The 57,671-nt window shown below is 56.4% G+C and carries 58 protein-coding genes (1 of these 58 running past the window's edge); 57 read left to right on the top strand and 1 reads right to left on the bottom strand.

The genetic code is table 11. The annotated features are described in order from the left end of the window. From AKL25_RS21385 to AKL25_RS21325, 13 genes are all read left to right on the top strand, one after another. Window positions 1–734 carry the 3' portion of a PDR/VanB family oxidoreductase gene (locus AKL25_RS21385; RefSeq protein ID WP_050479733.1) on the top strand. 280 nt of this gene lie to the left of the window's left edge, so only the last 734 of its 1,014 coding nucleotides appear in the window; the start codon falls outside the window, past its left edge; it ends in the stop codon at window positions 732–734. 48 nt (window positions 735–782) lie between these two features. Continuing rightward, window positions 783–1,772 carry an ABC transporter substrate-binding protein gene (locus AKL25_RS21380; protein WP_050479732.1) on the top strand — a complete coding sequence of 330 codons (990 nt, stop codon included), beginning with the start codon at window positions 783–785 and terminating at the stop codon, window positions 1,770–1,772. Window positions 1,773–1,824: 52 nt separating this feature from the next. Then, entirely contained in the window at window positions 1,825–2,850 is a 1,026-nt protein-coding gene (locus tag AKL25_RS21375; RefSeq protein WP_240475823.1) for an isopenicillin N synthase family dioxygenase, read from the top strand. A 95-nt stretch (window positions 2,851–2,945) separates the two neighbouring features. After that, the gene (locus AKL25_RS21370) at window positions 2,946–3,971 is read left to right on the top strand and encodes an aromatic ring-hydroxylating dioxygenase subunit alpha (protein WP_050479731.1); all 1,026 of its coding nucleotides are present in this window, start codon (window positions 2,946–2,948) and stop codon (window positions 3,969–3,971) included. 15 nt (window positions 3,972–3,986) lie between these two features. Continuing rightward, entirely contained in the window at window positions 3,987–4,871 is an 885-nt protein-coding gene (locus tag AKL25_RS21365; protein WP_050479760.1) for an ABC transporter ATP-binding protein, read from the top strand. Next, window positions 4,852–5,643, top strand: coding sequence for an ABC transporter permease (locus AKL25_RS21360; protein WP_050479730.1), 792 nt, complete (start codon window positions 4,852–4,854; stop codon window positions 5,641–5,643). Before AKL25_RS21365 ends, AKL25_RS21360 begins: the two co-directional genes overlap by 20 nt. 15 nt (window positions 5,644–5,658) lie before the next feature. Continuing rightward, window positions 5,659–7,074, top strand: coding sequence for an amidohydrolase family protein (locus AKL25_RS21355; RefSeq protein WP_050479759.1), 1,416 nt, complete (start codon window positions 5,659–5,661; stop codon window positions 7,072–7,074). A 70-nt stretch (window positions 7,075–7,144) separates the two neighbouring features. Beyond that, window positions 7,145–7,843 (top strand): YqgE/AlgH family protein, encoded by a 699-nt coding sequence (locus AKL25_RS21350; RefSeq protein WP_050479729.1) that lies wholly within the window; start codon window positions 7,145–7,147, stop codon window positions 7,841–7,843. Window positions 7,844–7,853: 10 nt separating this feature from the next. Continuing rightward, window positions 7,854–8,246, top strand: coding sequence for a Holliday junction resolvase RuvX (gene ruvX / locus AKL25_RS21345; protein WP_050479728.1), 393 nt, complete (start codon window positions 7,854–7,856; stop codon window positions 8,244–8,246). Continuing rightward, complete coding sequence (pyrR, locus tag AKL25_RS21340) at window positions 8,233–8,751, top strand: bifunctional pyr operon transcriptional regulator/uracil phosphoribosyltransferase PyrR (RefSeq protein WP_050479727.1); 519 nt, start codon at window positions 8,233–8,235, stop codon at window positions 8,749–8,751. Before ruvX ends, pyrR begins: the two co-directional genes overlap by 14 nt. Continuing rightward, entirely contained in the window at window positions 8,744–9,703 is a 960-nt protein-coding gene (locus AKL25_RS21335) for an aspartate carbamoyltransferase catalytic subunit (RefSeq protein WP_050479726.1), read from the top strand. The genes pyrR and AKL25_RS21335 overlap by 8 nt, the downstream gene beginning before the upstream one ends. A gap of 81 nt (window positions 9,704–9,784) precedes the next feature. Next, window positions 9,785–11,065, top strand: a complete 1,281-nt coding sequence (locus tag AKL25_RS21330; RefSeq protein WP_050479725.1) for a dihydroorotase — start codon at window positions 9,785–9,787, stop codon at window positions 11,063–11,065. 15 nt (window positions 11,066–11,080) lie between these two features. Beyond that, window positions 11,081–11,890 carry a lysophospholipid acyltransferase family protein gene (locus tag AKL25_RS21325; protein WP_050479724.1) on the top strand — a complete coding sequence of 270 codons (810 nt, stop codon included), beginning with the start codon at window positions 11,081–11,083 and terminating at the stop codon, window positions 11,888–11,890. Here AKL25_RS21325 and AKL25_RS21320 read toward each other — a convergent pair. Then, the gene (locus AKL25_RS21320) at window positions 11,820–12,638 is read right to left on the bottom strand and encodes a symmetrical bis(5'-nucleosyl)-tetraphosphatase (protein WP_050479723.1); all 819 of its coding nucleotides are present in this window, start codon (window positions 12,636–12,638) and stop codon (window positions 11,820–11,822) included. The genes AKL25_RS21325 and AKL25_RS21320 overlap by 71 nt on opposite strands. A 310-nt stretch (window positions 12,639–12,948) precedes the next feature. On the opposite strand from AKL25_RS21320, the gene rfbA reads away from it, so the two are divergent. From rfbA to AKL25_RS21100, 44 genes are all read left to right on the top strand, one after another. Continuing rightward, the gene (gene rfbA, locus AKL25_RS21315; RefSeq protein WP_050479758.1) at window positions 12,949–13,839 is read left to right on the top strand and encodes a glucose-1-phosphate thymidylyltransferase RfbA; all 891 of its coding nucleotides are present in this window, start codon (window positions 12,949–12,951) and stop codon (window positions 13,837–13,839) included. A 44-nt stretch (window positions 13,840–13,883) separates the two neighbouring features. After that, window positions 13,884–14,969 (top strand): GDP-mannose 4,6-dehydratase, encoded by a 1,086-nt coding sequence (gene gmd, locus AKL25_RS21310; RefSeq protein ID WP_050479722.1) that lies wholly within the window; start codon window positions 13,884–13,886, stop codon window positions 14,967–14,969. Between the two features lie 16 nt (window positions 14,970–14,985). Next, entirely contained in the window at window positions 14,986–15,921 is a 936-nt protein-coding gene (locus AKL25_RS21305; RefSeq protein WP_050479721.1) for a GDP-L-fucose synthase family protein, read from the top strand. Between the two features lie 102 nt (window positions 15,922–16,023). Then, on the top strand, window positions 16,024–17,019 hold the full coding sequence (locus AKL25_RS21300; RefSeq protein ID WP_050479720.1) for an NAD-dependent 4,6-dehydratase LegB: 996 nt from the start codon (window positions 16,024–16,026) through the stop codon (window positions 17,017–17,019). Continuing rightward, on the top strand, window positions 17,012–18,190 hold the full coding sequence (locus tag AKL25_RS21295) for a LegC family aminotransferase (RefSeq protein WP_050479719.1): 1,179 nt from the start codon (window positions 17,012–17,014) through the stop codon (window positions 18,188–18,190). Before AKL25_RS21300 ends, AKL25_RS21295 begins: the two co-directional genes overlap by 8 nt. Further along, the gene (neuC, locus tag AKL25_RS21290) at window positions 18,187–19,356 is read left to right on the top strand and encodes a UDP-N-acetylglucosamine 2-epimerase (protein WP_050479718.1); all 1,170 of its coding nucleotides are present in this window, start codon (window positions 18,187–18,189) and stop codon (window positions 19,354–19,356) included. Before AKL25_RS21295 ends, neuC begins: the two co-directional genes overlap by 4 nt. Then, window positions 19,349–20,428: an N-acetylneuraminate synthase gene (gene neuB / locus AKL25_RS21285; protein ID WP_050479717.1), complete on the top strand. Its 1,080-nt coding sequence runs from the start codon at window positions 19,349–19,351 to the stop codon at window positions 20,426–20,428. The genes neuC and neuB overlap by 8 nt, the downstream gene beginning before the upstream one ends. Continuing rightward, entirely contained in the window at window positions 20,425–21,054 is a 630-nt protein-coding gene (locus tag AKL25_RS21280; RefSeq protein WP_050479716.1) for an acetyltransferase, read from the top strand. The genes neuB and AKL25_RS21280 overlap by 4 nt, the downstream gene beginning before the upstream one ends. Then, a complete protein-coding gene (locus tag AKL25_RS21275; RefSeq protein ID WP_050479715.1) occupies window positions 21,054–22,103 on the top strand; it encodes a nucleotidyltransferase family protein in 1,050 nt (349 codons plus the stop codon). The genes AKL25_RS21280 and AKL25_RS21275 overlap by 1 nt, the downstream gene beginning before the upstream one ends. Next, complete coding sequence (locus tag AKL25_RS21270; protein ID WP_050479714.1) at window positions 22,100–23,008, top strand: Gfo/Idh/MocA family protein; 909 nt, start codon at window positions 22,100–22,102, stop codon at window positions 23,006–23,008. The genes AKL25_RS21275 and AKL25_RS21270 overlap by 4 nt, the downstream gene beginning before the upstream one ends. Next, window positions 22,993–23,724: an acylneuraminate cytidylyltransferase family protein gene (locus AKL25_RS21265; protein WP_205627292.1), complete on the top strand. Its 732-nt coding sequence runs from the start codon at window positions 22,993–22,995 to the stop codon at window positions 23,722–23,724. The genes AKL25_RS21270 and AKL25_RS21265 overlap by 16 nt, the downstream gene beginning before the upstream one ends. After that, window positions 23,721–24,497 (top strand): oxidoreductase, encoded by a 777-nt coding sequence (locus AKL25_RS21260; RefSeq protein ID WP_240475821.1) that lies wholly within the window; start codon window positions 23,721–23,723, stop codon window positions 24,495–24,497. Before AKL25_RS21265 ends, AKL25_RS21260 begins: the two co-directional genes overlap by 4 nt. An 81-nt stretch (window positions 24,498–24,578) precedes the next feature. After that, window positions 24,579–25,529, top strand: a complete 951-nt coding sequence (locus AKL25_RS21255) for an NAD-dependent epimerase/dehydratase family protein (RefSeq protein ID WP_050479711.1) — start codon at window positions 24,579–24,581, stop codon at window positions 25,527–25,529. Then, the gene (locus AKL25_RS21250; RefSeq protein WP_050479710.1) at window positions 25,526–26,116 is read left to right on the top strand and encodes an SIS domain-containing protein; all 591 of its coding nucleotides are present in this window, start codon (window positions 25,526–25,528) and stop codon (window positions 26,114–26,116) included. The genes AKL25_RS21255 and AKL25_RS21250 overlap by 4 nt, the downstream gene beginning before the upstream one ends. Then, window positions 26,116–27,111 carry a GDP-mannose 4,6-dehydratase gene (locus AKL25_RS21245; protein ID WP_050479709.1) on the top strand — a complete coding sequence of 332 codons (996 nt, stop codon included), beginning with the start codon at window positions 26,116–26,118 and terminating at the stop codon, window positions 27,109–27,111. Before AKL25_RS21250 ends, AKL25_RS21245 begins: the two co-directional genes overlap by 1 nt. A 29-nt stretch (window positions 27,112–27,140) precedes the next feature. After that, window positions 27,141–28,295, top strand: a complete 1,155-nt coding sequence (locus tag AKL25_RS21240; protein WP_050479708.1) for a DegT/DnrJ/EryC1/StrS family aminotransferase — start codon at window positions 27,141–27,143, stop codon at window positions 28,293–28,295. Continuing rightward, window positions 28,288–29,391: a DegT/DnrJ/EryC1/StrS family aminotransferase gene (locus AKL25_RS21235; protein ID WP_050479707.1), complete on the top strand. Its 1,104-nt coding sequence runs from the start codon at window positions 28,288–28,290 to the stop codon at window positions 29,389–29,391. Before AKL25_RS21240 ends, AKL25_RS21235 begins: the two co-directional genes overlap by 8 nt. Window positions 29,392–29,590: 199 nt before the next feature. Then, window positions 29,591–30,418 (top strand): transketolase, encoded by an 828-nt coding sequence (locus tag AKL25_RS21230; RefSeq protein WP_240475819.1) that lies wholly within the window; start codon window positions 29,591–29,593, stop codon window positions 30,416–30,418. Then, window positions 30,415–31,347, top strand: a complete 933-nt coding sequence (locus tag AKL25_RS21225; RefSeq protein ID WP_050479706.1) for a transketolase family protein — start codon at window positions 30,415–30,417, stop codon at window positions 31,345–31,347. The genes AKL25_RS21230 and AKL25_RS21225 overlap by 4 nt, the downstream gene beginning before the upstream one ends. Before the next feature lies 1 nt (window position 31,348). Beyond that, window positions 31,349–31,969, top strand: coding sequence for an HAD family hydrolase (locus AKL25_RS21220; protein WP_050479705.1), 621 nt, complete (start codon window positions 31,349–31,351; stop codon window positions 31,967–31,969). Continuing rightward, window positions 31,951–32,949: an aminoglycoside phosphotransferase family protein gene (locus AKL25_RS21215; RefSeq protein WP_050479704.1), complete on the top strand. Its 999-nt coding sequence runs from the start codon at window positions 31,951–31,953 to the stop codon at window positions 32,947–32,949. The genes AKL25_RS21220 and AKL25_RS21215 overlap by 19 nt, the downstream gene beginning before the upstream one ends. 3 nt (window positions 32,950–32,952) lie before the next feature. Further along, a complete protein-coding gene (locus AKL25_RS21210) occupies window positions 32,953–33,621 on the top strand; it encodes a class I SAM-dependent methyltransferase (protein WP_050479703.1) in 669 nt (222 codons plus the stop codon). A gap of 3 nt (window positions 33,622–33,624) precedes the next feature. Next, window positions 33,625–34,680, top strand: a complete 1,056-nt coding sequence (locus AKL25_RS21205; protein ID WP_050479702.1) for a zinc-binding dehydrogenase — start codon at window positions 33,625–33,627, stop codon at window positions 34,678–34,680. A 34-nt stretch (window positions 34,681–34,714) separates the two neighbouring features. Then, window positions 34,715–35,491 (top strand): phytanoyl-CoA dioxygenase family protein, encoded by a 777-nt coding sequence (locus tag AKL25_RS21200; protein WP_050479701.1) that lies wholly within the window; start codon window positions 34,715–34,717, stop codon window positions 35,489–35,491. A 40-nt stretch (window positions 35,492–35,531) separates the two neighbouring features. After that, window positions 35,532–36,743, top strand: a complete 1,212-nt coding sequence (locus AKL25_RS21195) for a class I SAM-dependent methyltransferase (protein WP_050479700.1) — start codon at window positions 35,532–35,534, stop codon at window positions 36,741–36,743. After that, window positions 36,736–37,284 carry a WbuC family cupin fold metalloprotein gene (locus AKL25_RS21190; RefSeq protein WP_050479699.1) on the top strand — a complete coding sequence of 183 codons (549 nt, stop codon included), beginning with the start codon at window positions 36,736–36,738 and terminating at the stop codon, window positions 37,282–37,284. Before AKL25_RS21195 ends, AKL25_RS21190 begins: the two co-directional genes overlap by 8 nt. Continuing rightward, window positions 37,281–38,531: a class I SAM-dependent methyltransferase gene (locus tag AKL25_RS21185; protein ID WP_050479698.1), complete on the top strand. Its 1,251-nt coding sequence runs from the start codon at window positions 37,281–37,283 to the stop codon at window positions 38,529–38,531. Before AKL25_RS21190 ends, AKL25_RS21185 begins: the two co-directional genes overlap by 4 nt. Then, window positions 38,524–39,279, top strand: a complete 756-nt coding sequence (locus AKL25_RS21180; RefSeq protein ID WP_050479697.1) for an SDR family NAD(P)-dependent oxidoreductase — start codon at window positions 38,524–38,526, stop codon at window positions 39,277–39,279. The genes AKL25_RS21185 and AKL25_RS21180 overlap by 8 nt, the downstream gene beginning before the upstream one ends. Then, window positions 39,276–40,457 (top strand): class I SAM-dependent methyltransferase, encoded by a 1,182-nt coding sequence (locus AKL25_RS21175; protein ID WP_050479696.1) that lies wholly within the window; start codon window positions 39,276–39,278, stop codon window positions 40,455–40,457. Before AKL25_RS21180 ends, AKL25_RS21175 begins: the two co-directional genes overlap by 4 nt. Before the next feature lie 109 nt (window positions 40,458–40,566). Continuing rightward, window positions 40,567–42,057 carry a PfkB family carbohydrate kinase gene (locus AKL25_RS21170; RefSeq protein WP_240475818.1) on the top strand — a complete coding sequence of 497 codons (1,491 nt, stop codon included), beginning with the start codon at window positions 40,567–40,569 and terminating at the stop codon, window positions 42,055–42,057. 2 nt (window positions 42,058–42,059) lie between these two features. Then, the gene (locus tag AKL25_RS21165) at window positions 42,060–42,851 is read left to right on the top strand and encodes a nucleotidyltransferase family protein (protein ID WP_050479695.1); all 792 of its coding nucleotides are present in this window, start codon (window positions 42,060–42,062) and stop codon (window positions 42,849–42,851) included. Between the two features lie 112 nt (window positions 42,852–42,963). Beyond that, a complete protein-coding gene (locus AKL25_RS21160; RefSeq protein ID WP_157050723.1) occupies window positions 42,964–44,286 on the top strand; it encodes a TIGR04372 family glycosyltransferase in 1,323 nt (440 codons plus the stop codon). A 49-nt stretch (window positions 44,287–44,335) separates the two neighbouring features. Beyond that, entirely contained in the window at window positions 44,336–46,087 is a 1,752-nt protein-coding gene (locus AKL25_RS21155) for a hypothetical protein (protein WP_050479693.1), read from the top strand. Further along, window positions 46,084–47,868, top strand: a complete 1,785-nt coding sequence (locus tag AKL25_RS21150; protein WP_050479692.1) for an ABC transporter ATP-binding protein — start codon at window positions 46,084–46,086, stop codon at window positions 47,866–47,868. Before AKL25_RS21155 ends, AKL25_RS21150 begins: the two co-directional genes overlap by 4 nt. 167 nt (window positions 47,869–48,035) lie before the next feature. Continuing rightward, a complete protein-coding gene (locus tag AKL25_RS21145) occupies window positions 48,036–48,737 on the top strand; it encodes an FkbM family methyltransferase (RefSeq protein WP_050479691.1) in 702 nt (233 codons plus the stop codon). Between the two features lie 19 nt (window positions 48,738–48,756). Then, window positions 48,757–49,680 carry a glycosyltransferase family protein gene (locus tag AKL25_RS21140; RefSeq protein WP_050479690.1) on the top strand — a complete coding sequence of 308 codons (924 nt, stop codon included), beginning with the start codon at window positions 48,757–48,759 and terminating at the stop codon, window positions 49,678–49,680. A 41-nt stretch (window positions 49,681–49,721) separates the two neighbouring features. Then, the gene (locus tag AKL25_RS21135; RefSeq protein ID WP_050479689.1) at window positions 49,722–50,726 is read left to right on the top strand and encodes an NAD-dependent epimerase/dehydratase family protein; all 1,005 of its coding nucleotides are present in this window, start codon (window positions 49,722–49,724) and stop codon (window positions 50,724–50,726) included. Then, window positions 50,723–51,820: a DegT/DnrJ/EryC1/StrS family aminotransferase gene (locus tag AKL25_RS21130; protein ID WP_050479688.1), complete on the top strand. Its 1,098-nt coding sequence runs from the start codon at window positions 50,723–50,725 to the stop codon at window positions 51,818–51,820. Before AKL25_RS21135 ends, AKL25_RS21130 begins: the two co-directional genes overlap by 4 nt. Next, entirely contained in the window at window positions 51,807–52,769 is a 963-nt protein-coding gene (locus AKL25_RS21125) for a hypothetical protein (protein WP_050479687.1), read from the top strand. The genes AKL25_RS21130 and AKL25_RS21125 overlap by 14 nt, the downstream gene beginning before the upstream one ends. Window positions 52,770–52,805: 36 nt before the next feature. Continuing rightward, window positions 52,806–53,357, top strand: coding sequence for an acyltransferase (locus AKL25_RS21120; RefSeq protein ID WP_205627291.1), 552 nt, complete (start codon window positions 52,806–52,808; stop codon window positions 53,355–53,357). Between the two features lie 65 nt (window positions 53,358–53,422). Continuing rightward, window positions 53,423–54,550 carry a glycosyltransferase gene (locus AKL25_RS21115; protein ID WP_240475817.1) on the top strand — a complete coding sequence of 376 codons (1,128 nt, stop codon included), beginning with the start codon at window positions 53,423–53,425 and terminating at the stop codon, window positions 54,548–54,550. After that, window positions 54,547–55,695: a glycosyltransferase gene (locus AKL25_RS21110; RefSeq protein ID WP_050479685.1), complete on the top strand. Its 1,149-nt coding sequence runs from the start codon at window positions 54,547–54,549 to the stop codon at window positions 55,693–55,695. The genes AKL25_RS21115 and AKL25_RS21110 overlap by 4 nt, the downstream gene beginning before the upstream one ends. Window positions 55,696–55,750: 55 nt before the next feature. After that, on the top strand, window positions 55,751–56,803 hold the full coding sequence (locus tag AKL25_RS21105) for a glycosyltransferase (RefSeq protein WP_240475825.1): 1,053 nt from the start codon (window positions 55,751–55,753) through the stop codon (window positions 56,801–56,803). 51 nt (window positions 56,804–56,854) lie between these two features. Next, a complete protein-coding gene (locus tag AKL25_RS21100; RefSeq protein ID WP_050479683.1) occupies window positions 56,855–57,616 on the top strand; it encodes a glycosyltransferase family 2 protein in 762 nt (253 codons plus the stop codon). Window positions 57,617–57,671 lie beyond the last annotated feature (55 nt).

The following is a 57,671-nucleotide window of genomic DNA, read 5'->3' as shown; positions in this document are numbered from 1 at the left end:
GGCTGCACGCGCAAGCCGGCGTCGGCACGCAACTGAGCGCCGGCGCGCCCGTCAACGCCTTTCCCCTGTACGACAGCGAACATCCTGCGGCATTGTTTGCCGCCGGCATCGGCATCACGCCGATCTACGCCATGGCGGCCGACCTGCTGCATCGCGGACGCGCCGCGCAATTACACTACTTCGCGCGCAGCGTGGAGCACGTCGCCTTTCTCTCCCAGCTCTCGCAACCGGTTATGGCCGGACATTGCCACTTCCGCTTCGGCCTGCATGCGGACGACGTCGCTGCCGCCGTCGCGGCGAAACTGACGTTGTTGCCGCGGACAACGCCGCTGTACGTTTGCGGACCGGCGCCCTTCATTGCGCAGGTGCGCGAGCAGGCAGCGCAGCTCGGCTGGCGCGACGCCGACGTGCACTTCGAACTGTTCGCCGCCGCGACGTCTGCGGCCGATACCAGCGCAACGCAAGACCGCGCATTCGAACTGGTGCTGCAACGCTCCGGCGTGCAGTGCATGGTGCAGCCGGGGCAAAGCATCGTCGCTGCGGCAGCAGAGGCCGGCGTGCAGATCGGCACCTCGTGCGGCGAGGGATTTTGCGGCAGTTGCCAGACCGGCGTGCTGGAAGGCGCGCCCGATCATCTCGACAGCGTGCTGACGGAACGCGAGCGCGCGGCCGGCCACTACCTGATGCCTTGCGTATCGCGCTGTCGCGGCGAGCGCCTGGTGCTCGATATCTGATTCGATATTCCAATGACGTACAACAACAACCCACCTGAAAGGAAGGCCATGAGCAAGCGAACATCCCTTATCCGCATCGCCGCAGCAATCGTCGGCGCATTGGCGTTGCAAGTTGCCGCGAGCGCGCAGGCGCAGGAAAAAGTCACCGTGCTGAGCAACTGGTACGCCCAGGCCGAGCACGGTGGTTTCTACCAGGCCGTCGCCAAAGGCATCTACAAGAAGTACGGCATGGACGTCACCATCAAGATGGGCGGCCCTCAGGTCAACAACATGCAGATCCTGGTGGCCGGCCAGGCCGACTTCAGCATGGGTTACGACTTCACCGTGTTGAAGGGCATTGAGCAGGGCTTGCCGCTGGTGACCGTCGGCACGTCTTTCCAATCCGACCTGCAAGGCATGATGACCCATGCCGACGTGCCCAACCTCGGTGCGTTGAAGGACAAGACGATTCTGGTGGCCGGCTCCGGACAGTCGAGCTGGTGGCCATGGTTGAAAGCAAAGTACGGTTACACCGACGCGCAATCGAAGGCTTACACCTTCAACCTGCAACCGTTCTTTGCCGATCCGAATATCGTGCAGCAAGCCTATCCGTCGTCGGAATTGTTCCAGGCGGAAAAGACCGGCGCCAAGGCTAACTTCTTCCTGTTCGCGCAAGAAGGCTATCCGCCTTATGGCACCACCATCATCACCTTGCAGAAGATGGTGGCAACAAAGCCTGATCTGGTGAAACGCTTCGTCAAAGCCACCGCCGAGGGCTGGAAGAGCTACCTGGAAGATCCGTCTGCAGGTAACGCACTGATCAAGAAAGACAACAAGGAAATGGGCGACGAGCAACTGGCTTACGCGGTCAAGAAACTCAAGGAGCTGAAGGTCGTCACCGGCGGCGATGCGGCGAAACAAGGCATCGGCATCATGACCGACGAGCGCTGGAAGAAGACCTACGACACCATGGTGTCGACCGGCTTGCTGAAGGCCGATGTCGACTGGCACAAGGCGTACACCACGCAGTTCGTCAAGGACATGCACGTGATGCCTTGATGGGCGCTTGACCGTCGCCTGCCGGTCTGCTCCGTTCGCTGGCGCAGACCGGATGTCTGAAGTTCATTTGCGTGAGGACGCCATGATTCTCTACACACCACCCAAGACCGCGCAGCGTTTGCCGGTCATCGATTTTGCCGATGCGTTTTCCGGCGATCTCGGCAAGCGCGAAGCCGTCGCCTGGGAGATCCACAAGATCGCCCGCGACGTCGGTTTCTTCTACCTGGTCAATCATGGCGTGCCGCAAAGCCTGGTCGACGGCCAGTTCGATTGGGCGCGCCGCTTCTTTGCCGCGCCGGATGCGGTCAAGCGCGCAGTCGACATGTCGCTGTCGCCGGCCGGCTTCGGCTATGAACGGATCGGCACGCAGGCGTTGGACGACGGTCCGACCGATCTCAAGGAAGGCTTTCAGTTCGGCACCGATCTGCCGCTCGATCATCCCTATGTGCAGCAAGGCGTGCTGCGTTACGGTCACAACCTTTGGCCGCAGGAATTGCCTGGCATGCGCGCCCACGCGCAGCAATATCACGCCGCCATGAGCGTCCTGTCACAGCGGCTGCTGGCGATCATCGCGCTGTCGCTGCAACTGCCGGAGGACTTTTTCTACTTCGCGCTCGGCACGCCGATTGCCACGCAGCGCATGCTGCACTATCCGCCGCAACCGGCTGATGCCCAGCACAACCAGATCGGCGCCGGCGCACATACCGACTGGGGCCTGGTCACTATCCTGGCGCAGGACGACATCGGCGGCCTGGAAGTGCGCAACGCCGACGGCGACTGGGTGCGCGCGACGCCGATCCACGGCAGCTTCGTGGTCAACATCGGCGACCTGCTGCAGCGCTGGAGCAACGACATCTATCACAGCAATGCGCACCGCGTGCGCAACGACAATCCGGTGCCGCGCTATTCGCTGCCGTTCTTCATGGATGGCGATCACGCGGTGACGGTGTCGTGCCTGCCGTCCTGCTGTTCCGACGAGCATCCGGCGCGCTATGCGCCGTGCACCATCGGCGACTACCTTGCGCAGAAAGTACAGGAAACCTTCGGCGCCGCCAGCGTACTGGCTGCGGCGTCATAAATGATTGTGCGGCGAAGGCGACCATGATGGCGCGCCGGCCGCTTGGCCATGTCCTTGCAAGAGCAGGACGCGGCTGGTTTTAAAGGAGTTGCACCATGCTGGTTACGAAACAGAAAGTCTTGCGCAAATTCTGGTACGCGGTCATGCCGATCGCGATGCTGGAAGACGGTCCGAAACCCTTCACGCTGCTGGGCGAAAACATCGTCGTCTGGCTCAAGTCGCCGGGCAAGCCGGCAGCGCTGCAGGATCGCTGTTGCCATCGCACGGCGAAACTGTCCAAGGGATTCGTCGAGAACGGCAACATCGTCTGCGGCTATCACGGCTGGACCTTCGATTGCGCCGGCGCCTGCGTGCGCGTGCCGCAGAACGCCGACGGTTCGGTGCCGGCCGGCGCCATGGTGCAGTCGTACTACTGCGAAGAGCGCTACGGCTATGTGTGGGTGGCGCTGGAAAAGCCGCTGCGCGATATTCCGTTCTTCCCGGAAGAAACCACGCCGGGCTATCGCCGCATCTTCCAGTTCTACGAACGATGGGAGACCAGCGCGCTGCGCATGATGGAAAACTCCTTCGACAATTCGCACTTCAGTTACGTCCATCGCGGCACCTTCGGCCTGTACGATCAGCCCAAGCCGGAGAAGTACGAGATCAACGAAACCGATTACGGCTTTGAAGCGGAAACGCTGGTGCCGATCAAGAACGTGCCGGCCAGCTATCGCGTCACCGGCACCACCGACGACACCACCATGCGCCACATGTTCAATCGCTGGTACCTGCCGTTTTCGCGCCGCTTCGGTTGCCAGTATCCGGACTCCGGCCGGCATCACATCATCTACAACTGCGCCACGCCGATCGACGATGGCTCCATCATGCTGGCGCAATGGCTGTATCGCAACGACACCGAAGAAGATTGCTCCGAAGCCGAGCTGATCGCCTGGGACGCGCCTATCCTGGTGGAAGACCGCGAGATCCTGGAAGCCACCGATCCCGACGCCTGCATCGACGTGCGCCGCAAGCAGGAGTTCCATATGGCGTCCGATCGACCGGGCCTGATCATGCGTCGCATGCTGCTGCAGTTGCTGGAAGAGCATGGCGAATCCGAAGTTTTCCGCAGCAAAGACTAGAGGCCGGGAGCAATGATGAAACGAGACGATCACGCCATGCCGCAACTGGCGGCATGGGAGCAGGGCGCTGCGGAGTCTGCATCCGCGGCCGATGCGGTGCTGAGCGCGCAGCGGGTGGAAAAAACCTATCGCAACGGCACGCGCGCATTGGATGAAGTGAAACTGGACATCCGGCGCGGCGAGTTCGTCTCGCTGCTCGGCCCGTCCGGCTGCGGCAAGAGCACCTTGCTGAAAATGTTCGCCGGGCTGGAAGAGCCGTCGCACGGCCACATCCGCTGGTGGGGCAAGAACCTGGCGACGGTGGGCACGCCGGACCGCACGCTGGCGATGGTGTTCCAGGAAGCGACGCTGATGCCATGGGCCTCGGTGGAGCAGAACGTGCGCCTGCCGCTGGAGCTCAAACACATGCCGCGCACCGAGAGCGACGTGCGCGTACGCGATGCGCTCAAGCTGGTCGGGCTGGATCGCTTTCACGATGCCTACCCGCGCGAGCTGTCGGGCGGCATGCAGATGCGCGCCTCGATTGCGCGCGCGCTGGCGACGCGGCCCAATCTGCTGCTGATGGACGAGCCCTTCGGCGCGCTCGACGAGTTCACGCGCAACAAGCTCGACGCCGACCTGCGCAGGATCTGGAGCCAGCAGGACCTGACGGTGGTGTTCGTCACGCACAGCATTTACGAGGCGGTGTATCTGTCGAGCCGCGTGGTGGTGATGGCGGCGCGGCCGGGGCGGGTGATCGCCGACGTTCCCATCGAAGCGCCGGGCGCCGGCGGTATGCGCGACGATGCTTTCCGCATCTCGCCGGAGTTCATGGGGTATTGCAAGATTCTGTCCGATTATCTGACGCTGGCCAATCAAGAAAACCAGGAAGGAGGGGCACATGACTCCGCTCATCACTAATCCGAAATTTCTGCGCGTCGCCGCCCCGTTCGCTATCGGCGTGGTGCTGCTGCTGGCGTGGCAACTGATCTGCACGGCGTTGGAAGTGCCGGTCTATCTGGTGCCGACGCCGTCCGTTATCGGCAAGACGCTGGTGGCGGACTGGGGCTTGCTGTCCGATTCGCTGCTGGTGACGCTGAAGATCACCTTCATGGCCTTCGTGCTGTCGGTGATCCTCGGCGTGGCGATTGCCTTTGTGTTCGTGCAGAGCCGATTCATCGAAGTCAGCCTGTTTCCGTATGCGATCATCCTGCAGGTGACGCCGATTGTCGCCATCGCACCGCTGATCATCATCTGGGTCAAGGAGCCGACGTTTGCGCTGGTGATTTGCGCGACCATCATGGCGCTGTTTCCCATCATCTCGAATACTACGCTGGGACTGCGCAGCGTCAATCCGGGTTTGTTGAATCTGTTCAGGCTGAACAAGGCGTCGCGCTGGCAGACCTTGCGCCGCTTGCGCATCCCGAGCGCCTTGCCTTACTTCTTCGGCGGCTTGCGGATTTCCAGCGGGCTGGCGCTGATCGGGGCGGTGGTGGCGGAGTTTGTCGCCGGCACCGGCGGCACCGGATCGGGGCTGGCGTATCAGATCCTGCAGGCGGGTTTCCAGCTGAATATTCCGCGCTTGTTTGCGGCGCTGTTTTTGATTACCGTGACCGGGATCGTATTGTTCCTCGCCATGATGGCTTTGTCGCGCGTGGCGCTGGCCGGATGGCATGAAAGTGAAATGGGCTGAACGAATATGCAGGCAATGACGACTTCTTTTTTGATCCGCAACATCGACGCCATCATGACCGGTTTGCCCGGCGCGGCGGCCCGTCATGCCGGGCCGGACATCCGCGTCGTCGACGGCGTTATCGGCGCCATCGGCAAGCTGCCACCCTTGCCGGGCGAGGCGATTGTCGATGCCACCGATTGCATCGCGTATCCGTCATGGGTGAACACGCATCACCATCTGTTCCAGTCCATGCTCAAGGGCGACCCGGCCGGCATCGACGCCTCGCTGACGCCGTGGCTGGCGGCCACGCCTTACCGTTATCGCGCCAAATTCGACGAGAAGCTGTTTCGGCTGGCGGCGCGCATCGGGCTGGTGGAGCTGATGCGCTCCGGCTGCGGCACGGTGGCCGATCACAATTACCTCTATTACCCCGGCATGCCTTACGACACCTCGGCGATTCTGTTCGAGGAAGCCGAAGCGCTCGGCTTGCGTTTCGTGCTGTGCCGCGGCGGGGCGACGCAGACGCGCCAATTGGAGGCTGAATTGCCGACCGCGCTGCGGCCGGAAACGCTGGACGGCTACCTGACCGACATGGAGCGCCTGATCAAGCGTTACCACGACCCCTCGCCGGCGGCGATGCGCCGCGTCGTGATGGCGCCGACCACGCCGCTGTATTCGGCTACGCCGGAAGAGTTGCGCAGCATGGCCGGTTTTGCACGGCGCGCCGGCGTGCGACTGCATAGCCATCTGTCGGAAACCGTCGGCTATCAGGACACCGCGCAGGGCAAGCACCATTGCACGCCGGTGGAGTTCGCCGAACGCTGCGACTGGCTCGGCAACGACGTCTGGTTCGCCCACTTGGTCAAACTCGATCCCTCCGAAATCGCCTTGCTCGGCAAGACCGGCACCGGCATCGCGCATTGTCCGCAGAGCAACGGCCGGCTCGGCAGCGGCATCGCGCCGATCCGGCAGCTGGAAGAGGCCGGCGTGCCGGTTTCCATCGGCGTCGACGGTGCGGCGTCCAACGAAGCGGCCGACATGTTGTCGGAAACCCACGCTGCCTGGCTGATGCAGCGTGCGCGGCGCGGCCAGGAGGCGACGCCGTCCTATGCCGGCGGCAGCTTCGAGGGCGGCGCCGATGCGGCGACGGTGGAAGACGTGGTGCGCTGGGGCACCACCGGCGGCGCCAGGGTGCTGGGACTGGGCAGCCTTGATGGCTTGCAAGTCGGACAACAGGCCGACATCGCGCTGTATCGCCTGGACGATCCGCGCTACTTCGGACTGCACGACCCGGCGCTGGGGCCGGTGGTCGGCGGCGGCCGGCCCTACCTGAAGGCCTTGTATGTGGCCGGCAAGGCGGTGGTCGAAGATGACAACATTCCCGGCGTTGACCTGACGGCGTTGGGACGGGAAGCACGGGAGGCGACGCGGCGTTTGCTGGCGACCTGAACGCATAGCCAGCCCGGCAGTGAGCGCGCGCTCGCCGCCGGGCTGGGGGATTTGTCGTAAAACTGCTAAAATGGCGGGCATGATCAAGCGACGCAAAGCCTTCTCCGCCGACACCTCCGACGCAGCCTTCGACGCGACGGAAACCTCCGATTTTGCGGCCGGCACCGACAAGGCCGCCAAACTCGCCCCCGAGTTCGACCTGACCAATCATTTCCTGATAGCAATGCCGTCGATGCTGGACCCGATTTTCGGCGGCACCGTCGTGTATCTGTGCGAGCACAACCAGAACGGCGCGCTCGGCGTCGTCATCAACAAGCCGACCGACATGACCATGGATGTCCTGTTCGATCGCATCAATCTCAAGCTGGAAATCATCCACGATTCGCCTGACGCCGTGCCCGAGCTGTATCGCAGCCCGGTGATGTTCGGCGGTCCGGTGCAGGTCGAGCGCGGTTTCGTGCTGCATACGGCGATGAGCCAGTTTTCTTCGACCTTGCAGGTGACCGACGGGATTTCCCTGACCACCTCCAAGGACGTGCTGGAAGCGGTCGCCCACGGCGACGGCCCGCAGCAGGTGCTGGTCAGCCTCGGTTGTTCGGGCTGGAGCGCCGGCCAGCTGGAAGACGAACTCGGCCGCAACGGCTGGCTGACCGTCAAGGCCGATCCGGCCATCATTTTCGACTTGCCGGTGGAGCAACGCTTCACGGCGGCGCTGGCCTTGCTGGGCATCGACCCGGTCATGCTCAGCGGCGATTTCGGCCGGGCCTGAGCAGGACTCCGTGGAAACGCTCCTGGCCTTCGACTTCGGCTTAAAGCGCATCGGCGTGGCAATCGGCAATACCCTGATCAAGCAAGCCCAGCCTCTGACCATCATCAGCGCCGCCACCAACGACGCCAAGTTCGCCGAACTCGGCAAGCTGATCGACGAGTGGACGCCGACGCGCTGCATCGTCGGTCTGCCCAGCCATCCCGACGGCGCCGAACACGAGATGACCGTGCGCTGCCGCCGTTTCGCCAACCAGTTGCACGGCCGCTTCGGCGTCGAGACGGTGCTGGTGGACGAGCGCTATTCCTCGGCAGTGATCGAACAACGCCGCGGCGAGCATATCGACGCCGAGGCCGCCGCCATTATTTTGCAGCAATATTTTGACGACACCCATGAGCACAACTAACACTTCCCTGGCGCTTGATGCCGAAGCGCTGTATGCCAAGCTGGCGCAGCAGGTCAAAGCAGGTTTGCAAGGCGTCGGGCACGCCGCCATCGTCGGCATCCACTCGGGCGGCGCCTGGCTGGCTGAACGTCTGGCCGCCGAGCTGCAGCTGAACGAGCGCCTCGGCTTCATCGACGTGTCCTTTTATCGCGACGACTTCGCCGAGAAGGGCCTGCGTTCGGACGTCAAGCCGAGCCAGATCGGTTTCGACGTCGAAGGCGCGACCATCGTGCTGGTCGACGATGTGCTCTACACCGGCCGTACCACGCGCGCCGCGATCAATGAACTGTTCGACTACGGCCGTCCGGCGCGTATTCTGCTGGCGTCGCTGGTCGACCGCGGCGGCCGCGAGCTGCCGATCGCCGCCGACTTCCTGGCCGAGACGATCGCACTCCCCGACAACCAATCCCTGCAACTGCAACGCGCCGACGACGGCCGATTTTCCCTGACGGTGGTCCATGCTTAATCCACAACTGAACAAGAACGGCGAACTGCAACATCTGCTGACCATCGAAGGTCTGCCCAAGGCAATCATCACCAATATCCTCGACACCGCATCGTCCTTCGTCAGCATCGGTGACCGCGAAGTGAAGAAGGTGCCGCTGATGCGCGGCAAGAGCGTGTTCAACCTGTTCTTCGAGAACTCCACGCGCACCCGCACCACCTTCGAGATCGCCTCCAAGCGCCTGTCGGCCGACGTGATCAACCTGAACATTTCCGCCTCCAGCGCCAGCAAGGGCGAGTCGCTGCTCGACACCATCGACAACCTGGCGGCGATGCACGCCGACATGTTCGTGGTGCGCCATTCGCAATCGGGCGCGCCTTACCTGATCGCCAAGCATCTGATCGACACCAAACAATCGCACGTGCACGTGGTCAACGCCGGCGACGGCCGCCATGCCCACCCGACCCAGGGTCTGCTGGACATGTACACGATCCGTCACTACAAGAAGGATTTCACCAACCTGCGCGTGGCCATTGTCGGCGACATCCTGCACAGCCGCGTGGCGCGTTCGGATATCCACGGCCTGACGACGCTGGGCGTGCCGGAAGTGCGCGCCATCGGCCCCAGCACGCTGCTGCCGAGCGGGCTGGAACAAATGGGCGTGCGCGTCTTCCACAACATGGAAGAAGGCTTGAAGGACGTCGACGTCATCATCATGCTGCGCCTGCAGAACGAGCGCATGAGCGGCGCCTTGCTGCCGTCGGCGCAGGAATTTTTCAAGAGCTACGGCCTGACGCCCGAGCGCCTCGCGCTGGCCAAGCCGGACGCCATCGTGATGCACCCGGGCCCGATGAACCGCGGCGTCGAGATCGACTCGGCGGTGGCCGACGGCCCGCAAGCGGTGATCCTGCCGCAGGTGACCTTCGGCATTGCGGTGCGCATGGCGGTGATGAGCATCGTGGCGGGTAATTAATTTATTGGTACATACAGGACAGGACTGACGCTGGGGCAATTTTGCGTCAGTCCCAACGCGGACAAGAGTGGAATAGAGCGCATGAAACTGCACATCAAGAACGGCAGACTGATCGACCCTGCCAACAATATCGACGCGCAACAAGACGTGTTCATCGCCGACGGCAAAGTGGCCGGCATCGGCCAGGCACCGGCCGGCTTCGCGGCCGACAAGACCATCGACGCCGCCGGCCTGGTGGTCGCTCCCGGCCTGGTCGACCTGAGCGCGCGCCTGCGCGAGCCGGGCTATGAATACAAAGCCACGCTGGAATCCGAAATGCAGGCCGCCATGCAAGGCGGCGTCACCAGTCTCCTGTGCCCGCCGGATACCGATCCGGTGCTGGACGAGCCGGGCTTGGTTGAAATGCTCAAGCATCGCGCCAAGTCGCTCAATCAGGCGCACGTGTATCCGCTGGGCGCGCTGACCGTCGGCCTGAAGGGCAAGGCGCTGACCGAAATGGCCGAGCTGACCGAAGCCGGTTGCGTCGGCTTCTCGCAAGCCGATGAACCCATCCTCGACACCACCGTGCTGCTCTCCGCGCTGCAGTACGCCAAAACTTTCGACTACACCGTCTGGCTGCGCCCGCAGGATCCGCATCTCGGCCGTCACGGCATCGCGCACAGCGGTCCCGCCGCCTCGCGCCTGGGGTTGTCCGGCGTGCCGGTGATGTCGGAAACGATTGCGCTCTACACCATCTTCGAACTGGTGCGCGCTACGCGCGCCCGCGTCCATCTGTGCCGCATGTCCTCGGCTGCCGGCCTGGAACTGGTGCGCGCCGCCAAGCGCGAAGGCTTGCCGGTGACCTGCGACGTCGGCGCCCATCACATTCATTTGTCGGACATGGACATCGGCTTCTTCGATTCCAACGCGCGCGTCAATCCGCCGTTCCGCTCGCAACGCGACCGCGACGCGATCCGTGCAGCGCTGCTGGACGGCACCGTCGATGCGATCTGCTCCGATCACACTCCGGTCGACGACGACGAGAAGCTGCTGCCGTTCGGCGAAGCTTCGCCGGGCGCCACCGGCCTGGAACTGCTGTTGTCGCTATCGCTCAAGTGGGCGCAAGAAGCCGGTGCGACCGACGCCGTCAGCAGGGCGGTCGCCAAAGTGACCACGGATGCTGCGCGCGTAGCCGGTCTGGCGGCGGGCGGCCTGAAGGTCGGCGACGTTGCCGATGTCTGCATTTTCGATCCGGCGACACGCTGGACGGTGGAATCCAAAGTGCTGGCCAGCCAGGGCAAGCACACGCCTTTCCTCGGTTACGAACTGAGCGGCCAGGTCAAAACGACCATCGTCGCCGGCCATATCGCTTTCGAACGCTAACCTCAGAAAAAAGCGATGCTTCCTTTTCGCATACTGCGCATGGTTGCGCATTTGTTTCTCGGCATGGCGATCTGCGCCTTCATCTTTCCCTGGATCGGCCCGGCGCGGCGCGAAGGCCATATCCGCCGCTGGTCGCGCAAGCTGCTGGGCATCTGCGGCATCCAGGTGGTGATACGCCGGCTGGACGGCGTGACGGCGCCGCCGCGTTCGCTGATCGTCGCCAATCACATCTCGTGGCTGGATATTTTCGTGGTCAACTCGATGCAGCCGTGCCGCTTCGTGGCCAAATCCGACATCCGCAGCTGGCCTTTCATTGGCTGGCTGTGCGCCAAGACCGGCACGATCTTCATCTCGCGCGGCAAGGCCAGCGACGTGCGGCGGATTTTCAAGGGAATCGTGGAAAGCATCGATGCCGGCGACCGCGTGGCCTTCTTCCCGGAAGGCACCACGGCGGCGCAGGGCAAACTATTGCCTTTCCACGCCAACCTGTTTGAGGCCGCGCTCGACGCCAGGGTACCTGTGCAGCCTTATGCTTTGCGTTATCTGGACGCGCAGGGGAATTACCACTCGGCGGCCGACTTCATCGGCGACACCACGATCGTGGAAAGCATCCTGGCGATCTTGCATGCGCGCTCGATGACGGCGGAACTGACGCAGCTGCCCTTGATTCCGACCGACGGCGCTCATCGCCGGGAGCTGGCAGTCATTGCGCGCAAGGCGGTGGCGGACGGGCTGGGCTATGTGCCCGAGGATCTCATGCGAACTGCTCCGCCCGCGAGCACTGCACCTGAAATAAAGCCCGATCCTCAAGTCGTATCGCAGTAAGCTTGCCGCCCCAGACGCAGCCTGTGTCGAGTCCGATCAGGTTGGGGCGCAGCGTCAATCCCAGCGATGCCCAGTGGCCGAAGACGCAGGTGACGTCCTCGGTCCGGCGGTCGGGCATGTCAAACCACGGTATATAGCCTGGAGGTGCCGCATCCAGGCCTTCCTTTATCGAAAAATCGATGCCGCCGTCGGGCCGGCAGAAGCGCATGCGCGTGAGGGTATTGATGATGCAGCGCAAGCGGTCGTAGCCTTGTAAATCGTCGCTCCATACGGAGGGCTCGTTGCCGTACATGTGGCGCAGGAAGTCGACCCAGTCGGGACCGCGCAGCATGGTCTCCACTTCATGCGCCAACGCCATGGTCTTTGCCGCATCCCAGTCCGGGAATATCCCCGCGTGAAACAGCAAATGGCCTTGTTCAAACAGGGCCAACGGACGATGGCGCACCCAGTCGATCAGTTCGTCGCGATCGGGGGCGTTGAGAATGTCGTCCAGGGTATCTGTGGCATGTTGCTGGCGGATGCCTTGCGACACCGCCAGCAGGTGCAGATCGTGATTGCCCAGCACGGCCTTGGCGCGCGCGCCCAGCGCCCGCAACTGGCGTAATGTTCCCAGCGATTGCGGGCCGCGGTTGACCAGGTCGCCGACGAACAGGAAGTCGGCGTCCGAGGATGAGTTGTCGATCAGGGTAAGCAGGTTTTGCAGCTGCTGGCCGCAGCCTTGGAGGTCGCCAATGGCGTAGGTGGGCATGAGGGAGGTAGGCAAGGGTCTAATGTCGAAGATGCAATGATGTTATCGGACTTTTTTCATACTAGAGAGTATGACTGAAGCCGTTTTTCCCGAACAGGGGTTTGTTGGGCGGCGAGTTCGCCGTTAAAGATGCTGATTTTGTGTCTTGAATGCCTATCTGGGTGCGTTATCGGGCTCATTCGCGCGTTTTGCCAGTAAAATTGCGAGCTAAACTGAATATTGAGTGTAACGAGGTAAAGATGATGTTCGCGTCTGATTCATGGACAGGGTGCCGCCGCCAGCCCGCATTGCCAGCGGAGTCGGCACGTCGATGACGCATACCCAGCGTAAGGGCATCATTCTGGCCGGTGGTTCCGGCACCAGACTGTACCCTGTCACCCAGGCTGTTTCCAAGCAGCTGCTGCCGGTGCATGACAAGCCGATGATCTACTATCCGCTGTCAACGCTGATGCTGGCCGGTATCCGGGACATCTTGATTATCTCGACCCCCTACGATTTGCCGATGTTTCAGCGCCTGCTCGGTGACGGCAGTGCGTGGGGGATATCCCTGTCCTATGCGGAGCAACCGTCTCCCGACGGTCTTGCGCAGGCTTTCACCATCGGTCGCAGTTTCATCGGCGGCCAGCCGTCGGCGCTGATTCTCGGCGACAATATCTTTTACGGCAATGAGTTCGAATCCCAACTGAAAACCGCGGACAAGCAGCAGGAAGGCGCTTACGTATTCGCGTACTACGTGACCGATCCGGAACGCTATGGCGTCGTCGATTTCGACGAGCAGCGCCGCGCCATCAGCATCGAAGAAAAGCCGGCCGCGCCAAGCTCCAACTACGCCGTCACGGGTTTGTATTTCTACGATCAACAGGTCTGCGACATCGCCGCAGATGTCAAACCTTCCGCGCGAGGCGAGCTGGAGATCACGGACATCAATCGCGTCTACCTGGAACAAAAACAGTTGAGCGTCGAGGTCATGGGACGAGGTATGGCCTGGCTCGATACCGGCACGCACGAATCTTTGCTGGACGCCGGGCAATTCATCGCCACGATAGAAAGCCGGCAGGGCCTCAAGATCGCCTGTCCCGAAGAAATCGCTTATCGGAAAAAATACATTTCCGCGCAGCAACTTGAAGAGTTGGCGCAACCCTATATCAAGAACAGTTACGGCAAGTATCTTCTGCGCCTGTTGAATGCCAAAATGTTTTAATCAGAATCTGCGTGATTCATTCTTACGAAAATAGAGAAAAGTAAATGAGTAAAGTTGCATTGATTACCGGCGTCACCGGGCAAGACGGAGCCTACCTGGCGGAGCTGCTGTTGGACAAGGGCTACGAGGTCCACGGCATCAAACGCCGCACATCGCTACTCAATACCGATCGTATCGATCATCTGTACCAGGATCCGCACGAAAAAAATGTGCGCTTTAAACTGCACCACGGCGACCTGACCGACTCGACCAGTCTGATCCGCATCATTCAACAAGTGCAGCCAGACGAAATCTACAACCTGGCGGCGCAGAGCCACGTCGCGGTGTCATTCGAAGAACCGGAATATACGGCCAACTCGGACGCACTGGGTGCATTGCGAATCCTGGAAGCCATCCGCATCCTGAAGCTGGAAAAGAAGACCCGTTTCTATCAGGCCTCGACTTCGGAGCTGTACGGCCTGGTGCAGGAAACGCCGCAGAAGGAAACCACGCCGTTTTATCCGCGCAGCCCCTATGCCGTCGCCAAACTCTATGCGTACTGGATCACGGTCAACTATCGCGAAGCCTATGGCATCTACGCCTGCAACGGCATCTTGTTCAATCACGAAAGCCCGATTCGCGGCGAAACCTTCGTTACCCGCAAGATTACGCGTGCACTGGCCCGCATCAAACTGGGCCTGCAGGAATGCCTGTATCTGGGCAATCTGAATGCGCTGCGCGACTGGGGGCATGCGCGCGACTACGTGGAAATGCAATGGTTGATGCTGCAACAAGAGCAGCCTGAGGATTTCGTCATCGCCACCGGCGTGCAATACAGCGTGCGCGATTTCGTCGACGCCGCAGCCAGGGAAATTGGTATGCAGGTGCGATGGGAAGGCGAGGGCCTGGAAGAAAAAGGCTACGACGCCAACGGCAAATGCATCGTCGCAGTTGACCCGCGTTACTTCCGCCCTGCGGAAGTCGAGACCTTGCTGGGAGACGCGACGAAGGCAAAGGAAAAACTGGGTTGGACGCCCAAGACGTCGTTTGCCGATCTGGTCGCAGAAATGGCGCGTGAAGATCTGAAATCCGCCGAACGTGACGAACTGGTCAAACGGCACGGCTACAACGTCATCGACAACCGTGAGTAAACTGGATATGGCGACGATGAACAAAGATGCGAAGATTTATGTGGCTGGCCACCGCGGCATGGTCGGTTCCGCCATCGTGCGGAGGCTGCAGGCCGGCGGATACGCCAATATCCTGACGCGCACGCACGGCGAACTCGATTTGCTGGACCAGGCGCGCGTACATGCGTTTCTGGAGCAGGAGCGTCCGGATTACATCTTCCTGGCCGCAGCCAAGGTGGGCGGCATTCAGGCCAATAACATTTATCGCGCGGATTTCATTTATCAAAACCTGCAGATGCAAGCCAACGTCATCGGCGGCGCGCACCAGGCCGGCATCCGCAAGCTCATGTTCCTCGGTTCGTCGTGCATTTATCCGCGCGATTGTCCTCAGCCGATCAAGGAAGAGTATTTGCTGACCGGGCCGCTGGAAAGTACGAACGAGCCCTACGCGATCGCCAAGATTGCGGGCTTGAAAATGTGCGAGTCCTTCAATCGTCAATACGAGACCGAGTACGTCACAGTCATGCCGACCAATTTGTACGGTCCGAACGACAACTACGACCTCTCCAACAGCCACGTATTGCCGGCGCTGTTACGCAAAGCGCATGAAGCGAAATTGCGCGGCGACAAGAAGCTGGTCGTATGGGGCTCAGGCAAACCGATGCGCGAATTCCTCTATGTCGACGACATGGCCGATGCCTGCGTGTTCCTGATGGAACAGGGCGCGGGTAGCGGCGCCTACAATGTCGGAACAGGAACGGATGTGACGATCCGCGAACTTGCCGAAACCATTTTGAAAGTGGTTGGTTTCGATGGCGAAATTGAATTCGATAGCAGCAAGCCGGACGGTACGCCGCGCAAGTTGCTGGATGTCTCCTTGCTGGCAGGCCGGGGCTGGCGGGCGAAGGTTCATTTGGAAGAAGGTATCAAAAAGACTTACGCGAGTTATCTGGCTTCCATTGCCAACGGGTAAGTTGTCCAACTTGTTTTACGCTCTCGTTCCTGTTTCTCCGCCGGCGTGCGGATTCTCGATTGCGTAGGCAAGTATTTTTTGTCAGAGCGGAAACGAAAAAAGATGAAAGTACTGGTAACCGGAGCGGATGGCTTCATTGGGTCGCATTTGACTGAGGCCCTGGTGCGTCAGGGGCATGACGTCAGGGCGTTCGTGCTTTACAACTCCTTTAATTCGTGGGGCTGGCTGGACAGCTGCTCCGATGACGTCAAAGGCAAGTTCGATGTATTTGCCGGCGACATTCGCGATCCGTATGGCGTCAAGAAGGCCATGCAGGGATGCGATCTGGTGCTGCATCTGGCGGCGCTGATCGCCATTCCATACTCCTATCATTCGCCGGACACGTATATCGACACCAACGTCAAGGGGACGCTCAACATCGTTCAGGCTGCGCGCGAACTCGGCGTGTCGAAGGTAGTGCATACCTCCACCAGCGAAGTGTACGGAACGGCCCGCTTTGTGCCGATTACCGAAGAGCATCCGCTTCAGGGGCAGTCGCCTTATTCCGCCAGCAAGATTGGCGCCGATCAGATTGCGATGTCGTTCTACAATGCGTTCGACACGCCGGTTTCGGTGATTCGTCCTTTCAATACCTACGGACCACGCCAATCGGCGCGCGCCATCATTCCAACCGTGATTACACAGATCGCCAGCGGGCAGCGTCGTATCAAACTCGGCGCTTTGCATCCGACACGCGATTTCAATTTTGTGGCGGACACCGTGCAAGGTTTCATCGCCGTCGCAGAATCGCAAAAATCGGTTGGCGAAGTGATTAATGTAGGAAGCAATTTCGAGATCTCCATCGGCGATACGGTATCCATGATTGCGGACATCATGGGCGTGGAGATTGAAATTGAAACGGATGAAATCCGTTTGCGACCGGAGAAGAGCGAAGTCGACCGCCTTTGGGCTGCAAATGACAAAGCGCGGGAACTGGCCGGCTGGTCGCCGGCATACGCAGGAAAGGATGGATTTCGCCGCGGACTGCAGGAAACGATCACGTGGTTCACCAATCTGGACAATCTGAAGAATTACAAGGCTGGTATTTACAATGTCTAAGCTAGATCAGTCTGCGGTCATTGATGCGCTCAAATCCGTCCTGCCGTCGCCGGACGCGCGGGCGGCGTTGCATGAGCCGCAGTTCAGCGGCAACGAATGGGCTTATGTCAAAGATTGCATCGATACCGGCTGGGTTTCATCCGTAGGCAAATTCGTTGATCGTTTCGAACAGGATCTGGCAGCCTACACGGGGACTCGCCATGCTATTGCGGTCGTCAACGGCACGGCTGCCCTGCATGTCTGCCTGTTGCTGGTGGGCGTGGAGGCTGGCGACGAAGTATTGATGCCGGCCCTGACATTCATCGCTACCGCCAACGCCATCAGCTATTGTGACGCGGTTCCGCATTTTGTCGACAGCGATATGGCGACATTGGGTCTGGATCCGCACAAGCTGGAGCGCCATCTGGAAAGCATCGCAGAGATGCGCGGCGACGCCTGCTACAACAAACAGACTGGCCGTCGCATCAAAGCGGCCGTGCCCATGCACACTTTCGGACATCCTGTCGATCTCGACGCCCTGGTCGAAATATGCCGACGTTATCGGATTGAGTTGATTGAAGATGCTGCCGAGTCGCTGGGCTCTTCTTATAAAGGCCGCCACACCGGCAATTGGGGACGCGTCTCGGCATTGAGTTTTAATGGCAACAAGGTTGTGACGACGGGCGGCGGCGGCGCCATCTTGACCAATGATTCCGAGCTGGCAAAACTGGCCAAGCATTTGACTACGACTGCCAAAGTGCCGCACAAATGGTCGTTCGCGCATGACCGGGTCGGTTTCAATTATCGTCTGCCCAATATCAATTCCGCTTTGGGATGCGCTCAGCTGGAGCAGTTGCCAGGATTCGTGGAATCGAAGCGAGCGCTGGCGAAAGCCTATGCTGCGGTATTCGAGAACATTGCCGGTGTGCGCTTTTTCAGCGAGCCGTCCTTTGCGCGCAGCAATTACTGGCTCAACGTGTTATTGCTGGATCCGGAAAACGCAATGGAGCGGGATACCTTGCTCGATCTTAGCAACGGGCTCGGCATCATGACGCGTCCGACCTGGACCTTGATGCACCGGCTGCCGATGTTCAAAGAGTGCCCACGGATGCCGTCGCTGGAAATCGCCGAGGATATCGAGCGCCGACTCATCAACATTCCCAGCAGTGCATCGTTAGGAGCCGGCCGGTGACGGCGAAGCGGAAAATTTGTGTGGTCACCGGCAGTCGTGCCGACTACGGCCTGTTGTATTGGGTCATGCGCGAAATCGCCGGGGCTCAGGACTTGCAGTTGCAGGTCGTCGCAACGGGCATGCATCTGTCGGCGCAATTCGGCTCGACGTATCGCGCGATCGAAGCCGACGGATTCGCGATTGACGCCAAAGTCGACATGCTGCTGGCAAGCGATACGGCTGTCGGCGTCGGAAAGTCGATCGGGCTGGGCGTTATCGGGTTTGCCGAAGCTCTGGATCGTTTGCAGCCGGACATGTTGCTGGTCCTCGGCGATCGCTACGAAATTCTGGCCGCCGCTCAGGCGGCGTTGATCGCGCGCATCCCGATTGCGCATATTGCCGGAGGCGACGTCACCGAGGGCGCTTTTGATGAAGCCATTCGCCACAGCATTACAAAGATGGCTCATCTGCACTTTGTGACCAATGCAGATGCCGCGCGACGAGTGCGCCAGCTCGGAGAAAATCCTGCGCATATTTACAACGTCGGCAGCCCGGGGTTGGACTATGTCAAGCGAGTCAGTCTGCTGGATCGTGCCGCACTGGAAGCCTCGCTGGACTATCGATTCCAGAAAAAAAATCTGCTGGTGACTTTCCATCCTGTGACGCTGGAGCAGCACTCTGCCGCAGGGCAGTTCGAAGAACTCCTGCAGGCATTGGATGCGCTGGGAACGGATGTCGGCATTCTGATGACCAAACCGAATGCCGATACCGACGGACAGGTCATCATCGATTTGATGGAACGCTACGTCAAGGATCGCCCGTTTGCCCGGGCCTATGCCTCTCTGGGGCAATTACGCTACCTGAGCGCCATGGCGCTGGTGGATGCGGTGGTGGGAAATTCCTCCAGCGGTTTGTATGAGGCGCCGTCCTTCGGCAAGCCGACGGTCAATATCGGCGATCGTCAGAAAGGGCGGCTGCAGGCTGATTCGGTATTCAATTGCAAGCCGATTGCCGCCGACATTGAAAGCACAATCAGAGTTGCCTTGGCAGCGGATTGTTCGCAGACGGTCAATCCTTATGGAGACGGTGAAAGCGCGGTGCGGATACGCGAAGCGATTTGTGCTGTCGCGGCGCCTTCGACCCTCCTGAAGAAGCATTTTTTTGAATTGAATATTGATCATGAATAAGCGCGTCTATGTCATCGCAGAAGCCGGGGTCAATCACAACGGCTCTCTGGAACTCGCCAGGGAATTGGTGCGTGTGGCTGCACAGGCTGGCGCAGATGCGGTGAAATTCCAGACATTCAAGGCCGACAAACTGGTCAGCCGTGCTGCGCCCAAGGCGCAGTATCAGCGGGCGACAACGGATGCTGACGAGTCGCAGCACGAAATGATCCGCAAGCTGGAATTGAGCGACACGGATCATGAAACGCTGATCGCGTATTGCAAGGATAACGGCATCGATTTTCTGTCGACGCCGTTCGATCTGGACAGTCTTGCATTGCTTGCAGGCCGGTTTGATTTGCCGCTCATTAAAATGCCGTCCGGCGATATCACCAATGCGCCTTTGCTGCTTGCGGCGGCACGTACCGGCAAGCCCGTTATCCTGTCGACCGGGATGAGCACCCTGGGAGAAATCGAGCAGGCATTGAGCGTGCTGGCATTCGGTTATTGCGATACAGGAAGCGCACCTTCCATCGCGGCATTTGAAGAGGCATATGTTTCGGATGCCGGGCGTTCCGCTTTACTTGCGAACGTTACCTTATTGCATTGCACGACTGAATACCCTGCGCCGTTTTCCGATGTGAACTTGCATGCCATGAATACGCTGGCAAATGCTTTTTCTCTTCCTGCAGGATATTCGGACCATACCGTCGGCATCTCGGTACCCATCGCTGCGGTCGCGATGGGGGCGGTGGTCATCGAGAAGCATTTCACGACGGACCGCAATCTGCCCGGTCCGGACCATAAGGCGTCGTTGGAGCCGGATGAGCTGCTGCAGATGGTGCGCTCGATCCGTGAGGTTGAAATGGCGCTTGGTTCTCCGGTCAAACAGGCAGCGCCGTCCGAGTTGAAGAATCGGGCAATTGCGCGCAAGAGTCTGGTCGCTGCGCGCGAGATTCGTCAAGGAGAGGTTTTTGCGATGGACAACCTTGACGTCAAGCGTCCGGGAGATGGGATTAGCCCCCTGCAATATTGGAGCATGTTGGGTAAAGTCGCCGATCGCGACTACAGCGCCGACGATAAGGTGCAGCCTTGACTCCGGACATCATCATCCTGGGAGCGGGCGGGCACGCGCGGGTATTGCTGAAGGCATTGGCGGGCGCAACCGTTCTTGGGTTGACTGATCCCGATCCTGCGAAAGCGGGCGGGGCAATTGCAGGCATTCCCATATTGGGTACGGACGATGCGCTGAAGGCTTATGCAGTCGACAAAGTCGTGTTGGTCAATGGAATCGGTTCGGTCGGCAGCAATGAGCGTCGCCGGGATTTGTTTGCGCGCTATAAGCAAATCGGATATGCCTTCCTGAATGTGTGCCACCCGTCTGCTGTCGTCGCCGACGACGTGTTATTGGGTGAAGGCGTGCAAATCATGGCCGGAGCGATACTGCAGACGGGTTGTTCCGTCGGTGAGAATTCTATTGTTAATACCGGCGCAGTGGTGGACCATGACTGCGGTATCGGCAGGCATGTTCATATCGCGCCGGGGGCCGTGCTTTCCGGTGGCGTCGAGGTCGGCGACAATGCCCACGTCGGTGCCGGGGCGACGGTGATTCAGGGTGTGCGTATCGGTGCGAACAGCCTTGTCGGCGCCGGCGCCGTGGTTGTGCGCGACGTACCGCCTGGTGTAAGGGTTGCGGGCGTTCCTGCTAAAGAGATCAGATAATGGACAAATGGAAAGAAGTGCTGGTGTTGCCGCATACCTCTGTACGAGAGGCTATTCAGGTGCTCGACAGCAGCGGAAAACAAATCGTATTGGTCGTTGACGAGCAACGGCGTTTACAAGGTACGGTGACGGATGGCGATGTGCGGCGCGGCATCTTAAAGGGCATTGATTTTGCCGAGCCGGTGGCGCGCATCATGAATCCACAGCCGAATACGGCGCGACCTGACATGAGTCGCGAGACGGTCCTGGCAGCGATGAAACGCCGGGGGCTGCATCATATGCCGCTGGTCGAGGATGACGGCACCGTCATCGGCCTGGATACGCTGGATGATCTGATTCACTCTCGTAGCAAGGATAACTGGGTTGTGCTGATGGCAGGTGGACTCGGCAGCCGTTTGCGCCCGCTGACGGAAGACTGTCCGAAGCCGATGCTCAAGGTAGGCAACAAACCTCTGCTGGAAACCATCCTTGAAAATTTCATCGAATATGGGTTCAGACGTTTCTATATTTCGGTCAACTACATGGCCGATGTTGTGAAATCCTACTTCGGGGACGGCTCCCGTTTTGGTGTGGAGATTCGCTATCTGCACGAGAACAAGCGTTTGGGAACTGCAGGAGCGCTGAGTCTCTTGCCTGAGCGTCCGGCCGAGCCATTTTTTGTGATGAACGGGGATTTGCTGACGAAGGTGAATTTCAGCCAGTTGCTGGCGTTTCATTCGACGCACCATGCGGCGGCGACGATGTGCGTAAGGGAATACGATCACCAGGTTCCATACGGCGTCGTCAAGATTGAAAATCATCGGATTACCGGTATCGAAGAAAAACCCGTGCAGCGCTTTTTCGTGAATGCCGGCATTTATTTGCTGGCGCCGGAAGTGCTGGACATGATTGCGCCGGACACTTTTTTCGACATGACGACGCTATTTGAAAATCTCATGGCGGAGAAACGCGAAACCGTGGTTTTCCCGGTGCGGGAGTATTGGCTCGATGTCGGCCATCTCGCTGACTATGAGCGCGCCAACGGCGAGTATCAATCGGTGTTTTCATGACCAAGGTCGCGGTTGTCGGTTATGGTTCGATCGGTGCGCGTCATGCCCGTATTTTGCAGGAGTTGGGGCACGATGTGATGATCGTGAGCCGGCGTGAACTGGAGATGCCGGCACGCTGCGCGAGCATTGAAGAGGCTCTTCAATACGGTCCGGAGTACGTTGTCATCGCCAACCCTACCGCAGAACATCACGAGACTTTACTGGCGCTGGACCGGACGGATTTCGCCGGGGATATCCTGGTGGAGAAGCCGTTGTTCGCCCGGCCGCATGCTGCCGAGCTGATAAATCATCGGGTGTTCGTAGCCTATAACTTGCGGTTTCACGCTGTGTTGCAACGGCTGAAAGTGCTCCTGGCAGACCAGCGCATCTTGTCGGCGCAAGTTTATGTCGGTCAATATCTTCCCCAATGGCGCCCGCAAAGCGATTACCGCGCTTCCTATTCCGCCAGTGCCGCTCAAGGCGGCGGTGTGCTGCGCGATCTCAGCCATGAGCTCGATTACATAACGTGGTTATTTGGCGGCTGGCGCCGGGTGGCTGCGCTGGGAGGCCACTTCAGTGAGCTGGATATCGATAGCGACGATGTGTTCTCGGCGTTGCTGGAGACGTCTGCATGTCCGGTTGTCAATCTGCAGATGAATTACCTGGATCGGGTCGGGCGACGCACGATTGTCATCAACACCGACCATTGCACGATAGAGGCAGATCTGGTGAAAGGAGTGGTTGCCATGAACGATCAACGCGAAACTATCGTATGCGGACGCGACGACAGTTACCGGGAAATGCATTCGGCATTGCTGGAGGGGCGCGACGAGATGCTTTGTACGTTTCAGCAAGGTCTTGAGGTTGTGAATCTGATCGCCGCAATCGAGCAGGCGGCAGAGAGCCGGCAATGGGTGACCCGATGAGCCGTCTTTGCACTATTTGCGCACGCGGCGGTTCGAAGGGCGTCAAAGGCAAGAATATTCGTCCTTTGATCGGGAAGCCCCTGATCGCCTATAGCATCGAGCAGGCGCGGCGCAGCGGCTTGTTTGACGTGATTGCCGTGAGCAGCGACTCCGAGTTGATCCTGGATGCTGCGCGTGTTGCCGGCGTCGACTACCTGATCTCGCGTCCGGCCGAGCTTGCCACTGATACGGCAGCCAAGTTGCCGGTTATCCGGCATTGCGTGTCGGAGGTGGAGCGTCTGTCCGGAAGACAATTTTCTACGCTGGTCGATCTGGACGCGACGTCGCCCTTGCGTTCTGAAGAGGATATCCGGCAGGCCGTGGCTTTGTTGGAGAGTACGAACGTGGAGAACGTCATCACGGCGATGCCTGCGCGTCGTTCTCCGTATTTCAATATGGTCGAAGTTGATGCCCGTGGGGTTGTTGCCTTATCTAAACCATTGGACACCGGTATCGTGCGACGCCAGGATGCTCCTTTGTGTTACGACATGAACGCTTCGATTTATGTCTGGCAGCGCGATGCGTTGTTTGACGGCGACTCCGTTTTCCGGAGAAATACGCGTCTTCATGTAATGCCTGAAGAGCGTTCAATCGATATCGATTCAGAACTCGATTTCCGTTTGGTGGAGCTGCTCATGCGAGAACGTCTTGCGGTGGCAGGAGAAGGAGATACATGATGCTGTTGGCAGAACAGGTGGTGGTGGTAACGGGAGGCGCGGGTTTGATCGGGCGCTCGTTCGTCGATGCCATTCTTGAGCAAGGCGGTGTGGCGATCATTGCTGATCGGGATAGTGGCGGTAGCGATGATGTTGTTAAGTCGCAACAGTCTCGTCATCCATTGTCCAAGATCGACTTTGTCAAAACCGACATTACGTCCCGGCAATCGCTGCAGGATCTTATTGCTACAGTGCATCAAAAATATGGTCGCATCGATGCTCTGGTCAATAACGCCTACCCGCGCAATCAACATTACGGACGCAAGTTTGAAGACGTCGAATTTGACGACTTCAATCAGAATGTCGGGATGCATCTGGGTGGATATTTTCTGGCATCCCAGCAATTTGCCGCCTATTTCACGAAACAAGGGCGAGGTTCTATCGTTAATATGGCTTCCATCTATGGAGTGGTGGCGCCACGATTTGACGTTTATGGCGATACGCCCATGACCATGCCTGTGGAATACGCGGCGATTAAGTCGGCCGTTATTCATTTGACAAAATATTTGGCAAGTTACCTTAAAGGTAGCGGTATCAGAGTCAACTGCATTAGTCCCGGCGGCATTCTGGATGCGCAGCCGGAGGCTTTTTTGGTGCGATATAATAGTTATTCGCTTTCCAAGGGAATGCTCGAACCCCGGGATCTTCAGGGGGCCCTGTTGTTTCTCTTGAGTAACATGTCGCAGTTTGTGAACGGGCAAAACATCATCGTCGATGACGGTTGGTCTTTATAACTAAAAGATGCTGGTCAATTTGCGATTTCAAGGCAACGATCAATCAGTTCCATTTAATTTTTAAGAGAATCACGCGCATATATGAATATTTTAGTTACTGGCGGTTGCGGTTACAAAGGTACAGTGTTGGTCCCCAAATTGCTTGCACGCGGCTACAAAGTGCAAGTGTTGGATACCATGTGGTTCGGCAACTATCTGGAGCCGCATGCCAACCTGACCGTAACGCAAGGCGACGTGCGCGACATCGATCAGATCTCCCTCGATGGCATTGATACGATCATCCATCTGTCTTCAGTGGCGAATGACCCATGCGGCGATCTCGATCCTAAGTTGACCTGGGAAGTCAGTGCACTGGCCACCATGCAACTGGCTGACAAGGCAGCTCGCAAGGGCGTCAAGCAATTCATCTATGCATCTTCCGGCAGCGTCTACGGCGTCAAGGAAGAGTTGCAAGTCACTGAAGATCTGGAACTCAAGCCGATCTCCGAATACAACAAGACCAAGATGGTTTCCGAGCCGGTCCTGATGAGCTACAAGGATCGCATGGTCGTGCAGATCGTTCGCCCTGCGACAGTATGCGGCTACTCGCCACGCATGCGTCTGGATGTTTCCGTCAATCTGCTGACAATGCAGGCGCTCTCCAAGGGCAAGATTACCGTGTTCGGCGGCGCGCAGGTGCGCCCGAACATCCATATCGACGATATCACCGACGTCTATCTGCATTTGATCGACCATCCGGAAGTTACCGGTGTCTATAATGCCGGCTTCGAAAATATTTCGATTCTTGATATCGCAAAAATGGTTGCGAAGCATATTCCTGTCGAGATCGTTGTTACAGAATCGAATGACCCGCGCTCTTACCGTGTCAACTCCGACAAGTTGCTGGCTACCGGTTTCAAGCCGTCCAAATCGGTTGAAACGGCAATCACGGAAATCATCGAGAAATACCGCAGCGGCGTACTGAAAGACGAAGACCGTTACTACAATCTGAAATGGATGGAGCAGACCGTACTGGCTCCCAAAGCAGCATGAGTGAAAACAACAAGTTACCAACTGCTTTTTTCAGTGATTATGCGAGTCGCCTGCAAGGTGTACTCGCATCTGCAGACTGGTCCGGCGTGGCGCAACTGGCGGAAGACATGCGCGATTGCTGGGCTAACGGCCGACAAGTGTTTTTTTGCGGGAACGGCGGCAGTGCGGGCAACGCTATCCATTTGGCCAACGACTACCTCTACGGCATCGCCAAACGCACCGGCGGCGGCATGCGCGTGTTGTCGCTGGCGGCTAACGCTGCGGTCATTACCTGCCTGGCCAATGACGTCGGCTACGACAGCATTTACTCCGAGCAGTTGGCCGTACAAGGCCAAAAGGGGGATTTGCTGATTGTTCTGTCGGGCAGCGGAAATTCTCCGAACATTCTGAAAGCGCTGGAACAGGCTCGCGCCATGGGCGTGCGCTCTTGCGCGATTCTGGGCTATAGCGGCGGCAAAGCGAAAGCAATGGCTGACCTTCCGATTCACTTTGATGTGAACGATATGCAGATTTCAGAGGATTTGCAGGTCATTGTCGGGCATATGATCATGCAATGGCTTTGTGAGAATAAGCCTGAGGCGCAGTGATGAAGTTTGAACGTTTTGCGGTCTTAGGTAGTAATTCTTTTGCGGGAGCAGCGTTCGTTGCCCGGGCGCTGGCAGATGGTGCGGAAGTAGTCGGATTCAACCGTTCCCCGGAGGGTTCGGATATTTTCCTGCCCTACAAGCAATCTCCGAACAGCAGTCGCTATACGTTTTACCAGGCCGACATCAATCACGATCTGGACAAGATTCTCGGGGTGCTGGAGCAGTTCCGGCCCGAGGTGATCGTCGATTTCGCCGGGCAGGGCATGGTTGCGGAAAGCTGGCAGGATCCGGCGCAGTGGTACAACACGAACATTATCGCCAAGGTGCGTTTGCATGATCGTTTGCGTCGCTATGACTGGTTGCAGCGTTATGTCCGCATTTCGACGCCGGAAGTCTACGGCAGCCAGGACAGCGTGATTCCTGAAAGCTGGCAGTATTTGCCGAGCACGCCGTATGCGGTGTCGCATGCGGCCATCGATATGAGTCTGCGCGCGTTTCATCAGAATTACGGTTTTCCGGTGGTGTTCACCCGCTATGCCAATTTTTATGGCCCGGGTCAGCAGTTGTACCGCATCGTACCGCGCACCATCATTTATGCATTGACCGGCCGCAAGCTGCAATTGCATGGCGGCGGTACTGCGGTGCGTGCTTTCATCGCGGCTGACGATGTGGCCGACGGTATCATGCGCGCCGCCGCCGACGGCAATCCGGGAGAGATTTATCACTTCTCTTCGGATCGTTTCATGAGCATTCGCAAGGTTGTCGAAATCATCTGCGAGCGAATCGGCGTACCCTTTGATGCATTGGCGGAAGTCGCGCCGGACCGGGCCGGAAAAGACCAGGCCTACCTGATGGATTCGACCAAGGCCAAGACCGAATTGGGCTGGGTTGAGGCAGTCAGTTTCGAACAGGGTATAGATGCGACGATTCGCTGGGTAAAAGACAATCTCGATGAGATTAATCAGTTGCCGCTGAATTACATTCATAAGGCATAGGCGGTAATTACCGTACAACATTTACGATCATGACTTCACCTATCATTCAAAATTTCTTGCCCGAGCAATATCGCCAGACCGGCGCGCTCGAGATCAATCATAACTATTTGCACGATCAGTTTGCCGATCATGAGGTGATCTGGACCAAAATTCGGGAAGTCGTGCGTCGCGGCGACTTTACCCTCGGTTCTGAAGTCGATCAGGTCGAAGCCGAGTTTGCGGCCATCAACGGCGTCAAGCATGCCATCGGTGTCGGTAGCGGCACCGATGCATTGTTCCTGAGCCTGAAGGCGCTGGGTATCGACAAGGGCGATGAGGTCATCACCACGCCCTACACCTTTTACGCCACCATCGGTGCCATCGTGACCGCCGGCGCGACGCCCGTGTTTGCCGATGCGCGCGACGACTACAACATCGATCCCGCCGAAATCGAAAAGAAAATTACCGCGAAAACCAAGGCGATCATGCCGGTACATTGGTCCGGCAAGCCTTGCGACATGGATGCCATCGAAGCGATTGCAAAGAAGCACGGACTGGCGATCGTCAGCGATGCCTGCCATGCAATCAAGGCAAGCTACAAAGGTCGACATTCGGGCGAACTGGGCACTATCGCCTGTTTCAGTTTCCATCCCCTGAAGAACCTGAACGTATGGGGTGACGGCGGCATCATCGCCACCAATTCCGACGAACTGGCCGACAAGCTGCGTCTGTTACGCAATCATGGTTTGGCAGGGCGCGACGAATGTCGCATCTTCGCCTATAACTCGCGGCTCGATACCATTCAAGCCGTGGTTGCGCGACACATGCTGGGCAAGATCGACCACATCACGGCTTCTCGCATCGCCAATTCGCAGTACTTCGATGATGGTTTGCGCGACATTCCGCAAATCACTATTCCGGCGCGCGAAGCCGACGTGAAGCAGGTTTATCATCTGTACATGGTGCGCTGCGAACAGCGCGACATGTTGCAGAAATATCTGGTCGAGAATAATGTCGACGCGAAAGTCCACTACCCGGTGCCAATGCATCTGCAGCCCGCGGCGGCTTTCCTGGGGCACAAGATGGGTGACTTCCCGGTGACGGAAGCGATCGCTGCCTCGGCGCTGTCGTTGCCAGTACACGAATTCATCACACGTGAGCAGCAAGACCGCGTGATTCAATTGATCAAGGCATTCTATGGTTGAGAAGATGGTTATTCCTTTCGTGGATCTGGCGCGTCAGTTCCGCAGCATCGAACCTGAGCTGACCAAGGCATTTGTTGATGTCGGTCGCAGCGGCGGCTATATCATGGGTGCCCGATTGGAATCGTTTGAGCGCAAAGTCGCCGAATTTATCGGCGTGCGCCATGCTCTTGGCGTCGCCGATGGCTCGGATGCGCTGTTTCTGGTGCTTAAGGCACTCGACATCGGGCCGGGCGATGAAGTCATCACTGCCACCAACTCTTTCATTGCGTCGGCATGGGTTATTGCCGCAGTCGGCGCCACGCCGGTATTGGTCGATGTGGCCGATGATTTCAATATTGATCCGCAATTGGTCGAAGCAGCCGTCACGTCGCGCACCAAGGCGATTATCCCCGTTCACCTGACCGGTCGCGCCGCACCGATGGACGAGATCAACGCGATCGCGTTGAAACACGACCTCTTCGTTCTCGAAGATGCCGCCCAAGCAATCGGCGCCCGCTATCGCGGCAAGCGCACGGGCGCTTTGGGTCACGCCGCCGGTTTTAGTTTGCATCCCCTGAAAAATCTAGGTGTCTATGGCGATGGCGGCTTGATTACCACCGACGACGATGCGCTTGCCGCCAAGCTGCTGAAATTGCGCAATCATGGTTTGCGCAATCGCGACGAGTGTGAAATCTGGGGTTTCAATTCGCGACTCGACACGATGCAGGCGGCCTTCGCTGAAATCAAACTCGGTTACCTGGATAACTGGAATGCTCGCTGTCTTTCTATTGCGCAAACCTACGCGGCCGGATTGGCCGATTATGTTCAGGTGCCGGTAGATCGCGCTTGGGAAGAGTGTGTTTATCACAACTTCGTGATTCGCACGGAACGTCGCGATGCATTGATGGCGCATCTTTTGCAAAACGGCGTTGATACCCGCGTACATTATCCGATCCCGATTCACCTGCAGGATGCCGCCAAGCAATTGGGATACAAGCTGGGAGATTTCCCGAACGCAGAACGGTATGCAAAAACCATGGTCAGCTTGCCGATTTATCCGGAGCTAAGCGACACCGAGGTGAATTATGTTATCGAGGTAGTCAAGTCTTTTTTCTGAAGTGGATGCAGGTGCAAGAATAGGCCTGTTCTATAGGCGATCCGGGGCGGATTCGATGTTGTGATTTCTGTTCTGACCGTTCATAATCTCGAACACCCTGAATACTAGACACCTCCCTGGTCATGAGCCGCTTTTCAGGCGGCAAGACGCCATTTTTTGCCTGTTTTGATAGACAGGCATCGTTTTTTAAGAGTAAGCAATGATGACTCCAGATATAACTACGTTGAAGAAGATCGCGGCGGAAATTCGTGGTCGCATTATTTCGACTTCGCATAACACGCATACGCCGCATCTGGGTTCTTGCCTTTCCTGTGTCGATATCCTGATCGCAGCCTATTTTAGCGCGATGAAAATTGATCCATCAAAGCCCAAGGATCCGGCTCGTGACCGTTTTATTCTCAGCAAGGGCCATGGCGCGGCCGCGCTGTTCCAAGTGTTGGCGTTGAAAGGTTTTTATCCAGAGTCGCTCTTGAATGATTACGGCAAGGATGGCGGTATTTTCGCTGAGCATCCACCCACGCCAGATCATCTGGCCGGCATTGAGGCAGCCACCGGTTCGCTCGGGCACGGGTTGCCGATCGGCCTCGGCATGGCGTTGGCCGGTCGTATCCAGAAGCAAAGTTACGACGTCACGGTGTTGCTCGGCGACGGCGAATGCAACGAGGGCTCTGTCTGGGAAGCTGCCATGATGGCCGCGGCTCAACGCGCGGGCAACTTATTGGCGATCGTCGATTTCAACAAATGGCAAGCGACGGACCGTAGCGAAGGGCTGGCCGTCGGCTCATTTGTCGATAAATGGACTGCATTCGGCTGGGATGCAATTGAAATCGACGGGCACGACATGGCCCTACTGACGGAGATATTGGGCCGTAAGCGTAATAACGTCGGCAAACCAATTGCCGTCGTGGCACACACGGTTAAAGGCAAGGGTGTTTCTTTCATGGAAGATGACAACAACTGGCACTACCGGATTCCGACTGCCGACGAAGTGGTGGCAGCCTATAAAGAACTGGGAGTAACAGCATGAGAAACGCATTTGCAGATGAAATCACCAAACTCGGCGTCAGCGATCCACGAGTTGTGCTGTTGTCCGGCGATATTGGCAACAAGCTGTTCGACAAATTCAAGGCTGCCAGTGCAGACCGCTTCATCAACTGTGGCATCGCAGAAGCCAACATGATGGGAGTGGCAGGTGGCATGGCGTTGTCGGGACTGCGCCCGGTCATCTATACGATCACACCGTTTACCACCACACGTTGCTTCGAACAGATTCGCGTTGACGCCTGTTATCACAATGTGCCGGTTATCATCGTCGGTACCGGTTCCGGCTTGTCGTATGCAGAACTGGGCCCTACCCACCACTCTTGCGAAGATCTGGCGATCATGCGCGTGCTGCCGCATATGACGGTGATGGCGCCTGCCGATGAAGTTGAATTGAGGCAATGCCTGCGCGCTGCACTCAAGCAAGATGGCCCGGTGTATATTCGCATCGGCAAGCGTGGCGAAGCCATCGTTCCGAAAAAGGACGACAGTTTCCAGATCGGTCGCTCGATCACTGTGCGCGAAGGCGCCGATGTCTGCTTGATCGGCACAGGAACCTTGTTGCCGACCGTCTTGCAGGCCGCAGATCTGCTTGCGGCCCAAGGGATCACCGCCCGCGTTGAGAGTTATCATACGATCAAGCCGTTGGATGAGGCAACCTTGCAGCAAGCCTTCTCCGGTTACAGCATTGTCGCCGTGGTGGAAGAGCACAGTCGTCTCGGCGGTCTCGGTGGCAGCATCGCCGAGTGGCTGGCGCAGCAGGAGCGCCTAAAGGGGCGTCTTGTTGCCTTTGGCGTCGACGACAGTTTCATGCATGAAATCGGCACCCAGGAATATGCTCGCGCCAAGTACGGCTTGACGGCAGAAAACATTGCGACCAAGGTGCAGGCTGCATTCGGAAAGGCGACAGCCTGAGATGCGTATCGGTCTGGACTTCGATAACACGATCGTTACTTACGATTCGCTGTTTCACATGGTAGCTGTTGAAAAAGCGCTGGTGCCTGCCGACACACCCGTGTCCAAGGTCGCCGTGCGAGATTACCTGCGTAAAATTGGCAATGAGCCCGCGTTCACTGAAATGCAGGGTTATGTTTACGGTGCTCGTATGAAAGATGCAGACGCTTATCCGGGCGTAGTCGATTTCATTCGTCGCGCGCGTGCTAGCGGTGCGGAAGTCGTAATCGTCAGCCACAAGACCAAGCATCCGTTCTTGGGGCCGAAGTACGATTTGCACGCCGCCGCCGCCGGCTGGATCGATGTGGCCCTGCGTAGCGAGGCAGAGCCCTTGCTGGCCGAAGATTGTGTCTTTTTCGAATTGACCAAGGAAGAAAAAATCGCGCGCATCGCTGCTTGTGATTGCGATTACTTCATCGACGACCTGCCTGAAATCCTGAAAATGCCCGGCTATCCCGCAAAAACATCGCGGCTTCTGTTCGACCCGGAGCAAAATCACGACGCCGAAGGTGTAACGGCGCGCTTCATCAGTTGGGCGGAGATCCAGGCATTTTTCGAAGAAAAATGGCGAGCAAAGAACTAACGGCGACGATCACCGGATTGTTGAACGCCCAAGGCCTGAACCCCGGCGAGATCTCTTTGTCCGCGATTGATGGCGGTGGTAACAACCGTGTCTTTGCGGTCGACAGCGATGCTGGAAAATTCGTGGCAAAGGCCTATTTCAATGACGCGGCAGACACGCGTGACCGATTGGGCGCCGAATATGCGTTTCTTTCTTATGCCGCCAAGCTGGGCCTGACGATAGTACCGAAGCCGATTGCCTGCAGTGTTGAAGAGCACGTAGGCATTTATGAGTTCATCCAGGGGGCCAAGCTGGGCGTCGCGCAGCTGAATAGGGAGTATGTATTGAAAGCGGCCGGCTTTATCGCCAACCTGAACGCTGGCGCCGATCGCGGCGAGGAGTTGCCGCCGGCTTCTGAGGCCTGTTTCGATATCGAGCAGCATCTGACGACAGTGGATCGCCGCCTTGCCAAATTGCAGGCGTTGCCGGGCCAGGATGAAATTGATCGGGAAGCGCAAACGCTCATCGGTGAACTATCGGCGGCGTGGCAGGAGCAGCGCAGGCATATTGCGGTTGCTGATGTGCCGGCGCTGGACAGCTCGGATCGCTGTATTTCACCTTCGGACTTCGGTTTTCACAATGCCTTGTTAAAAGACGATGGCGAACTGTGTTTCATCGATTTTGAATATGCCGGATGGGACGATCCTGCCAAGATGGCCGGCGATTTTTTCTGCCAGCCCGCAGTACCGGTCCCGCAAATCTATTTCGATGATTTCATTTCGGAGGCCGTCAGCTATTCCAGTCGTGCGGAAGCATTGCGAGCTAGGGCGCATTTGCTGTTGCCGGCTTCGCAAATCAAATGGTGCTGCATCATGCTCAACGAGTTCTTACCGGAGGCGGCGCGACGTCGGCAATTTGCCAATCCAACCTCTATGCCGGAACAGCGCAAGCGCATCCAGCTCGACAAGACACGGCAATTTTTTCAATCCAGATTGACATAAATCATGGCATATATCGACTTTCTTACCTCTGTCCACAAAAGCACGGCTCGCGATTATCTGGCGCGCGTCAACGACATCGAATTTCCCAAACCAAAGGCGGCTGCACTGGCCAAGCAATGGGGCTTCGACTACTGGGACGGTGACCGCCGCATCTGTTACGGTGGCTACCGTTACATGCCGGGACGCTGGGCCCCGGTAGCCCAGGCCATGATTGATCACTATGGTTTGAAAGCCGGCGACAAGGTCCTCGACATCGGTTGTGGAAAAGGTTTCTTGTTGTATGAAATGTCCTTGCTGGTGCCAGGTCTTGAGATCCACGGAATCGATGTGTCGACTTACGCACTCGAAAACGCCAAAGAAGAGATCAAGGACCGCCTGCAGATCGCCAACGCCAATAGCTTGCCATTCCCTGACGACTATTTCGATTTTGTTTTCTCGATTACGACCTTGCACAACCTTCACAACTACGACCTAGACAAGGCCTTGCGTGAAATGGAGCGTGTCGGAAAGCGCAAATATTTGTGCGTCGAGTCGTATCGCAACGAAACAGAGAAGGCCAACCTCATGTACTGGCAGGTAACGTGCGAGGCTTTCTGCACCCCGGAAGAGTGGGATTGGTGGTTCAAGCAGACCGGTTACACCGGCGACCATTCACTGATCTATTTCGAGTAAAAAATGACTATTCCAAAGACCATGCGGGCCGCCATCCTGGCCGAATTGAATAAGCCCTTGATCGTCGACGAGATCGAGATGCCGGCAACGCTTGAAGTCGGCCAAGTACTGGTAAAAATTGGCGTCAGCGGCATCTGCGGATCGCAAATCGGGGAAATTGACGGCGCCAAGGGAGAGGACAAATATCTCCCTCATTTGCTTGGACATGAAGCGTCCGGGATTGTGCAGGCGGTCGGTCCCGGCGTGCGCTTCGTCAAGCCGGACGATCACGTCGTGCTGCACTGGCGCAAGAGTCAGGGTATTGAGTCCGTCTCGCCTAAATATACCTGGCGGGGCAAGCAACTGAATGCGGGCCTCATCGCGACGTTCAACGAGTATGCGATCGTGTCCGAAAATCGCGTCACGCGCATCGATCCTTCCAGCGACATGGAAGTCGCCTCGCTATTCGGTTGCGCGGTCACTACCGGCTTCGGCGTTGCCGAGAATAATGCCGATATCAAATTCGGCGAATCGGTTGTGGTCTTCGGCGCAGGGGGAGTCGGACTAAATATTGTCCAGGCGGCAAGTTTGCGGTCGGCATATCCGATTATCGCGGTGGATCTGTACGACGGTCGGCTGGACTTGGCAAAGCAGATGGGCGCCACGCATGTAATTAACGCCAAGAATGTCGATGCCAAGGCGGCACTGGTCGAGTTGATGGGCAACCAAGGCATCGATGTGTTCATCGACAACACCGGACAACCATCGATTATCGAAATGGGTTATGAACTGACCAAGGCACAAGGACGCGTGGTTCTGGTGGGTGTGCCGAAAAAGGGGCGCAATATCAATATCTTTTCGCTTCCTTTGCACTTCGATAAGCGCATCAGCGGCTCTCATGGCGGCGAAGCGGTGCCACATGTCGATATTCCGCGTTATACCAAACTATTGGATGCCGGCTTGATTCAGCTCAAACCATTGATTACCGAACATTTTAAACTGGACGATATTAATGTCGCGATCCAGCGCATGCGCAGCGGCGAGCTGGCTGGCCGCTGTTTGATCCAGATGGATGCTTGATTTTCACCATCTGTGACGCCGAAGAGATGAGCAAATGAGCCTATTGAATCTGAAAAACAAGATTTTTGACTCGCCGGGATATTCGCGCGACGTGCAGCTTACGCCGTTCGAGCTGGGGGTATTCCGTGCTGAGATTACGGAGCAATGGCTATCGGTTATCGGCGCCAAGCATCCTGAGCTCGTGCCACAGTTCAGGGAAGCCGGCATCGACAATTATCACTTGTTGGCACATTTGCTTCAGCACGAAAAATTATGGCCAAAAGAAACGCGCTGTCTGCCCCGGGAAAGCTGCAGCAAAATCAGGGTTTTGCCTTTCTTACAGACTTTGCATGATGAGCTCGGAGATTTCACGATCTCAGACGTGTTTTACGGCAATACGCATGAGGTTGGGCGGGAAGAGATTTATTGGCGTCTGGTGAGGCCCAATGCAACGACCGACGTCGGTACGCTGCATGCGGACAAATGGTTCCACGATGTCATGGGCATGGACGATCAGGCGTTTCCTCCTGGTTCCGAGACTGTAAAGATCTGGATTCCGATTTTTTCGCAGCCCGGAAAAAACGGTTTGATGATCGTGCCCGATTCTCATAAAAAAGAGTACCGCTACCATGCGGCGGCCGGTGCCGGCGGGATGAAGCCTATCATTGACGAGGATGTTGCAACGATAGGTGCCGAACTGATGTTGACCGAACCCGGCAACATGCTGATCTTCAACGAAGGAATCGTGCACGGCGGCGCTGTGAACATGGGCGACCAGACGCGTGTCAGCGTCGAAATAACCATGGTATTCACGAACAAATCGACAATGTAATTCTTATAGCTTTCTCATTTACGGGTACTCAATAAATATCATGACTGTTGAACATGAATGTAATCTTTGCGGCAGCCATGCGCTGACCGAGTTGATCGATTTCGGTAGCCACCCGGTTTCGAAGCACTATCTGGAAAGTCCGACGGAGCAGCCTCCGGTCTGGCCTGTGCGGCTGTTTTTCTGTGACGATTGCGGTTTGACGCAACTGGTCGATTCTTGCCCTCCGGAGATACTCTATGCCAATTACGTGACGATCAGCGCTTGGAAGTTCCAGCCGCACGTATCGCACCAGATCAACATGATCAAGGCGCTGAAAGGTATTGCATCGGATTCCAAGATTATTGAAATCGGCTGCAACGACGGTGAGTTTTTGCGTGAAATGTCTGTTGCGGGATTCAAGAACACCTTTGGCGTCGAACCGGCGCAAGACGCTTTCGATCTGGCAATCGGCAAGGGCATCGACGTGATGCAAGAATTCCTGACGCCTGAGCTGGCTAAAAGCATTGCCGCTACGCGGGGGCAGTTCGATCTGTTCTTGACCAGGCAGAACCTTGAGCATATCAGCGATTTGCGCGGTGTCGCCCAATCGATCCAAACTTTAGTAAAGCCGGGTGGATACGTACTGATAGAAGTGCCGAATTTCAGCTGCAACCTGCGCTGCCAGGATTACAGCCTGTGGGAAGAGCACGTCAATTATTTTACGCTCGACACACTCCGTCATTTCATGACTCTGGCAGGCGTGGAGATGATTCATGACGAAGTCTTCGTGTTCAGCGGTGAGGGAATTTTTGTACTGGGCCGCAAGGTGGAAAGCGTACCGTTGTCGCTTGATTACCTGCCCGCGCTGCGTCAGCAAAACATGGATTACGCTGCCTACTGGCCTACGTTCAAGAGTGATGTGAACAATTATCTTGGCGACCTGAAAAAGGCTGGCAAAAAAATTGCCGTTTATGGCGCAGGCGCACGTGTTTACTGCTTGCTCAATTTTGCAGACATGGCGGGCAATATCGATATCATCGTCGACGATCAACCTGAGAAACAGAACAAGTTCATGCCGGGCGGTCGACTGCCGGTGAAGCCGAGTGATGCGCTGTATGACGACTCCATTGATGTTTGTTTGCTGGCCGTTAATACCGAAAACGAGGAAAAAGTACTGAAGAGGCATGCAAAATGGATAAGCGAAGGCGGCCAGTTCTGGTCTGTGTTGCCGCCAAGCTACCGTTTGTTGCCGGTCTGGAAAGAACATGTTTGAGGAAGAGCGCAAATATCGATTTCAAAATGCCGAAGTCATTTATTCGGATCTTGAGATAGTTACTGCGTCGCGCGCGGACATCGATCATCTGGAAGAGCTTTCTTCCAGAAATCCGCGCAACCGGATTCGTTTGTGCGCGCACAATTCGCCCGAAAACACATTGCACGAAATGCTCATTATTCATGAGCGCAGTGCTTATGTCCGCCCTCACAAGCATCCCGGTAAATCCGAGTCGATGCATGTCATCTCGGGGCGCGTCGATCTGGTCGTATTTGACGATGCGGGCGAAGTGACGCAAGTCATTGAGATGGGCGACTATGCATCAGGACTGGCATTTTACGACCGGGTCGAAATGCCGATATTTCACACGCTGATCATTCGCTCCGACGTGCTGGTATTTCATGAAACGACGAACGGTCCGTTTCAGCCCGGCACGACGGTGTTTCCCGATTGGGCGCCCGATGGCAGCGACGTCGCTGCCGCAGAACGCTATATCAGAGATCTCGATCAACGAATCCATTCTTTATCAGGAAAGTCATGAAGCAGATAATTCATCGACGCACGGACTGCCGTGCATGTGCCAGCAAAGATCTTGAGCTGGTTTTTGCGCTGAAGCCGACTCCGATTGGTGACGATTATGTCAGCCAAGATCGCGTGAATGAAGTGCAGCCGAGCTACCCGATCGACCTGTTCATGTGCAAACAGTGCGGTCTGGCTCAGATCACTGATGTGATTGATCCCGATGTGTTGTATGGCAGCTATATTTATGTGACGCAAAGTTCATTCGGACTCAGTTCGCATTTTCAAGCCTATGCTGAGCATGTCGTGCAGCGTTGCCAGGTTGCGCCAGGCTCGCTGGTGATGGATCTTGGCTCCAATGACGGCACGTTGCTGCGTTCCTTCAAAGGATTGGGGATGAAAGTTCTGGGTGTCGAGTTCGCCGCACATATTGCCGAGCAGGCAACTGCCAGCGGCGTCGAAACCATCGGCAAATTTTTCGAACACGATCTTGCCAAACAGATTGTCGCCTCCCATGGTCATTCCCGCGTCGTCACGGCAAACAATGTATTTGCCAACATCGACGACCTGCGCTCCTGGGTCGACGGCATCAGCGTACTGCTGTCAGACGATGGAGTATTCATTTTTGAAAGCTATTATCTGGCTGATGTGATCGACAACATGGTGTTCGATTTCATTTACCACGAACATTTGTCGTCATTCTCGGTCAAGCCGATCCAGGCCTTGTTTGCCAGCGTCGGGCTGGAGTTGGTGGTCATCGAGCGCGTTGCTACCAAGGGCGGTTCGCTGCGTTATTTTGTTCAGCGTCCGGGCGGTCCGATGCAAAAGGACGGTTCGGTGGCGCAGTTGCTGGCTGAAGAAGAAAGCAAGGGGATCTATCGCAAGGAAACTTATGATGTTTTCGCGGCGAAAATTGATGTACTGAAACAGCAGACCTTGGAATTCTTGAAACAAGCCAAAAAGGATGGAAAGACAGTCGCAGGTTTTGGTGCATCGATCACCGGCACGACTCTGATCTATCATTTCGAGATTGGTGAGTACCTCGATTATCTGGTTGACGACAATCTGGCCAAACAGGGACGGTACAGCCCCGGCCTGCATCTGCCGGTTCTGCCGTCGTCTGCAATTTACGAGCGCAAGCCGGATTATGTACTCGTGCTCGCATGGCGTTTCGCCGAGACCTTCATGCAAAAGCACCAAGCCTATCTTGATCAGGGTGGTTGTTTCGCAGTGCCGGTGCCGGAATTCAGGATAGTCCGGAATGGCTGACAAGCATTACATTGTTGTCGGAGGCACGCGCGGAACCGGGCGTGCCCTCGTACAGCATTTGCTCGATGCCGGCTATCGGGTATCGGTGTTCGGGCGCAACCACGCAGCAGAGCCAACGCCGTCACGCCTGGGCCTTCATACTGTGGATGTAAGCGATGTTGGTGCATTGCGTTCTGCGCTGGATCTGGCCGTGGATATGCACGGAAAAGTAAGCAGCATCGTTTTCATGCAGCGCAATCGCTCGTCGACGGATGCGTTTGAAACCGATTTGTCGGTGGCGCTGACGGCGACCAGAGTGGCGATTGACCATCTGCTCGAGCGTGCCTACTTCAGCGAAAACGAAGCCGGAAACGGCATCGTAATGGTCAGCTCCATCGCAGACCATTACATCGCGCCGGAACAGGATCTTGGCTACCACGTCAGCAAAGCGGGCTTGGTGCAATTGGCGCGTTACTATGCCTTGCAGCTTGGTCACAAAGGCATTCGCGTCAACGTTGTGTCGCCATGTGTGGTCATCAAAGATGCGGCGCAGGAATACTATAAGCAGAACGGTTGGATTACGGAACGGTTTGAGCGCTTCATACCGCTTGGCCGCGCCGGTAAATCGCAAGACATCATCAATGCCATCATGTTTCTTGCAGGCGATCAGGCTGCCTATATTACCGGTCAAAATATTGTGGTCGATGGCGGATTGACGCTGCGAAGCCACGAATCGATTATCAGAGATTTTCCCAGGACAGGACAATGACGGAAAAAATGTACGAGTACTATGCGGCGCAGAAGGTGCAGCCGACTTACGCAGATTTCAGTGGTGACGCTGAATTGTTTAAATATGCAAAATTGCGTAATGACGTCTTTTTTCGCATGTCGTTGCCGCCAGCAATGTTCCGAGACAAGGATGTGCTCGAATTCGGGCCGGATACCGGCGAAAATTCACTGGTGTTTGCACAATGGGGGGCGAACGTCACGCTGGTGGAGCCGAATAAAGAAGCACATCCTTATATCCAGCGCTATTTTTCGAAGTTCAAACTTGAGTCGAGTTTGAAGGAAATCGTTGCGAAGTCAGTGCTCGATTTCGTGCCGGAAACGCAATATGACATTATTGATGCGGAGGGCTTCATCTATACGGTGCAGCCGACCAGCTCGTGGATTGCCAAATTTCACGAATGTCTCCGACCCAATGGCTTTGCCATTGTTACCTATATGGAGACATATGGCGGTTTCGTAGAGTTGCTGCTCAAAGCGCTGTATCAGACCGTGATTCGCGGCGGCGCCTTTGCACATGGCGTGGATACCGCCAAACATCTGTTTTCTCCTAAGTGGGATAGCATTCCGCACACGCGCAAAATCGAATCATGGTTCATGGATGTGATCCAGAACCCATTTGTGCGGGAAAAATATTTTATCGATTCAGCCCAGCTCCTGCGAGAAATGCATGATGGAAAATTCCGTTTGTATTCTTCTTGGCCGAATTACAAAAACGTTCTTGCAATGAGCTGGATCAAGGGAGCATATTCCGCAAAGCAGGATAACGATGCCGCGATTGCCTATATCGAACAAAGCAGACTCAGCCATTTCCTGAGCACGCAATGCTTGCTGCCTGCACCATCTCCGACTATCTCAAGTGGATTGACTGAACTCGTAGGTATCGTCGATGGCTTGATTGACGAGGCTTCCGAAGATGGCTGTCAGCGTGCGATTGCAATTTTGGACGAACTGCTCGCGAGCTTGGCATCAGGTCAAATCATCACATCGCAAGCTGACGCGACCAAAGCAAAAAATATTTTGACGATGATCAGGGCGGCATTGACTTTGATCAAGAGTGCAGATGTTGACAGCGTGATCAAGTTCTGCCGCGAAGACAAGATATTCATCGAAACGTGGGGAATGCCGGCGCACCACGGTGTATTCCAGAAAATGTCTTAAGTATTGCGGCAATGAAAGTAAAGCGGAGCGTTTATCGCTCCGTTCGCAGTTTCAGATATAGTAAATGTCAGCATATTGGCAGGCGTTTTTACCTAACAGGTTGGGCATTTTGAGCGATATTTCGTCGATAAATCATAGCGTCATTCGTGACATCAAAAACGTGACTGCCAGCGGCAGGCGCGTTGTTTTTGTGGCTGGCAACTTTAACACCGTCCATCCTGGTCACCTTCGTCTGTTGCGATTCGCGGCGGAATGCGGTGATTGTCTTGTGGTCGGCGTCGCGAACGACGATGTTGAAGGAGTGTTGCTTCCGGAGCAGCTTCGACTCGATGGCATCAAGGCGATTGGATTTGTCGATTTCGCTTTTGTCATGCATACCTCCGTTGAAACATTGATCAGCGATCTGAAGCCGGCAGTGGTTGTTAAGGGGGGAGAACATGAATCGCATTTCAATCCGGAGCAGGCCGCTGTCGATGCTTATGGTGGGAAGTTGCTGTTCAGCTCAGGTGAAATGCGTTTCTCTTCAATGGATTTGCTCAAGCAAGAGATTTTCGAACCGAATTTGTCTTCCATCATTCGCCCCACTGATTATCTGGAGCGTCACGGTTTTTCCATGGCTGATTTACGCGCGATCATGGCGAAGTTCAAGGGCTTTCGGGTAACCGTGCTGGGTGACCTGATTGTTGACGAATACGTGAACTGCGAAGCGCTGGGAATGTCGCAGGAGGATCCGACTTTGGTCGTGACGCCAATCCAGAGCCAGCGGTTCATCGGCGGGGCCGCGATCGTGGCTTCACATGCACGAGAGATGGGTGCCGAAGTCAATTATTTTTCAGTATCTGGTGCCGACGCGTCCGCCATATTCGCGCGGGACAAATTACATGAGTATGGTGTAACGGCCTCGGTATTCGAAGATGACAGTCGTCCCACTACGTTGAAACAGCGTTTTCGGGCTTCGGGCAAGACCTTGTTGCGTGTCAGTCATTTGCGTCAGCATGAACTCGAGCAACAGTTGGCGCGGCGCTTTGTGGAATCGGTGAAAGCAGCTCTGAAGTCATCCGACCTCCTGATTTTTTCAGACTTCAATTATGGTTGTCTGCCGCAGTCGGTCGTCGACGAGATCAGTGAGGAATGTCGGCGCCGGCGCATTCCGATGGTGGCCGACAGTCAATCCTCTTCGCAGATGGGCGACGTGTCCAGGTTCAAAGGAATGATGCTGTTGACGCCCACCGAGCGCGAAGCACGACTTGCCGTGCGCGATTACAACGCGGGGCTGGTGGTGCTTGCGGAAAAACTGCGAGAGAAATCACAGGCAGCAAACATTTTACTGACTTTGGGAGCGGAAGGCATTATCGCCCATGCTTCCTCAGTCAATCCCGACGAATGGCTAACGGATCGATTGCCTGCCTTCAATACCTCACCTAAAGATACGGCTGGCGCAGGCGACAGTTTATTGACTTGCTGCTCCATGGCGATGGCGGTGGGGGCTGACATATGGCAAAGCATGTATCTGGGGTCGATTGCGGCCGCGTGTCAGGTAAGCCGGGTCGGTAACATTCCCTTATCGCAGCGTGACATGGCGCAGGAACTTGCGGATTAGAGATGCGTGCTTTGCTTCTGGCTGCGGGCCTCGGGACTCGCTTGCGCCCCTTGACCAACTATTTGCCTAAATGCATGGTGCCTATTCATGGGCGTCCTCTGCTCGACTATTGGATGGAAATCCTGGTTGGTCATGGTATTGATAAAGTATTGATCAATACTCACTACATGCCGGAACCTGTACTACGTTTCTTGGAGAGTAGCAGCTGGATGCCATGGGTTACCCTTGTGCATGAGCCGGTATTATTGGGAACCGGCGGTACGGTATTGAAAAATCGGGATTTCTTTGAAGAGGAAGCCTTCTTAGTTGCACATGCAGACAACCTGACCATCTTCGACGCAGAGGACTTCATCCGAGCACACAGCCTGCGTCCTGCAAATGGCGAAATGACGATGATGGTGTTTGAGTCAGATGATCCTCAGTCGTGCGGTATTGTTGAACTTGATCAACAGGGGCTCGTACACGCGTTCCACGAGAAAGTCGCTTCTCCCCCGGGCAATCTGGCCAACGCCGCCGTTTATATTTTCGAGCCGACGGTGCTGAGCTTATTGGAAGACCAAGGGAAGCCGGAGATTGATCTGAGTACGGAGCTGATTCCACGGCTGATTGGTCGCATCAATACTTATAAAAATGCCAGCTATCATCGGGACATCGGGAGCATCACAAGTTGGCGAGAGGCCAATCGTAGCTTTCCCGTCCTTCCCGCAAGTCCGCAGAATGCGCGTGCTTGGTCTGAGGTATGTGAGGCAGAGGGCAGTGCTCTTTGCGTCGCCGTCGACAATCTTCTAAGTTGAGAGCAGGTTTTTCTTGACCGGTTGTCGATCTCAACCTGTTCGCGATCAATGTAAATGAATTGCAACCGAGTAATCGGATGTGTCGCTTTTGTTTGGTAAAAGGGAATACTTGATGCCTATTTTGCATCACTTGTTGTATTGGCTTGGCAAATTGACTGGTACGATCATTATCTTGCCTCACCCTATCGCCATTGGTAATTTTGGCGAAGAGTTGTACTACGGTTTGCTGAAGGCGCGGCGCGAAAAAAAGAAACTGGTGGTGCTGTTTCCTTACGAACTGCCCGGTTTGTTGCGCCTGAGGATTCCAAACCGGGAAATGGCTCATCTTCAATCGGAGTACAGGGCATTTCTTCCCTCCAATCCCCTTTATCCCGTGTGCTGCGTGTTGATTACGCTATATTTTGGTTTTTTTCGCGGCGTACATATCATTACCAATAAGTACTGGGGCATTCAGCTTAGCGAGTATTCGCGCATACCGATGCTCGGGCAAGAACTGCTCTGGAAACCCAAACTCGTTATGCAATCCTTTTCATGGGACGTTGTTAGAGCCTACGAATGGGATAAGCAGACCAAAGAAAATTTGGAAATATCATTGTCCAAGAAGCGGCTTGCAATTGCACAGCGTCAGCGAATTCAAATGGGATTGCCTTCTGACGCCTGGTTTGTTTGCCTGCATGTCAGGGAAGGCGGCTATTACAATGACTACCAGACCGTTGAGCGTAACGCGACCATTGACAACTATATTCCTGCGATAGAAGAAATCACCAGGCGCGGTGGCTGGGTGGTGCGTATCGGTGATGACACCATGAAGCGTCTTCCCAGCATGCCACAGGTTATTGATTATCCCTTTACGCCGCAAAAAAGCGAGTTGATGGATCTCTATCTCCTCAAGGAGTGCCGCACCTATATAGGAATGCAGTCCGGTATTCTCGACATCGCTATCATGTTCCAACGACCGATTATCCAGACCAATATGTATAGTTGGCTGTTGGGATATCCGCAAAAAGAGCGCGATGTGGGAATACTGAAGCACGTCTATTCGAAGTCGGACAAACGCTTTCTCGCACCGATGGAGTGGCCGAAAACTCCATGGGCGCAGCATGCGTTCCACCCTCGGGATAACTATGTGTTTTATGAAAACACTCCGCAGGAATTGCGTCAGATCGTAATAGAGTTTTTTGACCAGGGTGCTGACTGGACTCCAAACGACGCGCAATTGGCGTTCAATGCAACGCGTTGGGCGGCGGCCGTCAAGAAATTGGAAACGCCCATGGGTTCGGAGCGGCAGATTGACGATGTTCATGCCCGTTATCGATTGGCGACTAGGTTATCGACGGCGCAAGGCGTGTTGGGTGCCGACTTCCTGAAACATTACGCGGCAAGGCAGAATGAGATACTGTCAGAGCAGCATGCAGAGCCTGACACCATAAAATAAAACATTTGATCCTGTAGACATTCACCACATACTCATCAAGTCGTTCAATATGAAAATACTAGCCTTCGCTCCGCATTCCGCAATCTGGGTTCACGCTTTTCCGGAGGCGTTGGTGGCGGAAGCATTGAAGAAGAGTGGCCATGAGATTGTCTACGTTTCATGCGGCGGCCAGTTCAATGCCTATTGCATCCCGATGAGTGCTGCAGGCGTGGCTATTGATGCTTCATCGGCGGACAAAGACCAGGTTTGTAAAAAATGTACGGCCCACAGAGATATTATTCGTAGCGGGTTTAGTTTTTCCGGTCCGGATGTCATCGACGTGATTACGGATGAAGATCGTGTGGCAGTGGCGCAAGTGTTGTCCACACTGACCCGTCACAACTATATCGATCTTGAATTGGATCAGATACCGGTCGGCCGCTACGCGTTATATGAATTCCTGATCAATCACAAAAAAGATTCCGTGGTGCTGACCGAGGCCGAGTGGCAGAGATTCCAGCCGGAACTCACCAACGCGTTGTATGCGTTTTACGCCTGTCGTCGACTTCTTGATGACGAAAAGCCCGACAGAGTGATGGTCTATAACTCGTTCTATTCGGTCAATCATGTTTGTTGCGAGCTGGCTGCCCAGCGTGGAATTCCGCATTACTTCATCCACGCCGGCAACAATCTGGCCAACCGCATGCAAACTCTGTTTGTTACCCGCGGCTATACCATTGCAAGCTGGAACAGAAATCCCCATTGGAATACCTATCGGGAAATACCTTGTTCGCAAGCGTTGCTGTCGACGGTGACGGAACATGTGCTGGCGTTGTTCAGCGGCCTGGATGTATTTGCCTATTCGGCGCCCCTGGCGAACAAGGGGCATGATCTGAAGTCCAAATTCGGAGTCCGCCCGGGGCAAAAGGTGCTGATGGCGACAATGAGCAGCAGCGATGAACGCGTTGCCGCCGAAGCGATCGGCGTACAGTTTCCCGACAATGAATGCCAATTCCCGACCCAGGTTGAATGGGTCAGCGCCTTGATTGATTTTGCCCGGGGCCGTCCGGATCTGTGCCTGATTTTGCGGGTGCATCCGCGCAACTTCCCGAATCGCCGCGAAAAGGTCAAATCTGCGCAAGCGGAAGTGCTGGAAAAAGTGCTGCAGGATCTGCCTGACAACGTTCGCGTGAACTGGCCTGCGGATCACATATCGATTTACGATCTGGCTGAGATTGTCGATGTTGTGCTGAACGGCTGGTCGAATGCTGGTAAGGAAATGAGTTTGCTGGGGCTTCCTGTTGTCTTGTATTCCCCTCATTTGGTAACATCTCATCCCTCCACCCTGAACTACGTTGGCGCTACGAGAACTGAATATTTTTCGCAGATCGAACGGGCTCTGGCCGACGGCTGGAGTTTTGAGAATATTCGAAAGGCCTACCGCTGGTGCGCATTTGAATATGGCCGCTCGCTGATCGATATTTCAGAAAGTTTTCCGAAGCGTTCTCCGCTCTCGACCAATTTTGGCGCGCGAGTGGTGCGTCGCCTCGGACGCGCCGTTTCACCGTATCGTCAACAGCACGTAGATATCAGAAACAGGGCAGGCGAGCTTAAAGCCCAGGCGCTCATCAACAAAGTCATCAGCAATGGCAGCGGATCGCTATTGGATGAAGTCGATGTTGCTGCTCAAGAGCAGATCACAGTCGCGCAAGAAACAACTTATCTCAAAAATGAGATCCGTCGGCTGGTCGGCGCGATGTACGGCGACAAGGCCGAGATGACAAAAGGCGGACTGAGTGAAAAGCTCAGAAGTATCCTATGAATTTTCTCTTTTCCTATATCGGGCCGAGGCGTGTCGGGAGATTCATTGCGGTGGCCTTGCTGTTGTCGGTGTTTGATCTTGTCGGCATCGCCGCAATCTTTCCTTACCTCAAGGTGATTTCGGAGCCGTCATCCATACAATCAAGCCGAGTCCTGAGTTGGGTTTATCAGCAATTTGGCTTTACCGGTAATACACTGTTCTTGTACGTGCTCAGCGCCGGCATGCTGGTGTTTTTTACCGTCAAGGCGGGTTTGTCTTTATGGCTGAACAGATCGCAGTTGAAAGGACTTGCTGAGCTTGCTCATGAACTGACCAGCGACCTGTTCGGCAAGCTGATGCGTGCCAGGTACGATTTTTTCCTGCGTCAAGCTCCTTCCGAACTCGTGGGCATGAACTACACATATTCATCCCAGGTGGCGATGTGTTTCCAGGCATGGCTGGGAATCGTGGCGGAAGCGATTTTTTTCGGCCTGTTTTTTTGCGTCTCGTTTTATTTGCAACCGCTCGCCACGGGCATCGTCTGTCTGACAGTCCTGCTGGTCGGCGCGGCACTGTATTTCCTGATCATTAAAAGGATCGTTCGTTACGGCAAGGAGCAGGCGCGTGTGGACGGTTTCCGTTATCGCTGGTCTTTCGCGACTATTTCCAGTATCAAGGATGCGAGAATCATGGGGCTCGGCGACATGTTCCTCGCTCGCACCGTAGAGTTGTCGTCAGACACGAAAAATATCGCATGGCGCAATGGTTTTGCGACATCCCTTCCGCGCTTTACGATTGAATACGTCATCATCGTCGTATTCGTCATTGCAGCTGCGATGTTCGTCGAATCAAAAATGAGCATCGAGAACATGTTGCCGGTATTCGGCCTGATGGCTTTGTGCGCCATGCGCGTCCTGCCGGCATTCGGCCGGTTTACGGCGTACTACAGCGGGTTCAAATACTCAAAAACCTATCTGGACAAGCTGCAGGTGTTTTATGAAGAATTGCGTTCGGCGCACCAAGATGTCGTCTCGGTCGAATTGCCTTTCAACAATAGCTTGACGATCCGAGATCTCGATTTCAGTTACGGCGAAAAACAAATTCTGCGCAACCTCTCGATGACGATTCAACGTGGAAGTTCTGTCGGTATCGTGGGCGCTTCCGGGTCGGGTAAAAGTACGCTGCTGGACATCATCACCGGGTTGCAGGAAAAGGCATCCGGGCTCTTTTTGCTGGATAAGGAAGAAATCGATCCTTATTCCACAAACGCAATCCGACGTTACGTGGGCTATGTCCCGCAACAAATCGCATTGATTGATGAGTCGATCGCTTTCAACATTTCTTTTTCGCATGAGTACGATGCAGAAAAAATCAAGAGGGTACTCAAAGTCGCGAATCTCGATGTATTCGTGAACTCTCTGGACGATGGTATGGACACCTTCGTCGGCGAAGCCGGCGTGAGATTGTCAGGCGGGCAGCGGCAGCGTTTGGGAATCGCTCGAGCCTTGTACAGAGATCCCGAGATCCTCATTTTTGATGAGTCTACCAGTGCCTTGGACAACATCACTGAAAAAGAGCTTTCAGATGAAATACTGGCGCTTGCCGGCAATAAGACGTTAATTATCGTCGCTCACCGACTGACGACGGTCATGGGTTGCGACGTTATTTACGTAATGGAGCATGGTAAAATCGTCGCCAGCGGTACGCATGATGAGTTGATGCGGAATTCGCCTCTGTATCGTGCCATGCAGCATCCAGGGCAGGCTGTCGATGTCGACGAAGCAATGCCGTTATCCGAATGAGATGACGCCCGCCCGGTGCGATACTCCATGGAACAGCAACGACGCGCGTCGTCTTTGAATGCCGGGCATGCCCCGGGCTTTCCAACGCCATAGTCCGGATTTCATGCGGCGTATCTACAGTGGGTTCCCGATCCGGACAGTTTTCCCAATAAAAGCAACGTACAGTGATGCCCGCACTCAAAAAAATCAAAACCTGGCTGTTCAAATTCCGCATGCGCGTTACCGACGGCTACGCGTTGTCTTCCTATTCGCAGGAAGGTGAGGACATGGTGTTGCGTCGCATATTTGAAGGCAAGAGCAGCGGATTCTATGTGGACGTCGGCGCTCATCATCCCGCTCGTTTTTCGAATACAAATTTCTTCTACCGACGCGGATGGCGCGGTATCAATATCGAACCGAACCCGGATGTCGTCGCGATTTTTCGTCGCGACCGAAAACGAGACATCAACCTGCAGCTCGGCGTTTCCGATCGGCCGCAGATGCTCAAGTATCATTTTTTCAATGATCCGGCGCTCAACTCATTTGATGAGGAACTGGTTGCACAGCGACTCGCCAATACACCTTATAAAGTCATCGGCTCGGCAGACGTCCCTGTTCAGCGTCTGGATGCAATACTGAACCAGCATTTGCCTGCCGGAACGGCGATCGATTTCCTGACTATCGATGTCGAAGGTCTGGACTTCCTGGTGCTGCAGTCTAACGACTGGACGAGATATCGTCCGGTTTGCGTACTGGTGGAAGCGCTGGGAACCAGCATGGAAGATGTCGCGGGAAGTGAAATATACGAATTCATGAAGAGCCAGGGATATCTGTTGTTCGCCAAGACGTACAACACGTGGATATTCCGAACTCCGGACAGTGTGTCCTGAGACCGCCAAGAGTCCTCGCGTGACCTCCCTTGCCCCCATCGCCTTGTTTGTCTATAGCCGCACGGATCATACCCGCAGGACGGTTGATGCACTCAAGCGGAATCTGCTTGCGGCAGAAAGTGACCTGATTGTCTTCTCGGATTGTGCAAAAGGGCCGGGGCATGAAGCCGCTGTTGCTGAGGTGCGGAACTATATAAGAGGCATACAAGGTTTCAAATCTCTTACTATCGTTGAGCGCGACAGGAATTTCGGACTTGCCGAATCCATTATCGACGGCGTCAGCAGATTGTGCGACCAATACGGCAAGGTCATCGTCCTGGAAGATGATCTGGTCACTTCTCCTTATTTCCTGAAGTACATGAACGATGGCCTGGATGAATATCAATCACAGGAGTCCGTGATCAGCATTCATGGTTACATCTACCCTACGGGCAGGGAGTTGCCGGAGACTTTTTTCTTGCGCGGGGCCGATTGTTGGGGATGGGCGACCTGGAAGCGTGGATGGGATCAATTTGAGCCCGATACGGAAAAATTGTTGCGTGCTTTGCTGGAAAAGAGATTGGGCAGGTCTTTCGATTTCGGCGGTAGCAACGATTACATGGGGATGCTGAGAGATCAGATTTCCGGAAGAGTCAATTCTTGGGCAATCAGGTGGTATGCCAGTGCGTTTCTGGCCGATCGGCTGACGCTGTATCCGGGCGTCAGCCTGGTGCAGAACATCGGTAATGACAATAGCGGAACGCATTCCGAAGCAACGGAGCAATTCAAGGTCAAGCTGGGAGATCGCATGCTTCGCGTAGGCGGTATTGCAATAGAACAGAATACAATGGCGTGGAATGCCGTCGCAGCCTATTTTCGACGCCATCGGCGCCCTCTGTGGCGTCGTATCGGCGCTAAAATCAAGAAAACCTTACAGCGCAGCCTGGCCGGCATTGCTCGCTGAAAGATTGCATTGAATGCCAATTCAACAAGCGCAGTATATATATGAACAGCTCATCTGAATTTCAAAAGAAACGTGTCCTGATCACCGGCGGCCTGGGCTTCATCGGCTCCGCCCTGGCGCGTACGCTGGTGGCTGCCGGCGCTGAAGTCACGCTGGTCGACAGCCTGATCCCCGAATATGGCGGCAACCTGTTCAATATCGAACCGATCAAGGACAAGGTCCGCATCAACATCACCGATGTGCGCGACCCATTCGCGATGGAATACCTGATCAAAGGCCAGGAATACCTGTTCAATCTTGCGGGGCAGACCAGCCACATGGATTCCATGCACAACCCGCACACCGACCTCGACATCAATGCGGCAGCGCAGTTGTCGATTCTGGAGGCGTGCAAGAAACATAATCCGACCATCAAGATTGTCTTCGCCAGTACGCGCCAGCTGTACGGCAAGCCGGAATACCTGCCGGTCGACGAGGCGCATCCGATACGTCCGGTGGACGTCAACGGCATCAACAAGCTGGCCGGCGAGTGGTATCACATCCTTTACAACAACGTCTACGGCATCAAAGCCACGGCGTTGCGACTGACCAATACCTACGGTCCAGGTATGCGCGTCAAGGATGCGCGGCAGACCTTCCTGGGAATCTGGATGCGCAACCTGGTGGAAGGCAAGCCGATTCTCGTCTTTGGCGATGGCTTGCAGCTGCGGGATTTCAATTATGTCGACGACGTGGTCGATGCCTTGCTGCTCGCTGCGATCAGCGAAAATGCCAACGGCGAGATATTCAATCTGGGTAGCAGCGAAGTCGTCAACCTGAAGGATCTTGCTGCGCAACTGGGAAATATGCATCCCGGCGGCCGTTACGACATCGTCCCGTTCCCGCCGGAGCGCAAGGCAATTGATATCGGCGACTACTACAGCGACTTCGCGAAAATCAGGAACGCGCTCGGATGGACGCCGAAGATCGAACTTAAGCAGGGACTACGGTTATCGCTGGACTACTATCTCCAGCACCACAAGCACTATTGGGAGCAAGCGCAATGATCTTGATGAACGACTTCAAGGCCGAGCCGGAAGAATTGATTCGCCAGCAGTTGGCTGCGGCGGAGCGCGTATTGCGTTCCGGGTGGTACATCCTGGGCAAGGAAGTGAAAGACTTTGAGGCGAGCTGGGCCAGGCGCTGCGGCGTAGCCGACGCTGTGGGGGTCGCCAACGGCATGGATGCAATCGAGATCGGCATGCGCGCCCTGGGTATCGGCGCCGGCGATGAAGTGATCACCACGCCGATGACGGCGTTTGCAACCGTGCTGGCAATCCTGCGTGTAGGCGCCACACCGGTCCTGGCCGATATTGAGCCAGGCACCGGCCTGCTCAGCATCGACAGCGTCGCGCGATGCCTGTCGTCCAAGACCAGAGCTGTGTTGCTGGTGCATCTGTATGGCCAATTGCCCGATATGGATGCCTGGACGGATTTCTGCCGCAGCCGGAACATCCTGCTGCTGGAGGATTGCGCGCAAGCGCATCTGGCGGAATGGAACGGCCGTGTTGCGGGGTCTTATGGCGCCTTCGGCGCTTACAGTTTTTATCCGACGAAAAACCTGGGCGCCGTCGGCGATGCCGGTGCGTTGATCACCACCGATGCCGCGCTTGCCGAGCGCGCCAAAGTGATTCGCAATTATGGACAGAGCGAGCGCTATCATCATCCTGAAGTGGGCTTGAACAGCCGCCTGGATGAGCTACATGCGGCCATGTTGAGCGAGCGTTTGAAGTGGCTGGATGATTTTACCGAGAAGCGGCGCAACGTGGCGCGCCAGTACTACGAGCAGATTGCCAATCCGCAGATCACCGTGCTCGACAAGCCGTTGCAAGAGCGTAGCCATGTGCACCATCTGTTTGTCGTGCGATGCGCTGATCGCCAGCGCCTGGGCGCGCACCTGACGCAGGCCGGGATTGCCAATCTTTCGCATTATCCGATCCCGGTGCACAAACAGCCGCCGTGCGCAGATGTGCGCCTTGATCCGGCGGGATTGGCCGCGGTCGAACAGCATGCGGCGACGTGCCTGTCGATTCCCTGTCATCCGCAGATGTCGCAATCGGACGTCGCGAAGGTCGTTGAGGCGGTGAATGCATTTCACTGAAGACAAAGAGTGCTTCGTCACGCTGTTCGACAGCAAATATCTTCCGATGGGAATGTGTTTGCATCAGTCGCTGATGGAGCACGCCCAGCCGTTTCATCTGTGGATTGTTTGCATGGACGATCTGGCAGTGACGCAATTGCGCCAATTGAATTTGCCGCATGTCACTTTGCTCCCTTTGGCGGAGGTGGAAACAGACGCGCTTCTGGGCGTCAAGCCCGGCCGCTCAAGAGGAGAGTACTGCTGGACGCTGACGCCCTTTACTCCGCAATTCGTCTTCGATCGCGAGCCCGCCGCCCAGCGGGTGACCTATCTTGACGCCGACCTTTTCTTTTTCGACAGGCCGTCGATCTTGCTCGAGGAGTTTGCGCGCAGCGGCAAGGATGTATTGATCACACCGCATGCGTACTCCCCCGAATACGATCAATCGGAAACCAGCGGTATTTTTTGCGTGCAGTTCATGAGTTTTCGGCGCACCGAAGGCGGCCTGGCTGTGATGCGGTGGTGGCAGGAGCGTTGCGTCGAATGGTGTTTTGCGCGATTCGAGGATGGCAAATTCGGCGACCAGAAATATCTGGACGACTGGCCGCAGCGCTTTCCCGATCAGGTCCATGTGCTCAGGCAGGTTGAGAAAACATGGGCGCCTTGGAACGTCAGGCGCTTCCTCGCCGAAGATGGCGCAGCGAAGCCGGTGCTCTACCATTTCCATTCCCTGAAGATTCAGTCGCCCAGCAGGATTCATCTGTACGGCGGTTATCGCATCGGCGCGGGAAGATGGCTTTATGATCGCTATCTCGATGCCATGATCGGCGTGTACGGCGTGCTGCGGCAGCATCGGATGCCCATTCCGTTCATCGCTCCGGTCGTTCAGCGCTTCCAGTGGTTGCGCAATCTCAAGCACTGGCTGCTGAGGACATCGACCTATCACCATATGGCGGATCACAATCGCTGACGTTGGATCGCATAAGCGTCAGAAAAGTAAAATAATATGCTCAAACGCAGCCCGGCCGGACCGGGTGAGGTTGAGCAGACGTGGACGGGAGCAAAGGTGCTAAGACATTTCATGAATTTTTTATTATGGTGCCTGCCTCCATCACGGATGTTTTCGTTCAGAAATTTCTGTTTGCGGCTGGGCAACGTGCAACTGGGGCAGGATGTATCGGTCTGCGGACGGGGCTGGATTTATGGCCGGGGCCGGCTGGAGATCGGCGATGCAACATGGCTGAGTCCCGGCGTCGTTTTCTATACGCATGCCGATGTCGCCATCGCAATCGGGAGCCGCTGCGATATCGGGCCGGCGGTAGAGTTTGTCACCGGCAGCCATGAAATCGGCGATGCAAATCGTCGCGCCGGACAAGGTACGGCGGCGGGCATTGTGGTTGGTGATGGTTGCTGGATCGGCTCCGGCGCCAGAGTACTGGGAGGGGTCAGCATCGGCAATGGCGCCGTCGTCGCCGCCGGCGCAGTTGTCACGCGCGATGTCCCCGCCAATGTATTGGTGGCCGGCGTGCCTGCCCGGGTCAAGAAAGAGCTCGCGTGAACCGGCATCGTTTCTTTTTTGTCTGCAATGCGTTTGACGACCGCACGCGTACTGAACGCGGGATCGTGACCGACAGTCCAGCCGCTTCCCGCAAAATCTTCAAACTTTCGGGCGCCTTGCGCAAGACCGGCGTGCGTGCGACCGTTATCAGCATGGGGCGCGGCAAGCAGAACGGCAGCCGTGCTTACTTTCCGGGAAAGATTGCGCGCGTCGACGGCGTCCCTGTCATCTATCTGCCGTTCATTCATTTTCCCGTCTTGTCGGAGTTGCTGTCGCTGCTGGCGTTCTTGCCGGTCATCTGGCGTTTGCGCCGCAAGCCGGGGAAGAAAACCGCACTTTTCTATAATCGGCTCAGCGCCTATTTGCCCGCGCTCTGGCTGTCCCGCTTGCTGAACTTCAATACGGCGCTTGATCTGGAAGACGGCGCGACCACCGTGCAAGGCATGTCGCTGCAGGCGCTCAAGGCCCGGCTGTTGCAGCGGGTGTTCGACGCGTGCTGCACCGGCGGCGCTTTGCTCGCCTGCGATGCCCTGGCGGATACCACCAGTTTGAGGCCAGTCCAGTCATGTTATGGAACCGCGGATATTGCGCTTCCAAAAGAGGAATGGATGACGGCATCGTCTACCTTCCTGTTCGGGGGGACGGTGTCGGCAGATACCGGGGGGCTGATGCTGATCAGCGCCATCAAAAAAATCCGCGCAACCGCACCGCCTTGGGCATCGCGCATGTGCATAGAAGTCACCGGAAAAGGCGATTGCCTGGAATTGCTGAAAGAGCTGTCGCACGACGAGACTGCGCCGACGGTGACGGTGCATGGTCGCACGACCGACATGCAATATCGCCAGATCCTGGAGCGGGCGCGTGTCGGCCTGGCGCTCAAGCCCAACGAGGGCGCGCTTGCCAACACGACCTTCCCGTCCAAGGTGATCGAATTCGCAAGCAACGACATTTTGGTGTTGTCGACCGACATCAGCGACGTACGCAAGGTGCTGGGCGACGGCGCCGTATATCTCGAGAGGGACGATGCCGATTTGCTGATTGAGAAATTCCGCTGGATTGTCGAGAACGGCCCCGCCGCACGATCGATATCGCTGGTCGGCATGAAAGCGGCGGAAGCGGTTTGTTCGGAAGAGAACGTCGGCCGCATGCTCAATGCATTCCTGTTCCCGCAGCCGCCCGGGAGCATTGCGTGAAGATCGTCTGCTGGCATCCCGTGCTCACGGATCACCAATCCTATACCTGGGAAGCGTTGCAGCAGGCCGGCGTATCCGACTTGCAGATTTTTACGCTGGAAAAAGAACATGCCGAGCGGCAGGCGCAAGGATGGGTCAATCGTCATGCCGCAGCCATGCCCTCGGCCTTGATACCGCAGACAGGATGGTTCGGCTTTGCCTTGCGCCAGTTGCGGGAACGCCGGGACGCGGTGCATCTGTTCGGCAGTCCTTTCGAACGCCCGCGGTTGATGCTGGTGTTGCTGGCGGCATTGTGCATGAGGCGTCGCGTATGGCTCATTTCGGAACCGTACTCGCCCATTTCCACCGGCTATCAGAGTGATAATCTTCCTTTGGCAGGCAGGATCAAGGCGGCGCTGCGCCCCTTGGTCTACAAGATTTACGGGGCGCTTCTAAAGCGCCGCATTAACGGCATCTTGGCGATTTCGCCGCTCGCAGTCAGCCAGTACGCCGGGATCGGCATCGCGCCGGAAAAAATCTATCCGTTCGCCTACTTTGTTCCGCGCCTGCCAGATGTTCCGGCTCCGACGGCGGACCTCAACGCATCGCCGCTGCGCCTGATTTTCATCGGCACGCTGATCGCCCGAAAAGGGATTGACGTATTGCTGGATGCAATCGCTGCACTGCGGCAGGCCGGCGTGACCGTCCATCTGGACATTTACGGACCGGGCGACGGCGGGCGCTTCGATGAGCAAGACGCGTGCGTGCGCTATCGTGGAACGATTCCGTTTGGCGAGGCGCAGCGCGTGATCGCGGGATACGACTTTCTCGTACTGCCGAGTCGCTACGACGGCTGGGGTGTCGTCGTCAATGAGGCGCTGCTGGCAGGCGTCCCGGTCATTGGCAGCGACGCGGCAGGCGCCTCGGCTGTCGTGCGCAAATGGCGCTGCGGGCGTGTGTTTGCCAATGGCGACGCCGGCGCCTTGGCCGGCATACTGCGCGATCTGTCTGCGGATGGAACCGATCGCACCGTGCTGAAAGAGGCCGCGCGCTGCGCGGGAGATGCGCTTGATCCGCATGTCGCCGGCCGTTATCTGTTCGCAATTCTTGCCGGCGACGGCAAAGGCTCTGCACCACAATCTGAATGCCCTTGGTATGACATCTGATCCTGTTCCTCATTCGCCCGCGTCGCCGCAACCGGCAAGGATCCACTTGACCAACGTGGTCGGTCTGGGCGCCGTGCAGTTGCTGAAATCATTGCTGCCGCATCTCGAAGCGCAAGCGGATTTCAACGTCACCGACGTGTATCTGCCGGCCAAGGGCGATCTGGCTACTCATGTCGCGGTCAATCCGCTGACCGTCTCGCATCGGACAAGGCGCTTTCTGCCGAACGCCATATCGCGCGTGCTGGAATGTACTTCGTTCGGGTTTCGATATAGCGGTCAGGCGCCATTGCTGGTGATGGGCGATATACCGATTCGCTGCAAGACGCGTCAGACCGTATTTGTGCAGACCCCGTTGCTCACGGGGAGTGCCGGCACAGGGCAGCGCGCCGGCGCAATCAAGTATTGGATAGCAAGAAAACTATTCAAAAGCAATATTCGCTACGTCTCGCGCTTCGTGGTGCAGACGGAGGCGATGAAGATCAGCCTTGAGCAGACTTATCCTGAGATAGCGGGGCGTGTTCATATCGTCGGGCAGCCGCCTCCGGAATGGTTGTTGGCGGCGAACCTCAAACGCGACCGGCCCGTGGCCGACGTGCAGGACGGGATGCGCCTGTTTTATCCGGCAGCCCATTACCCGCACAAGAATCACAGTTTGCTCGGCCGGTTCGGCTCTTCGCCTGACCCGGACTGGACGGTCCGCCGGCTGACGCTGACGATCGCGCCGGATGCACATCCGAATCCGGCGCAGCCGTGGATACAATGCGTCGGTCGCCTGTCTGCGCAGCAGGTGCTGGACGCCTACAGGGAAGCGGATGCCTTGCTTTTTCTTTCGCAATCGGAGAGTCTGGGCTTCCCGCTGATCGAAGCCATGTGGATCGGTTTGCCGATTGTGTGTCCGGATTTGCCGTATGCACGCGTCTTGTGCGGCGATCAGGCGATCTATTTCGATCCTGCCGATGCAGAGTCATTGCGCGCCGCTATCGGCGATCTTCACCGCCGCCTGCAAGATGGCTGGTGGCCGAACTGGGAAAGCCGGCTTGCCGCCATCCCCTCCAATTGGGATGAAGTCGCACATCAGCTGCTGCAACTCGCCGCCGGCGAAGCATGACAGAGATCGTCCGTATCATTGATTGACTGCGTTTTTTAAAGGCATTGCCCAGTGAAAGTATCCATCATCACCGTTTGCTACAACAGCGAGAAGACGATCCGCGACACCATTCGCTCGGTGCTGTCGCAAGACCACGGCGACATCGAATATGTCATCGTCGACGGCGCATCCAGGGATGGCACCATGTCCATCGTCAACGAATACAAGGATCGTCTGGCGGTGGTCATCAGCGAACGCGACCAAGGCATTTACGATGCGATGAACAAGGGGATCGCTGCTGCATCAGGCGAGATCGTGGGAATTCTCAACTCCGACGATTTCTACGAAGGAAACCATGTCATCTCGGATATGGTGGCGGCTTTCAAGCGCGATCCGCAGCTGGATGTGGTGTTTGGCGACGTGGTGTTCGTGCAGCCTGAGCAGTTGGACCAGATTCGCCGGCACTACCGCGCAGGACATTTCCAAGCCTGGAAACTGCGTTTCGGCTGGATGCCGCCGCATCCGGGGACTTTCATCAAACGCGCTGCGTATGCGCGGGTCGGCGGCTACAGTCTGCAATACAAAATTGCGGCCGACTACGAGATGTTCGTGCGGCTGCTGCATGTGAACAAGTGCCGATACCAGTGGATCAACCGGGTCATCGTACGCATGCGGCTGGGCGGAGTAAGTACGGCAGGAATTAAAAGCAGCATTCTGCTCAATCAGGAAATCGTGCGGGCTTGCCGCGCCAACGGTCTGTACACCAACCTGTGCCTGGTGCTGTCCAAAATCCCCTTCAAGTTGACGGAACTGGTGCGCCGGCCCGCGCCGTAGCAAATGCGCGATGCCGGAAACAGGGGTGTGAGGCCTTTCTACAGGCGGTTTTTGA

The sequence above is a fragment of the Herbaspirillum rhizosphaerae genome (assembly GCF_001189965.1).
GTDB classification, from domain to species: Bacteria; Pseudomonadota; Gammaproteobacteria; order Burkholderiales; family Burkholderiaceae_D; genus Herbaspirillum; species Herbaspirillum rhizosphaerae.
This window is presented reverse-complemented; position numbering and strand designations above follow the sequence as displayed.

Bases quoted from the DNA above. Each gene is read 5' to 3' on its own strand.
- AKL25_RS21120 (WP_205627291.1), top strand. From the start codon at position 52,806: ATGCTCAAACGCAGCCCGGCCGGACCGGGTGAGGTTGAGCAGACGTGG.
- AKL25_RS21165 (WP_050479695.1), top strand. From the start codon at position 42,060: ATGCGTGCTTTGCTTCTGGCTGCGGGCCTCGGGACTCGCTTGCGCCCC.
- AKL25_RS21200 (WP_050479701.1), top strand. From the start codon at position 34,715: ATGAGCCTATTGAATCTGAAAAACAAGATTTTTGACTCGCCGGGATAT.
- AKL25_RS21125 (WP_050479687.1), top strand. From the start codon at position 51,807: ATGCATTTCACTGAAGACAAAGAGTGCTTCGTCACGCTGTTCGACAGC.
- AKL25_RS21300 (WP_050479720.1), top strand. From the start codon at position 16,024: ATGAAAGTACTGGTAACCGGAGCGGATGGCTTCATTGGGTCGCATTTG.
- AKL25_RS21245 (WP_050479709.1), top strand. From the start codon at position 26,116: ATGAAGTTTGAACGTTTTGCGGTCTTAGGTAGTAATTCTTTTGCGGGA.
- AKL25_RS21240 (WP_050479708.1), top strand. From the start codon at position 27,141: ATGACTTCACCTATCATTCAAAATTTCTTGCCCGAGCAATATCGCCAG.
- AKL25_RS21145 (WP_050479691.1), top strand. From the start codon at position 48,036: ATGCCCGCACTCAAAAAAATCAAAACCTGGCTGTTCAAATTCCGCATG.
- AKL25_RS21360 (WP_050479730.1), top strand. From the start codon at position 4,852: ATGACTCCGCTCATCACTAATCCGAAATTTCTGCGCGTCGCCGCCCCG.
- AKL25_RS21370 (WP_050479731.1), top strand. From the start codon at position 2,946: ATGCTGGTTACGAAACAGAAAGTCTTGCGCAAATTCTGGTACGCGGTC.
- AKL25_RS21380 (WP_050479732.1), top strand. From the start codon at position 783: ATGAGCAAGCGAACATCCCTTATCCGCATCGCCGCAGCAATCGTCGGC.
- AKL25_RS21195 (WP_050479700.1), top strand. From the start codon at position 35,532: ATGACTGTTGAACATGAATGTAATCTTTGCGGCAGCCATGCGCTGACC.
- AKL25_RS21215 (WP_050479704.1), top strand. From the start codon at position 31,951: ATGGCGAGCAAAGAACTAACGGCGACGATCACCGGATTGTTGAACGCC.
- AKL25_RS21255 (WP_050479711.1), top strand. From the start codon at position 24,579: ATGAATATTTTAGTTACTGGCGGTTGCGGTTACAAAGGTACAGTGTTG.
- AKL25_RS21155 (WP_050479693.1), top strand. From the start codon at position 44,336: ATGAAAATACTAGCCTTCGCTCCGCATTCCGCAATCTGGGTTCACGCT.
- AKL25_RS21220 (WP_050479705.1), top strand. From the start codon at position 31,349: ATGCGTATCGGTCTGGACTTCGATAACACGATCGTTACTTACGATTCG.
- pyrR (WP_050479727.1), top strand. From the start codon at position 8,233: ATGAGCACAACTAACACTTCCCTGGCGCTTGATGCCGAAGCGCTGTAT.
- AKL25_RS21270 (WP_050479714.1), top strand. From the start codon at position 22,100: ATGACCAAGGTCGCGGTTGTCGGTTATGGTTCGATCGGTGCGCGTCAT.
- AKL25_RS21150 (WP_050479692.1), top strand. From the start codon at position 46,084: ATGAATTTTCTCTTTTCCTATATCGGGCCGAGGCGTGTCGGGAGATTC.
- AKL25_RS21335 (WP_050479726.1), top strand. From the start codon at position 8,744: ATGCTTAATCCACAACTGAACAAGAACGGCGAACTGCAACATCTGCTG.
- AKL25_RS21350 (WP_050479729.1), top strand. From the start codon at position 7,145: ATGGCGGGCATGATCAAGCGACGCAAAGCCTTCTCCGCCGACACCTCC.
- AKL25_RS21230 (WP_240475819.1), top strand. From the start codon at position 29,591: ATGATGACTCCAGATATAACTACGTTGAAGAAGATCGCGGCGGAAATT.
- AKL25_RS21275 (WP_050479715.1), top strand. From the start codon at position 21,054: ATGGACAAATGGAAAGAAGTGCTGGTGTTGCCGCATACCTCTGTACGA.
- AKL25_RS21190 (WP_050479699.1), top strand. From the start codon at position 36,736: ATGTTTGAGGAAGAGCGCAAATATCGATTTCAAAATGCCGAAGTCATT.
- AKL25_RS21225 (WP_050479706.1), top strand. From the start codon at position 30,415: ATGAGAAACGCATTTGCAGATGAAATCACCAAACTCGGCGTCAGCGAT.
- AKL25_RS21175 (WP_050479696.1), top strand. From the start codon at position 39,276: ATGACGGAAAAAATGTACGAGTACTATGCGGCGCAGAAGGTGCAGCCG.
- AKL25_RS21365 (WP_050479760.1), top strand. From the start codon at position 3,987: ATGAAACGAGACGATCACGCCATGCCGCAACTGGCGGCATGGGAGCAG.
- AKL25_RS21235 (WP_050479707.1), top strand. From the start codon at position 28,288: ATGGTTGAGAAGATGGTTATTCCTTTCGTGGATCTGGCGCGTCAGTTC.
- AKL25_RS21320 (WP_050479723.1), bottom strand. From the start codon at position 12,638: ATGCCCACCTACGCCATTGGCGACCTCCAAGGCTGCGGCCAGCAGCTG.
- AKL25_RS21265 (WP_205627292.1), top strand. From the start codon at position 22,993: ATGGGTGACCCGATGAGCCGTCTTTGCACTATTTGCGCACGCGGCGGT.
- AKL25_RS21130 (WP_050479688.1), top strand. From the start codon at position 50,723: ATGATCTTGATGAACGACTTCAAGGCCGAGCCGGAAGAATTGATTCGC.
- AKL25_RS21135 (WP_050479689.1), top strand. From the start codon at position 49,722: ATGAACAGCTCATCTGAATTTCAAAAGAAACGTGTCCTGATCACCGGC.
- AKL25_RS21375 (WP_240475823.1), top strand. From the start codon at position 1,825: ATGTCTGAAGTTCATTTGCGTGAGGACGCCATGATTCTCTACACACCA.
- rfbA (WP_050479758.1), top strand. From the start codon at position 12,949: ATGACGCATACCCAGCGTAAGGGCATCATTCTGGCCGGTGGTTCCGGC.
- AKL25_RS21260 (WP_240475821.1), top strand. From the start codon at position 23,721: ATGATGCTGTTGGCAGAACAGGTGGTGGTGGTAACGGGAGGCGCGGGT.
- AKL25_RS21355 (WP_050479759.1), top strand. From the start codon at position 5,659: ATGACGACTTCTTTTTTGATCCGCAACATCGACGCCATCATGACCGGT.
- neuB (WP_050479717.1), top strand. From the start codon at position 19,349: ATGAATAAGCGCGTCTATGTCATCGCAGAAGCCGGGGTCAATCACAAC.
- AKL25_RS21325 (WP_050479724.1), top strand. From the start codon at position 11,081: ATGCTTCCTTTTCGCATACTGCGCATGGTTGCGCATTTGTTTCTCGGC.
- AKL25_RS21160 (WP_157050723.1), top strand. From the start codon at position 42,964: ATGCCTATTTTGCATCACTTGTTGTATTGGCTTGGCAAATTGACTGGT.
- AKL25_RS21330 (WP_050479725.1), top strand. From the start codon at position 9,785: ATGAAACTGCACATCAAGAACGGCAGACTGATCGACCCTGCCAACAAT.
- AKL25_RS21210 (WP_050479703.1), top strand. From the start codon at position 32,953: ATGGCATATATCGACTTTCTTACCTCTGTCCACAAAAGCACGGCTCGC.
- gmd (WP_050479722.1), top strand. From the start codon at position 13,884: ATGAGTAAAGTTGCATTGATTACCGGCGTCACCGGGCAAGACGGAGCC.
- AKL25_RS21305 (WP_050479721.1), top strand. From the start codon at position 14,986: ATGAACAAAGATGCGAAGATTTATGTGGCTGGCCACCGCGGCATGGTC.
- AKL25_RS21250 (WP_050479710.1), top strand. From the start codon at position 25,526: ATGAGTGAAAACAACAAGTTACCAACTGCTTTTTTCAGTGATTATGCG.
- AKL25_RS21185 (WP_050479698.1), top strand. From the start codon at position 37,281: ATGAAGCAGATAATTCATCGACGCACGGACTGCCGTGCATGTGCCAGC.
- AKL25_RS21180 (WP_050479697.1), top strand. From the start codon at position 38,524: ATGGCTGACAAGCATTACATTGTTGTCGGAGGCACGCGCGGAACCGGG.
- AKL25_RS21205 (WP_050479702.1), top strand. From the start codon at position 33,625: ATGACTATTCCAAAGACCATGCGGGCCGCCATCCTGGCCGAATTGAAT.
- AKL25_RS21295 (WP_050479719.1), top strand. From the start codon at position 17,012: ATGTCTAAGCTAGATCAGTCTGCGGTCATTGATGCGCTCAAATCCGTC.